The organism is Citrobacter sp. Cf118 (assembly GCF_030334095.1).
Classification (GTDB): domain Bacteria; phylum Pseudomonadota; class Gammaproteobacteria; order Enterobacterales; family Enterobacteriaceae; genus Citrobacter; species Citrobacter freundii.
This window is the reverse complement of record NZ_JAOWES010000086.1, coordinates 1-57671: the sequence shown is the minus strand read 5'-3', so window position 1 is coordinate 57671 and position 57671 is coordinate 1. Positions and strand designations below refer to the sequence as shown.

Annotated in this window: 45 protein-coding genes (1 of these 45 running past the window's edge); 22 read left to right on the top strand and 23 right to left on the bottom strand. The window is 50.8% G+C overall.

Annotated features, from left to right (window positions below; translation table 11 throughout):
• From hycE to hycA, 5 genes are all read right to left on the bottom strand, one after another.
• Positions 1 to 61, bottom strand: the 5' end (the start) of a protein-coding gene (gene hycE, locus OGX67_RS14375; RefSeq protein WP_003037393.1) for a formate hydrogenlyase subunit HycE. The gene continues 1649 nt to the left of window position 1, outside the view; 61 of the gene's 1710 nt are visible here — the first part of the coding sequence; its start codon is at positions 59 to 61; its stop codon lies off the left edge, out of view.
• Between the two features lie 17 nt (positions 62 to 78).
• Positions 79 to 1002 (bottom strand): respiratory chain complex I subunit 1 family protein, encoded by a 924-nt coding sequence (locus OGX67_RS14370; protein ID WP_003037395.1) that lies wholly within the window; start codon positions 1000 to 1002, stop codon positions 79 to 81.
• 2 nt (positions 1003 to 1004) lie between these two features.
• Positions 1005 to 2831 carry a formate hydrogenlyase subunit 3 gene (hycC, locus tag OGX67_RS14365; RefSeq protein ID WP_286526685.1) on the bottom strand — a complete coding sequence of 609 codons (1827 nt, stop codon included), beginning with the start codon at positions 2829 to 2831 and terminating at the stop codon, positions 1005 to 1007.
• Positions 2828 to 3439 carry a formate hydrogenlyase subunit HycB gene (hycB, locus tag OGX67_RS14360; RefSeq protein ID WP_003037401.1) on the bottom strand — a complete coding sequence of 204 codons (612 nt, stop codon included), beginning with the start codon at positions 3437 to 3439 and terminating at the stop codon, positions 2828 to 2830. The genes hycC and hycB overlap by 4 nt, the downstream gene beginning before the upstream one ends.
• A 143-nt stretch (positions 3440 to 3582) precedes the next feature.
• Positions 3583 to 4041 (bottom strand): formate hydrogenlyase regulator HycA, encoded by a 459-nt coding sequence (gene hycA / locus OGX67_RS14355; RefSeq protein WP_003840271.1) that lies wholly within the window; start codon positions 4039 to 4041, stop codon positions 3583 to 3585.
• A gap of 198 nt (positions 4042 to 4239) precedes the next feature.
• On the opposite strand from hycA, the gene hypA reads away from it, so the two are divergent.
• From hypA to OGX67_RS14320, 7 genes are all read left to right on the top strand, one after another.
• On the top strand, positions 4240 to 4611 hold the full coding sequence (gene hypA / locus OGX67_RS14350; protein WP_003037406.1) for a hydrogenase maturation nickel metallochaperone HypA: 372 nt from the start codon (positions 4240 to 4242) through the stop codon (positions 4609 to 4611).
• A 103-nt stretch (positions 4612 to 4714) separates the two neighbouring features.
• Entirely contained in the window at positions 4715 to 5587 is an 873-nt protein-coding gene (gene hypB / locus OGX67_RS14345; protein WP_003037409.1) for a hydrogenase nickel incorporation protein HypB, read from the top strand.
• A complete protein-coding gene (gene hypC / locus OGX67_RS14340; protein WP_003037411.1) occupies positions 5578 to 5850 on the top strand; it encodes a hydrogenase 3 maturation protein HypC in 273 nt (90 codons plus the stop codon). The genes hypB and hypC overlap by 10 nt, the downstream gene beginning before the upstream one ends.
• Positions 5851 to 6972 carry a hydrogenase formation protein HypD gene (gene hypD, locus OGX67_RS14335; protein WP_003037413.1) on the top strand — a complete coding sequence of 374 codons (1122 nt, stop codon included), beginning with the start codon at positions 5851 to 5853 and terminating at the stop codon, positions 6970 to 6972.
• Positions 6969 to 7979, top strand: a complete 1011-nt coding sequence (gene hypE / locus OGX67_RS14330) for a hydrogenase expression/formation protein HypE (RefSeq protein ID WP_003037416.1) — start codon at positions 6969 to 6971, stop codon at positions 7977 to 7979. Before hypD ends, hypE begins: the two co-directional genes overlap by 4 nt.
• Before the next feature lie 127 nt (positions 7980 to 8106).
• Entirely contained in the window at positions 8107 to 10185 is a 2079-nt protein-coding gene (flhA, locus tag OGX67_RS14325) for a formate hydrogenlyase transcriptional activator FlhA (RefSeq protein ID WP_003840276.1), read from the top strand.
• 44 nt (positions 10186 to 10229) lie between these two features.
• Complete coding sequence (locus OGX67_RS14320) at positions 10230 to 10658, top strand: TOBE domain-containing protein (RefSeq protein ID WP_003037421.1); 429 nt, start codon at positions 10230 to 10232, stop codon at positions 10656 to 10658.
• 121 nt (positions 10659 to 10779) lie between these two features.
• Here the strand turns inward: OGX67_RS14320 and OGX67_RS14315 are convergent, their stop codons facing one another.
• Positions 10780 to 11124 (bottom strand): nitrous oxide-stimulated promoter family protein, encoded by a 345-nt coding sequence (locus OGX67_RS14315; protein ID WP_003037424.1) that lies wholly within the window; start codon positions 11122 to 11124, stop codon positions 10780 to 10782.
• A 187-nt stretch (positions 11125 to 11311) separates the two neighbouring features.
• On the opposite strand from OGX67_RS14315, the gene OGX67_RS14310 reads away from it, so the two are divergent.
• Genes OGX67_RS14310 through sitD form a run of 4 tightly spaced genes read left to right on the top strand, consistent with a single transcriptional unit; the run spans position 11312 to position 14749 of the window.
• Positions 11312 to 12229, top strand: coding sequence for a metal ABC transporter substrate-binding protein (locus OGX67_RS14310; protein WP_032949907.1), 918 nt, complete (start codon positions 11312 to 11314; stop codon positions 12227 to 12229).
• Entirely contained in the window at positions 12226 to 13041 is an 816-nt protein-coding gene (sitB, locus tag OGX67_RS14305) for an iron/manganese ABC transporter ATP-binding protein SitB (RefSeq protein ID WP_003840297.1), read from the top strand. The genes OGX67_RS14310 and sitB overlap by 4 nt, the downstream gene beginning before the upstream one ends.
• A 2-nt stretch (positions 13042 to 13043) precedes the next feature.
• Positions 13044 to 13901: an iron/manganese ABC transporter permease subunit SitC gene (sitC, locus tag OGX67_RS14300; protein ID WP_008785642.1), complete on the top strand. Its 858-nt coding sequence runs from the start codon at positions 13044 to 13046 to the stop codon at positions 13899 to 13901.
• Entirely contained in the window at positions 13898 to 14749 is an 852-nt protein-coding gene (gene sitD / locus OGX67_RS14295; RefSeq protein WP_071696690.1) for an iron/manganese ABC transporter permease subunit SitD, read from the top strand. The genes sitC and sitD overlap by 4 nt, the downstream gene beginning before the upstream one ends.
• A gap of 5 nt (positions 14750 to 14754) precedes the next feature.
• Here the strand turns inward: sitD and OGX67_RS14290 are convergent, their stop codons facing one another.
• Genes OGX67_RS14290 through OGX67_RS14250 form a run of 9 tightly spaced genes read right to left on the bottom strand, consistent with a single transcriptional unit; the run spans position 14755 to position 26454 of the window.
• Positions 14755 to 15114, bottom strand: coding sequence for a hypothetical protein (locus OGX67_RS14290; protein WP_115490140.1), 360 nt, complete (start codon positions 15112 to 15114; stop codon positions 14755 to 14757).
• Positions 15098 to 15622: a chemotaxis protein CheW gene (locus OGX67_RS14285; protein WP_086504483.1), complete on the bottom strand. Its 525-nt coding sequence runs from the start codon at positions 15620 to 15622 to the stop codon at positions 15098 to 15100. Before OGX67_RS14285 ends, OGX67_RS14290 begins: the two co-directional genes overlap by 17 nt.
• 11 nt (positions 15623 to 15633) lie before the next feature.
• Positions 15634 to 17310, bottom strand: coding sequence for a diguanylate cyclase (locus OGX67_RS14280; protein WP_071696689.1), 1677 nt, complete (start codon positions 17308 to 17310; stop codon positions 15634 to 15636).
• A gap of 17 nt (positions 17311 to 17327) precedes the next feature.
• Positions 17328 to 17687 carry a response regulator gene (locus tag OGX67_RS14275; RefSeq protein ID WP_257651606.1) on the bottom strand — a complete coding sequence of 120 codons (360 nt, stop codon included), beginning with the start codon at positions 17685 to 17687 and terminating at the stop codon, positions 17328 to 17330.
• Positions 17688 to 17709: 22 nt separating this feature from the next.
• A complete protein-coding gene (locus tag OGX67_RS14270; protein ID WP_257651607.1) occupies positions 17710 to 19842 on the bottom strand; it encodes a hybrid sensor histidine kinase/response regulator in 2133 nt (710 codons plus the stop codon).
• A gap of 11 nt (positions 19843 to 19853) precedes the next feature.
• Complete coding sequence (locus OGX67_RS14265) at positions 19854 to 21266, bottom strand: CheR family methyltransferase (protein WP_086504486.1); 1413 nt, start codon at positions 21264 to 21266, stop codon at positions 19854 to 19856.
• A complete protein-coding gene (locus OGX67_RS14260) occupies positions 21263 to 22330 on the bottom strand; it encodes a chemotaxis protein CheB (RefSeq protein ID WP_257651608.1) in 1068 nt (355 codons plus the stop codon). The genes OGX67_RS14265 and OGX67_RS14260 overlap by 4 nt, the downstream gene beginning before the upstream one ends.
• Positions 22327 to 24417 (bottom strand): methyl-accepting chemotaxis protein, encoded by a 2091-nt coding sequence (locus OGX67_RS14255; protein WP_071696684.1) that lies wholly within the window; start codon positions 24415 to 24417, stop codon positions 22327 to 22329. Before OGX67_RS14255 ends, OGX67_RS14260 begins: the two co-directional genes overlap by 4 nt.
• 27 nt (positions 24418 to 24444) lie before the next feature.
• On the bottom strand, positions 24445 to 26454 hold the full coding sequence (locus OGX67_RS14250) for a sensor domain-containing phosphodiesterase (RefSeq protein ID WP_257651609.1): 2010 nt from the start codon (positions 26452 to 26454) through the stop codon (positions 24445 to 24447).
• An 830-nt stretch (positions 26455 to 27284) separates the two neighbouring features.
• Here OGX67_RS14250 and OGX67_RS14245 point away from each other — a divergent pair.
• Genes OGX67_RS14245 through OGX67_RS14225 form a run of 5 tightly spaced genes read left to right on the top strand, consistent with a single transcriptional unit; the run spans position 27285 to position 33918 of the window.
• Positions 27285 to 29477, top strand: coding sequence for a putative bifunctional diguanylate cyclase/phosphodiesterase (locus tag OGX67_RS14245; RefSeq protein WP_257651610.1), 2193 nt, complete (start codon positions 27285 to 27287; stop codon positions 29475 to 29477).
• The gene (locus tag OGX67_RS14240) at positions 29470 to 30402 is read left to right on the top strand and encodes an amino acid ABC transporter substrate-binding protein (RefSeq protein ID WP_086504489.1); all 933 of its coding nucleotides are present in this window, start codon (positions 29470 to 29472) and stop codon (positions 30400 to 30402) included. Before OGX67_RS14245 ends, OGX67_RS14240 begins: the two co-directional genes overlap by 8 nt.
• 16 nt (positions 30403 to 30418) lie before the next feature.
• Positions 30419 to 31279 carry a transporter substrate-binding domain-containing protein gene (locus OGX67_RS14235; protein ID WP_234400778.1) on the top strand — a complete coding sequence of 287 codons (861 nt, stop codon included), beginning with the start codon at positions 30419 to 30421 and terminating at the stop codon, positions 31277 to 31279.
• A gap of 2 nt (positions 31280 to 31281) precedes the next feature.
• Entirely contained in the window at positions 31282 to 31974 is a 693-nt protein-coding gene (gene lapG, locus OGX67_RS14230; protein WP_373371756.1) for a cysteine protease LapG, read from the top strand.
• A gap of 9 nt (positions 31975 to 31983) precedes the next feature.
• On the top strand, positions 31984 to 33918 hold the full coding sequence (locus OGX67_RS14225; protein ID WP_086504492.1) for a bifunctional diguanylate cyclase/phosphodiesterase: 1935 nt from the start codon (positions 31984 to 31986) through the stop codon (positions 33916 to 33918).
• Between the two features lie 83 nt (positions 33919 to 34001).
• Here OGX67_RS14225 and OGX67_RS14220 read toward each other — a convergent pair whose 3' ends face one another.
• Together OGX67_RS14220 and OGX67_RS14215 are read right to left on the bottom strand one after the other, a co-directional pair.
• On the bottom strand, positions 34002 to 34262 hold the full coding sequence (locus OGX67_RS14220) for a hypothetical protein (protein WP_071696678.1): 261 nt from the start codon (positions 34260 to 34262) through the stop codon (positions 34002 to 34004).
• A gap of 58 nt (positions 34263 to 34320) precedes the next feature.
• Complete coding sequence (locus OGX67_RS14215) at positions 34321 to 43095, bottom strand: retention module-containing protein (protein ID WP_286526682.1); 8775 nt, start codon at positions 43093 to 43095, stop codon at positions 34321 to 34323.
• Positions 43096 to 43427: 332 nt separating this feature from the next.
• On the opposite strand from OGX67_RS14215, the gene OGX67_RS14210 reads away from it, so the two are divergent.
• The 3 genes from OGX67_RS14210 to OGX67_RS14200 all read left to right on the top strand — a co-directional run bounded on the left by OGX67_RS14210 (position 43428) and on the right by OGX67_RS14200 (position 48413).
• Entirely contained in the window at positions 43428 to 44771 is a 1344-nt protein-coding gene (locus OGX67_RS14210; RefSeq protein WP_071696831.1) for a TolC family outer membrane protein, read from the top strand.
• Positions 44772 to 44860: 89 nt separating this feature from the next.
• Entirely contained in the window at positions 44861 to 47053 is a 2193-nt protein-coding gene (locus OGX67_RS14205) for a type I secretion system permease/ATPase (RefSeq protein ID WP_257651614.1), read from the top strand.
• Positions 47040 to 48413 (top strand): HlyD family type I secretion periplasmic adaptor subunit, encoded by a 1374-nt coding sequence (locus OGX67_RS14200; RefSeq protein WP_373371754.1) that lies wholly within the window; start codon positions 47040 to 47042, stop codon positions 48411 to 48413. The genes OGX67_RS14205 and OGX67_RS14200 overlap by 14 nt, the downstream gene beginning before the upstream one ends.
• Positions 48414 to 48455: 42 nt before the next feature.
• On the opposite strand, the gene OGX67_RS14195 is transcribed toward OGX67_RS14200, so the two are convergent.
• On the bottom strand, positions 48456 to 49061 hold the full coding sequence (locus tag OGX67_RS14195) for a helix-turn-helix domain-containing protein (RefSeq protein WP_071687043.1): 606 nt from the start codon (positions 49059 to 49061) through the stop codon (positions 48456 to 48458).
• Positions 49062 to 49516: 455 nt separating this feature from the next.
• Between OGX67_RS14195 and OGX67_RS14190 the strand changes: the two genes are divergently transcribed.
• The 3 genes from OGX67_RS14190 to OGX67_RS14180 all read left to right on the top strand — a co-directional run bounded on the left by OGX67_RS14190 (position 49517) and on the right by OGX67_RS14180 (position 51865).
• The gene (locus tag OGX67_RS14190; RefSeq protein ID WP_071696829.1) at positions 49517 to 50311 is read left to right on the top strand and encodes a winged helix-turn-helix domain-containing protein; all 795 of its coding nucleotides are present in this window, start codon (positions 49517 to 49519) and stop codon (positions 50309 to 50311) included.
• Positions 50311 to 50823 (top strand): YqeJ family protein, encoded by a 513-nt coding sequence (locus OGX67_RS14185; RefSeq protein ID WP_071696828.1) that lies wholly within the window; start codon positions 50311 to 50313, stop codon positions 50821 to 50823. Before OGX67_RS14190 ends, OGX67_RS14185 begins: the two co-directional genes overlap by 1 nt.
• Positions 50824 to 51247: 424 nt before the next feature.
• Entirely contained in the window at positions 51248 to 51865 is a 618-nt protein-coding gene (locus OGX67_RS14180) for a Fic/DOC family protein (protein WP_136374375.1), read from the top strand.
• On the opposite strand, the gene OGX67_RS14175 is transcribed toward OGX67_RS14180, so the two are convergent.
• The 5 genes from OGX67_RS14175 to OGX67_RS14155 form a co-directional block, all read right to left on the bottom strand.
• Positions 51862 to 52032, bottom strand: a complete 171-nt coding sequence (locus tag OGX67_RS14175) for a hypothetical protein (RefSeq protein ID WP_168733709.1) — start codon at positions 52030 to 52032, stop codon at positions 51862 to 51864. The genes OGX67_RS14180 and OGX67_RS14175 overlap by 4 nt on opposite strands.
• Before the next feature lie 66 nt (positions 52033 to 52098).
• Positions 52099 to 52905: an HNH endonuclease family protein gene (locus OGX67_RS14170; RefSeq protein WP_262817498.1), complete on the bottom strand. Its 807-nt coding sequence runs from the start codon at positions 52903 to 52905 to the stop codon at positions 52099 to 52101.
• Entirely contained in the window at positions 52902 to 54647 is a 1746-nt protein-coding gene (locus OGX67_RS14165; RefSeq protein ID WP_262817497.1) for an AAA family ATPase, read from the bottom strand. The genes OGX67_RS14170 and OGX67_RS14165 overlap by 4 nt, the downstream gene beginning before the upstream one ends.
• Positions 54648 to 54649: 2 nt before the next feature.
• The gene (locus OGX67_RS14160; RefSeq protein ID WP_262817496.1) at positions 54650 to 56152 is read right to left on the bottom strand and encodes a restriction endonuclease subunit S; all 1503 of its coding nucleotides are present in this window, start codon (positions 56150 to 56152) and stop codon (positions 54650 to 54652) included.
• Entirely contained in the window at positions 56152 to 57612 is a 1461-nt protein-coding gene (locus tag OGX67_RS14155; protein ID WP_286526673.1) for an HsdM family class I SAM-dependent methyltransferase, read from the bottom strand. The genes OGX67_RS14160 and OGX67_RS14155 overlap by 1 nt, the downstream gene beginning before the upstream one ends.
• Positions 57613 to 57671 lie beyond the last annotated feature (59 nt).

The window sequence follows — 57671 nt, the reverse complement described above, 5'->3', positions numbered from 1 at the left end:
CGCCCGGAAAGGCCTGATGCAGCGCAGCGAGATATTGTTGACCTAATTTTTCTTCAGACATGCTCAAACTCTCTTAAATCACGCCACCAGCAAGGAGACGAACGCTAAAAACGCAAACCCAAAACCGGCCCAGGTCACGCGTGAAGTGGCGCAAAAACGCAGACGCGCCATGCTGTTTTCGAACAGGGCGATGACCAGCACGCCGAGGACCAGCTTGACGACGGCAATCACCAGCGCCAGCAGCAGCCCACCCGCGGTGAAGGTTTCCATCTGTCCCCACGGCAGGAACACACCAACGAACATTTGCAGAACGACCAGTTGCTTGAGGCTAATGCCCCATTTCAGCACGGCAAAACCGCTGCCGCTGTATTCAGTCAATGGACCTTCCTGCAGCTCTTGCTCTGCTTCTGCCAGATCGAATGGCAGTTTGCCCATTTCGATAAAGGTGGCGAAAGCACAGGCACACAGTGCCAGAATCAGCGGGATGCTGTGCGCAGCAGGCCAGTGGTAAATGGTATCGGCGATATTGCTGATATGGGTTGAACCCGCAACCTGTGCCGCTACCCACAGCCCCAGCAGCAGGATAGGTTCAACCAGCACGCCAAGCATTGCTTCACGGCTGGCACCAATGGCGGTAAACGGGCTACCGGTATCCAGCCCCGCGATAGAGAAGAAGAAACGGGCAATGGCGAACAGGTAAATTAAGGTGATCAGATCGCCAAGTTGTGGCAGCGGTGAGCCAACGGTCACTACCGGCAAGGCAGTGGCGATAGTCAGCATCACGCCCACCATCACAAACGGCGTCAGGCGGAAAACCCAGCTGGAATCCGCAGGCGCAATGCTCTGACGACCCAGCAGTTTGATAATGTCGCGGTATTCCTGCAAAACGCCCGGACCGCGGCGATTGTGCAAACGCGCACGCGCCACGCGGGTAACGCCGGACAGCAGCGGCGCAACGGCAAACAGCACCAGCGCCTGAATTAACGGATATAAAACACTCATTTTCAGGCTCCTCGTGAAACCACAATCACCACCAGCACCGCCAGCTCAATCAGCGCCAGGCGACGGAACAGCACCGGCGCAGCCGCATTCTGCCAGCCCGGAACCAGTGATACCGGATTCAACCACTTACGCAGTTTGAGTACCGGGGCAAAGGCTTCTTTCACCGGAATGGCAAAACCGTGCGCGGTAATGACCATTGACTGCTCGTGATCGTAACCACACACCCATGCCGCACCGCGTGAACGCGACGGCAGACGGTTGCCTTTGAAAATTGCCATGATGATGAACGGCAGCAGCGGACATGCGATCAGCAGCAGCGTGATCATTGGCTGAGAAACGGTGGTGTTCGCAGTTTTCAGCGGCAGCGGAACGGCAGAGGAGATCATCGGCAGTAGCCACGGCGCAGCCACGCCGCCAATCACACAGCAGATAGCCAGCGCAACGACGCTCACGCTCATCAGGATTGGTGCGCAGCAGGCATTCTCAGCTTCCTTCGTACGCGGTGCGCCAAGGAACGTTACGCCATAGACTTTCGCCATACACATCACCGCCAGCGCGCCAGTAATTGCCAGCCCAACCGCCAGCAACGGCCCTAACAGACGACCGACAAACGCCCCGCTGTTACCCAGCTTGAAGAAGGATTGATAGATAACCCACTCACCGGCAAAACCGTTCAGCGGCGGCAGCGCGGCCATCGCCATCAGGCCAACCAACATCGCCAGAGAGATAACCGGCATGCGTTTGCCGATACCGCCCAGTTTTTCGATATCACGATGACCGGTACGGAACCAGATGCTGCCTGCGCCCAGGAACAGAACGCTTTTGAACAGGCTGTGGTTTACCAGGTGGTACAGACCGCCGGTCAAACCCAGCGCAATCAGCGCCGGTTGATTTAGGGAAATCCCGGTCACGCCAGCGCCTAACCCCAGCAGAATAATGCCGATGTTTTCCAGCGTGTGGTACGCCAGCAGGCGCTGGATATTGTGTTCCATCAGCGCATACAGACCGCCAACAAATGCGGTGATCATGCCCAACACCAGCAGCGTAACCCCCCACCACAGCGGTGCATTACCGCCCAGCAGCGACAGGGAGAGAATACCCAGTAGACCAACCTTCATGACGACGGTAGAGAACAGTGCCGCAGCCGGTGCGCTGGCATTGGCGTGTGCCTGTGGCACCCAACCATGCAGAGGAATAATCCCGGCCAGCAGGCCAAAACCTGCCACGCCCAGCAGCCAGATGTCAGACCCGAGCGGCAGCTCCTGGGTGCGCAGGTCTAGCAGACGCAGCTCCAGAGTGCCGTAACGTTGCCACACAAGGTAGCAGGCAACCGCCAGCAGCAGCGTACCAATACGCCCCAGCGCAAACCACAGTTTGCCTTCTTTACTGCAGCCGGTGAGGAACACGGCACACAGCGCCATGATTTCCGCCATCACCACCAGCGTACCGAGGTTGCTGGCAACCACCGCACATACCGCTGCGGCCATCAGCAGATTCACCAGCAGGCCGTTAGCTTTCACCTGCGGATGACGATGCCAGTCAATGTTGTACAGGCTGACAAACAGGCCGCACAGTCCCAGCGTAATCAGCCAGATAGCATTCAGCGGAGTAATTTGCAGACTGTGCCCAATAAACGGCATCACGCCGCTCACCGCCAGCGCATTAGTCAGAACGGTAAAACCAGCGGCTGCCGTACACAAGCTGCCGACCGCACCGCCAACTCCAGCAATCCAGCCGCTCAGCGATTTATGAAATGAAAACAGAAATGCCAGAACCGCAGCCGCTGTAAACCAGGCCACGCCGCTGTTAATCAGTGAAATTGCGCTCATTTTGCATCCCCACTCTGAGCCTGCTGAAACAAGGTGAGATCGCCGAAATCGGTATTGAAAGTCAGCTCACGCTTACGTTTGCTGGCGCGGGCGATATCCATGTTGCTCACCAGGTGCAGGGCTTTGGTCGGACACATGCGCACGCAGGCCGGACCAAGCTCGTCAAAACTGCACAGATCGCATTTCACCGCGATGGCACGAACGCCTGGAACCCAGTCCAACAGCGAACTCACGCGAGCAGGCGCTGGCGGAGCCGGAGGCGCTTTTGGCGTATTGGCGTTTGCCGGGATATGCAGCGGACGGCTACCAGAAAACTCTATCGCGCCAAACGGACAAGCGATCCCGCACAGTTTGCAGCTTACGCACAGGCTTTCATTCAGCTGTACGGCGCCATCAACGCGGTTAATGGCATTAACCGGACACACGGTGGCGCAAGGCGCATCTTCACACTGGTGGCAAAGCTGCGGCGCGGATTCTTTTTCATTTAACATCACTTTCAGGCGCGGCATTGACTGCAGGCCATGCTGGCGATGTGTCTCTGAGCAGGCGGCTTCACAGGTGTGGCAGCCAATACAAAGAGTGGAGTCAGCAATTACAAAACGATTCACCAGGCATTCCTCAGGTGATAGTCATTTTTGACGAAAACATGTCTGCAAAATGTCATTTCGACATTTTTCGACATGCCCATTCCCTAAAACATCGTGACGCAGTATGTAAACCGCATCATGACAAAGTGGACAGCACCTGAGGCTTAAGCCGGGCTATGTCCCTCAACCAGTTGGCTTAAATTCACCGGCATATTGTTCTCAACCGCGGTGTACAGGCTGTCGTAGACGGTGGCGATTTTCTCGAGATAGTGCTCCAGCACCTGTTCGCGATCGCGGTTACTGAAACGCTCATCGACTTGACCGTCGATGGTCAACTGTGCCTGTGCAATCAGTTGCTTATCATCACCATCTTTTGTTTCGACGTAGTACTCGATGGTGTGGCTATTGAAGCCATCCGCCAGCGTGACGTAGATAGTGAAGTGTTCAAAAAGGACAAAGCAGAGATCTTTGTCCGGCGCACAGCTCATTGCATGATGCAAACGCGCTTTCGACAGGGTGATCCCCTGAACCAGCGAGTTACAGTAAATACGCCACTGGTCCTGTAGGCGACGATGCCGTTCAGCGATGTAATCGGCTTTTTCGCTTATTTCCCAAATAGTCATGTCAGGTTACCCGTTTAGCAGAGATGAACAGCCTTAAGCACATTTCATGCCAAAATTAAATTTCTTAATTTTCATATAGATAAAAAATTAAAGGCGGGTGACGACATGTCATTTCGTCATTGTCGTCATTGTCACGAATGAAAAAAATCAACCTGGCATGCTTATTGCTTTTGATACGGCAACTTCACAGGAGGCGGTATGCACGAAATAACCCTCTGCCAACGGGCACTGGAATTGATTGAACAACAGGCCACGCAACACGGTGCTCAGCGAGTAACTGGGGTCTGGCTCAAAATTGGCGCATTTTCTTGCGTAGAAACCAGCGCTCTCTCCTTTTGTTTTGATCTGGTATGCCGCGGGACCCTTGCAGAAGGTTGTAAACTCCACCTCGAAGAACAAGAAGCCGAATGTTGGTGCGAATCTTGTCAACAATACGTCACATTACTGACGCAACGCGTGCGCCGATGTCCGCAATGCAACAGCGATATGCTGAGAATTGTGGCCGATGACGGCTTACAGATTCGACGTATTGAAATAGATCAGACTCCAGCGCCGGATGGCGACGCTTAAGCGTTTTATCCAGCCTACAGAAAGAGCTCGTTTGTAGGCCGGATAAGGCAACGCAGTCATCCGGCAACAGATGTATCGCAAGTAAAAAGATCAGGAGTGAGCGATGTGTACGACATGTGGTTGCGCTGAAGGCAACCTATATATAGAGGGTGATGAGCATAATCCCCACTCGGCGTTTCGCAGCGCGCCATTTGCCCCAGCGGCTCGTCCAGCGCTGAATATTACCGGTGTGAAGACCTCAAATTTCACACCGAGCCAGACCGAAGAAGGCGATTTGCACTACGGTCACGGTGAGGCAGGAACCCACGCACCAGGTATGAGCCAACGCCGTATGCTGGAAGTGGAAATTGACGTACTGGACAAAAACAACCGTCTGGCCGAACGCAACCGTGCCCGCTTTGCGGCCCGTCAGCATCTGGTGCTGAACCTTGTTTCAAGCCCGGGCTCCGGTAAAACCACGCTGCTGACCGAAACGCTGATGAAGCTGAAAGATAGCGTGCCGTGCGCCGTTATTGAAGGTGACCAGCAGACGGTGAACGATGCTGCCCGTATTCGCGCCACAGGCACGCCCGCCATTCAGGTCAACACCGGTAAAGGTTGCCACCTTGACGCACAAATGATCGCTGACGCCGCGCCGCGTTTGCCGCTTGACGATAACGGCATTCTGTTCATTGAAAACGTCGGCAACCTGGTCTGCCCGGCCAGCTTCGACCTCGGCGAGCGCCATAAAGTGGCCGTGCTTTCCGTCACCGAAGGTGAAGACAAACCGCTGAAATATCCACATATGTTTGCCGCCGCATCGCTGATGCTGCTCAACAAAGTGGATCTGCTACCGTACCTCAATTTTGACGTTGAAAAATGCATCGCCAGCGCCCGGGAAGTGAACCCGGGAATTGAGATTATCCTGATTTCCGCCACCAGTGGTGAAGGGATGGATCAATGGCTCTCCTGGCTGGAGACGCAGCGATGTGCATAGGTGTTCCGGGTCAAATCCGCACCATTGATGGCAACCAGGCCAAAGTCGACGTTTGCGGTATTCAGCGCGACGTCGACCTGACGCTGGTCGGTAGCTGTGATGAACATGGCCAACCGCGCCTCGGCCAGTGGGTACTGGTCCACGTCGGTTTTGCCATGAGCATCATTAATGAAGCTGAAGCGCGCGATACGCTCGACGCGCTGCAAAACATGTTTGACGTTGAGCCGGATGTCGGCGCGTTGCTGTACGGCGAGGAAAAATAAATGCGTTTTGTTGACGAATACCGCGCACCAGAGCAGGTGATGCAACTGATAGAGCACCTGTCTGAACGTGCCGCCCACCTCCCCTACACGGCTGAACGCCCACTGCGCATCATGGAAGTTTGTGGTGGTCATACCCACGCTATCTTCAAATTCGGCCTCGACCAGTTGCTACCGGAAAACGTGGAGTTTATTCATGGTCCGGGTTGCCCGGTTTGCGTTCTGCCGATGGGTAGAATCGACAGCTGTGTAGAAATCGCCAGCCATCCAGAAGTGATTTTCTGCACCTTTGGCGATGCGATGCGCGTCCCGGGTAAGCAAGGCTCCCTGCTGCAAGCCAAGGCGCGCGGTGCAGATATCCGTATCGTCTATTCACCGATGGATGCGCTGAAGCTGGCACAGGAAAACCCAACGCGTAAGGTGGTGTTCTTTGGTCTGGGTTTTGAAACCACAATGCCAACGACCGCTATCACTCTGCAACAGGCAAAGCAGCGTGACGTGCAGAACTTTTACTTTTTCTGCCAGCACATCACGCTTATCCCTACGCTGCGCAGCCTGCTGGAACAGCCGGACAACGGTATTGACGCCTTTTTAGCACCAGGCCACGTCAGCATGGTGATTGGCACAGATGCCTATAATTTCATTGCTTCAGACTTCCATCGTCCGTTAGTGGTCGCCGGTTTTGAACCGCTCGATCTCCTGCAAGGCGTGGTGATGTTAATTGAGCAGAAAATTGCCGCGCACAGCCAGGTAGAAAACCAGTACCGTCGCGTGGTACCGGACGCCGGTAACGCGTTAGCGCAACAGGCCATCGCCGAGGTGTTCTGCGTCAATGGCGACAGCGAATGGCGCGGTCTGGGCGTTATCGAATCCTCTGGCGTTCACCTGACGCCTGACTATCAGCGCTTTGATGCCGAAGCCCATTTCCAGCCAGCGCCGCAGCAGGTGTATGACGATCCGCGCGCGCGTTGTGGGGAAGTGCTGACGGGCAGATGTAAACCACATCAGTGCCCATTATTTGGCAAAACGTGTAACCCGGAGACAGCGTTTGGCGCCCTGATGGTCTCCTCAGAAGGCGCATGTGCCGCCTGGTATCAGTATCGTCAGCAGGAGTGTGAAGCATGAGCAGCGTACAACTCGCCCACGGTAGCGGCGGTCAGGCTATGCAGCAGTTGATCAACAGTCTGTTTATGGAGGCATTCGCGAATCCGTGGCTGGCGGAACAAGAAGATCAGGCACGTCTGGAACTGGCGCAACTGGTCGCTGAAGGCGATCGTCTGGCGTTTTCAACCGACAGCTATGTTATCGATCCGTTGTTCTTCCCGGGCGGTAATATCGGCAAGCTGGCTATCTGTGGTACGGCTAACGACGTGGCGGTCAGCGGCGCGATCCCGCGCTATCTCTCCTGCGGTTTTATCCTCGAAGAAGGTTTACCAATGGAGACGCTGAAAACCGTCGTTAACAGCATGGCGGCAACCGCGCGCGAAGCGGGTATCGCCATCGTCACCGGCGACACCAAGGTTGTACAGCGCGGCGCGGCAGACAAGCTTTTTATCAACACCGCCGGAATGGGCGCGATCCCCGCCAACATTCACTGGGGCGCACAAACCCTGAGCGTGGGCGATGTGCTGCTGGTCAGCGGTACGCTTGGCGATCACGGCGCAACCATCCTTAACCTACGCGAACAGTTGGGTCTGGATGGCGAACTGGTCAGCGACTGTGCCGTATTGACGCCGCTTATCCAGACGCTACGTGATATTCCCGGCGTCAAGGCGCTGCGTGATGCCACCCGTGGCGGCGTGAATGCGGTAACGCATGAATTTGCCGCATCATGCGGGTTTGGCATTGAGCTGTCTGAAGCGGCCCTGCCCGTGAAGCCCGCGGTGCGTGGCGTTTGCGAACTGCTGGGACTGGATGCGCTCAACTTTGCTAACGAAGGTAAGCTGGTGATTGCCGTTGAGCGTCAGGCCGCTGAAACGGCGCTTGCCGCGCTGCGCGCGCATCCATTAGGACGCGATGCCGCAATGATTGGCGAAGTGGTAGAACGCAAAGGTGTGCGTCTGGCCGGACTTTACGGCGTGAAACGAACCCTCGATTTACCACACGCCGAACCTTTACCTCGTATATGCTAACTGCCCATTAGCAGCAACGTGTAGGCCGGATAAGCGAAATCGCTATCCGGCAATAATTTACGACTTATACCTATAATTCATTTACCGTTTTCGCACCGTTCTGCGGTGCTTTTCCTGGAAAAGCAATATGTCGTATACACCGATGAGTGACCTCGGACAGCAAGGCCTGTTCGATATTACTCGTACATTATTACAGCAGCCCGATCTCCCGTCTCTTAGCGAGGCGCTTTCGCAGCTGGTCAAGCGTTCAGCGCTGGCCGACTGTGCGGCTATTGTCTTATGGCAGGCACAAACGCAGCGTGCGCGTTATTTTGCGACGCGTGAAAATGGTAAACCCATCGATTATGAAGACGAAACGGTACTGGCCCATGGCCCGGTACGCCGTATTTTGTCTCGCCCCGATGCGCTGCACTGCAACTATCATGAGTTTACGGAAACCTGGCCACAGCTGGCTTCAGGTGGACTGTATTCTGAATTTGGCCACTACTGCCTGCTGCCGCTGGCGGCAGATGGGCGCATCTTTGGCGGTTGCGAGTTCATCCGTAACGAGGATCGTCCGTGGAGTGAAAAAGAATATAACCGTCTACAGACCTTCACCCAGATAGTCGGCGTCGTTGCTGAACAAATTCAAAGCAGGGTCAGCAACAACGTCGATTACGATCTGTTGTGCCGCGAGCGTGATAACTTTCGCATCCTGGTCGCCATCACCAATGCGGTACTCTCCCGCCTGGACATTGACGAACTGGTCAGCGAAGTCGCCAAAGAGATCCACCACTACTTCGACATCGATGCCATCAGCATCGTGTTACGCAGCGATCGCAAAAACAAGCTCAGCATTTATTCCACCCACTATCTGGATGAACATCATCCAGCGCACGAACAAAGTGAAGTGGACGAAGCGGGCACGCTCTCTGAACGCGTTTTCAAAAGCAAAGAGATGCTGCTGATTAATCTGAGCGAACGCGATACGCTCGCCCCTTACGAACGGATGCTGTTCGAAACCTGGGGCAACCAGCTACAAACCCTGTGTCTGTTACCGCTGATGTCCGGCAATACTATGCTCGGCGTACTCAAGCTGGCACAGTGCGAAGAGAAAGTTTTCACTACCGCCAACCTCAAGCTATTGCGCCAAATTGCCGAGCGTGTGGCAATTGCCGTGGATAACGCGCTTGCCTATCAGGAGATTCACCGCCTGAAAGAACGTCTGGTAGATGAAAACCTGGCGCTGACAGAACAACTCAACAATGTAGAGAGTGAGTTCGGTGAAATCATTGGCCGCAGCGAAGCGATGTACAGCGTGCTCAAACAGGTCGAAATGGTGGCGCAAAGCGACAGCACCGTCCTGATTCTGGGTGAAACCGGAACGGGTAAAGAGCTGATCGCACGGGCCATTCACAACCTGAGCGGACGTAACGCCCGTCGGATGGTGAAGATGAACTGCGCGGCAATGCCTGCCGGATTACTGGAAAGCGATCTGTTTGGTCATGAGCGTGGCGCGTTTACCGGCGCCAGCACGCAGCGGATTGGTCGTTTCGAGCTGGCAGATAAAAGTTCGCTGTTCCTCGATGAAGTTGGCGATATGCCGCTGGAGCTTCAGCCTAAGCTACTGCGCGTTCTGCAAGAGCAGGAGTTTGAACGTCTGGGCAGTAATAAGCTGATCCAGACCGACGTGCGCTTGATCGCCGCCACTAACCGCGATCTGAAAAAGATGGTCGCCGATCGCGAGTTTCGTAACGATCTCTACTATCGACTGAACGTCTTCCCGATCCATCTGCCGCCGCTGCGTGAGCGCCCGGAAGATATCCCGCTGCTGGTGAAAGCTTTCACCTTTAAAATTGCTCGCCGGATGGGGCGCAATATCGACAGCATTCCCGCCGAGGCGCTGCGTACGCTGAGCAGCATGGAGTGGCCGGGCAACGTGCGCGAACTGGAAAATGTGGTGGAGCGCGCGGTTCTGCTTACCCGAGGCAACGTGCTGCAGCTGTCCCTTCCGGATATTGCCCCTTTGATGCCGTCTACGCCTCCGGTGGCAACCGAAGTCGCACAGGACGGCGAAGATGAATACCAGTTGATTATGCGCGTATTGAAAGAAACCAACGGTGTGGTTGCCGGTCCCAAAGGCGCGGCACAACGGCTGGGGCTGAAACGTACAACGTTACTCTCACGCATGAAGCGATTGGGTATTGATAAGGATGCACTGGTTTAGCCAGTGTGGCTATACTGGGTGATATCTCAACGAAAGGAGGCAGTATGGCGGTATCAGCACGTAATCAATTAACCGGTACAGTGAGCGCAGTCGCTACAGGCGCAGTGAATGATGAAGTTGAACTGACGCTGGCTGGCGGCGCAAAACTGGTCGCGATTGTGACCCATAGTAGTCAGCAGGCACTGGGTCTGGCGAAAGGAAAAGAAGCCATTGCGCTGATCAAAGCGCCGTGGGTGACGCTGGCGACTGAAGACTGTGGCCTGAAATTCTCTGCCCGTAACCAATTTGCCGGTAGCGTTTCACAGGTAACCGAAGGCGCCGTTAACGCCACCGTACACATCAAAACTGATGCCGGTTTTGACATTGTCGCGGTCGTGACGAACGAAAGTCAGCAAGAGATGAAACTGAGTCAGGGAAGCCGGGTCATCGCGCTGATCAAAGCCTCGGCCATTCTGATTGCCACCAAAGCGTAATCGCCATTCATCACCGCATGGCCAGATTACCCGATGGCGCTACGCTTATCGGATTTACACAACGGTTCCGTTTACCTTGTAGGCCGGATAAGGCATCGCCACCATCCGGCACACAAAGACGCTATTTTTTCCGCTGGTATTTCTCTGGCAATTCCGGGACAGGGCGTTTGTCATCAATCAGATGACGCACGGTCAGAATCGGATGACGCCAGAGCATTCTTGGCCCAGCCCAACGCATAATTTGCTTCATCTCTTCGCGTTTGGCAGATTGATAGCAGTGCACCGGACACTGCTTACAGGCCGGTTTTTCCTCACCAAAGACGCACTTATCGAGGCGCTTTTGCGCATAGGCAAACAACGCATCATAATGCCCCGGCTCGTCTGAAGCCTGCGGACACTGGCGCTCGTAGAGTGAGATCATTCTCTGGATCGTCATTTTTTCACGTGCAATACGTTTGCCGGACATGATGCCTCCATAATTAAGTTGCATAAATAATACACCTTAACTAAGCACAGGACTATTGCTGGAGGTCATCCATTCCTTAGCATCCTACGCAAATAAGAATTATTTTCATTTATTTATGCCATGTGCTATATAACATAGCAAATGCTATATTCGATGATAAATTAACCATTTTGTTGTGAGGGATACTATGCCGCATCTGCCCCATCTCAAGTCATTTCTCCTTGCCAGCGCGTTAACGGCGCTGACGCTGTCACCCGCCTGGGCGAAAGAAAAATTCAAAGTGGTAACCACCTTTACGGTGATTGCCGATATGGCAAGCAATGTAGCAGGTGACGCGGCGGACGTTAGTTCTATCACCAAACCGGGGGCTGAAATTCACGAATATCAACCAACCCCAGGTGATATTAAACGGGCGCAAGGCGCACAGCTTATTCTCTCCAACGGTCTGAACCTCGAACTATGGTTTGCCCGCTTCTACCAAAATTTGTCCGGCGTACCAGAAGTGATGGTCTCAAACGGCGTCCAGCCAATGGGCATCAGCGAAGGACCGTACAACGGTAAACCAAACCCGCATGCCTGGATGTCAGCGGAGAACGCACTTATCTACGTGGATAACATTCGCGATGCGCTGATGAAATACGATCCGGACAATGCCGCGACCTACCAGAAAAACGCACAGAATTATAAAGCGAAAATCCAGCAGACCCTGGCGCCACTGCATACAGAACTGGCAAAGCTCCCTGCTGATAAACGCTGGCTGGTCACCAGTGAAGGCGCATTCTCTTACCTGGCACGTGATAACGGCCTGAAAGAGCTGTATCTGTGGCCGATCAATGCCGATCAGCAAGGTACGCCGAAGCAGGTACGCAAAGTAATCGATGCGATCAGAGAGCATCATATCCCAACGGTATTTAGCGAAAGCACCGTGTCCGACAAACCAGCGCGTCAGGTTGCCCGTGAGTCTGGTGCGTATTACGGCGGCGTGCTGTATGTCGATTCGCTCAGCGCTGCCGATGGTCCGGTACCGACCTATCTGGATTTACTGCGCGTCACCACGCAAACCATTGTTAACGGCATCAACAAGGGTCTGGAGAGCCAACCATGAGTCACTCTGCGATTACCGTAAATCAGGTTACGGTGACGTATCGCAACGGTCATACCGCATTGCGGGACGCCACTTTTCAGGTTCCGGGCGGCTCAATTGCCGCTCTGGTCGGCGTCAACGGGTCGGGAAAATCAACGCTTTTTAAAGCGCTGATGGGTTTTGTCCGCCTGGCGCAAGGGGAAATCTCAATTCTGCAACAGCCGGTAAACAAGGCGCTCAAACAGAATCTGATCGCCTATGTCCCTCAGTCAGAAGAGGTGGACTGGTCGTTTCCGGTACTGGTGGAAGATGTGGTGATGATGGGACGCTTTGGCCATATGGGCTGGCTGCGTCGACCAAAACAGATCGACCACGCCTGCGTGGATGCGGCGCTGGCGCGGGTTGATATGCTGGACTATCGCCATCGTCAGATAGGTGAACTGTCCGGTGGGCAGAAAAAGCGAGTTTTTCTGGCAAGGGCCATCGCACAGGACGGACAGGTTATTTTACTGGATGAACCCTTCACCGGCGTGGATGTAAAAACCGAGGCCCGGATCATCGACCTGCTGCGTGAACTGCGTGATGAAGGTCGAACCATGCTGGTCTCTACCCATAATCTGGGATCCGTCACCGAGTTTTGTGATTACACGGTGATGATTAAGGGCACGGTGCTGGCAAGTGGACCAACCGATACCACCTTTACCCCCGAGAATCTCGAGCTGGCATTTAGCGGCGTACTGCGTCACGTTGCGCTGAGCGGCGGCGAACAACACGTGATTACCGACGATGAACGCCCGTTTATTTCGCGACGTGCGGCAAGCGAGGGGGAATAATCATGAACTGGCTGACAGAGCCGTTTGGTTACCAGTATATGCTCAACGCCATGTGGGTCTCGGCGATGGTCGGCGGCCTGTGCGCGTTTCTCTCCTGCTATTTGATGCTCAAAGGCTGGTCGCTGATCGGCGATGCGCTGTCGCACTCTATTGTTCCGGGCGTGGCAGGCGCTTATATGTTAGGGCTTCCCTTCGCGCTTGGCGCATTCCTTTCCGGCGGCCTGGCGGCGGGCAGTATGCTGTTTCTTAATCAGCGTTCGCGCCTGAAGGAAGATGCGATTATCGGACTGATTTTTTCGTCTTTTTTCGGTATCGGGCTTTTTATGGTGTCGCTCAATCCGATGTCAGTGAACATTCAGACCATTATTCTCGGCAACGTGCTGGCGATTGCACCGGAAGATATTCTGCAACTGGCCATCATCGGGGTTATCTCGCTGACTATCCTGTTTTTGAAGTGGAAAGATCTGATGGTGGTCTTTTTTGATGAAAACCACGCGCGCTCTATCGGTTTGAATCCGGGCCGGTTGAAGCTGTTGTTTTTTACGCTGCTCTCCGTTTCAACGGTAGCCGCCCTGCAAACCGTCGGTGCATTTCTGGTGATTTGCCTGGTGGTTACGCCCGGAGCGACGGCCTGGCTGCTGACCGATCGTTTTCCACGCCTGCTCACCATCGCCGTAGCTATCGGCAGCCTGACCAGCTTTTTCGGCGCCTGGCTGAGCTACTGGCTGGACGGCGCAACCGGCGGAATTATCGTCGTTCTGCAAACATTGCTGTTCCTGCTGGCATTTGTCTTCGCACCAAAACACGGTCTGCTGGCGAATCGCCGACGCGCCCGGCTGGTGAACAAGGAGTCAGTATGATCTTAACAACGCTATTAGAACCCTTTCAGTTTAGCTTTATGGTCAATGCGCTGGTTATCTCCACCATTGTCGCCGTGCCCTGCGCGCTGCTGTCGGTATTTTTAGTACTCAAAGGCTGGGCGCTGATGGGCGATGCCATGAGCCACGCGGTTTTCCCGGGAATTGTACTGGCGTGGATTGCGGGTATCCCACTGGCAATTGGCGCATTTATCGCTGGGCTGTTCTGTGCAGTAGCGACGGGTTATCTCGACGATAACAGCCGCATCAAACGCGATACCCTGATGGGAATTGTCTTCTCCGGCATGTTCGGTGCGGGGCTGGTGCTGTACGTCTCTATCCAGTCGGAAGTCCATCTCGATCATATTCTGTTCGGCGACATGCTGGGCGTATCGTTCAGCGACATCATACAAACCGCGGTTATTACGCTTGGGATAGCGCTTATTATTGGGCTTAAGTGGAAAGATCTGCTACTGCATGCGTTCGACCCGCATCAGGCAAAGGCCAGTGGGCTTAACACTGCACTGCTACATTATGGCCTGCTGTGCATGATCGCCCTGACGATTGTCGCCACGCTAAAATCAGTAGGGATTATTTTGTCGATCTCCTTACTGATTGCGCCTGGCGCCATTGCGATTTTAATGACGCGGAAATTTTCCCACGCCTTGTGGCTAGCGGTGATTATGTCGGTCGTTACCTCGTTTATGGGCGTGTACCTGTCTTTTTTCATCGACAGTGCACCGGCCCCCACCATCGTCGTACTATTTTCACTGCTGTTTGTGATGACCTTTATTTATTCCACCCAGCGCGATCGCCGTTTAGAACGGCAACGCCTGCATGATGTGCTATAGGCTAATCATCGCCAGCTTAATAACGGGCTAAACGCCTCGCAACCCACCAGGGCACGAAGCGCAGGCAAATGACAGTTACGCGCCAGAAGCGGAGGTACGGCAAAAATAATGTCGCTGGAGAGCATCACATTCTCAAGTTGTCCCCATAGGTACCAGCCGGTTTCAACACCACTGTCGGGGACGCGCAAATGCAAATGCCATCCTTCCTGTGGCTCATCAGTAATCCCCAGCCATTGGCTGAATTGGGGGATTTCAGGCACAACCTGAGTCACTAACGAGCACATACCAACCTGGTTTGCCGGTATATACAAAGTTAGCGCTCCCAAAGTAATACGTACCGCCGCCAGATTAGTGGGAGCCGTCATAACCGCTGGTCTCCTGATAACGCTCAAAGACCAAATTCAGATCGAGCAACGTGTACCAGGTTTCCATCACGTTAACTACCCCCACAGCGATGCTTTGTAACGCCGGGGGCAACGAATCTCCTGGCAAATGAATCTGGCTTTCGGCGACTTCCAACACATCAATCAATTTATCTATCAGGATCCCGCTTTGCATTTTCTCGGCGCAACCAATCAGAATAGTGCGCTTACCTGCCGAATTGACGGTAGGTTTATCGATCAGGCTGTCCAGCCTCATCACCGATTCCACCCGTCCACGATAGTTGATGACCCCTTCAAGCATTGGCGCGCAACAGGGAACCCTGGAAATCGGGCGCTCTGCAAGGATCTCTTTAATTTGCGCCCCATAGAAGGCAAAATTCTTACCCGCCAGTTGGAATAACACCAGCGTACGCTGGGGTTCATCAACGTTTTCACACTCCGGCTTTTCACCATGGTTCAGCGCAAGAATCTGCTCCAGCTGTTGGCTCATATTGACTCCTTTTACTCGGCAATGCAGAAAGTGTTACGGCCATTTTGTTTCGCGGCGTACAGCGCCTGATCGGCACGTTCGCGTAGCGTTTCAATCCGATCGCCAAACTGCCACTGGGCAATGCCCGCGCTGAAGGTGCTGTGAAAACTGGCGTCGTTAACGGAAAAGGCGACCTGCTCGTAATCCTTGCGCAATCTTTCAACCACCCGCGCCGCTTTCTCACTGCTGGTATTAGGCATAATGATGACAAACTCTTCACCGCCGTAACGGCCTACGATATCGGTACTGCGTAGGCGATGGGAAAACAGTTGCGAAATGCCGACAATAACCTGGTCGCCAACGGCATGGCCGTAGGTGTCGTTAATGCTTTTGAAACGATCCAGATCCACCATCACCATACAGAACTGATTACCGCTGTAGTTCGACTCGGCAATCGCGCTTTTGAGAAAATGGGTAGTCGTCGAGTGGTTATATAATCCACTCAGGCTGTCCTGTGACATGCGGGCACGCAGGACGCGCATTCTTTCAGCGCGGATCGTGACGGCACGGATAAGCTCCTCTGGGTCGGCCTGTTTAAGAATAAAATCCTCCGCGCCAATGCTCATTGCGCCAAGCTGCGCATGCTTGTTGGTCTCGCTGGAGAGATAGGCGATTGGCAGGCCAATATGCTGCGGTATCTGGCGAATGAGTTTCGTCAACTCTTCACCGCTGAACTCGGGCATATGGTAGTCCATCAGCACCAGATCGATAGGTTGCGCATTCAGTACGTGCAACAAATGGTGTGGTTTCTCCAGCACATGTACTTCCATTCCCGCCATGCGTAGCATTTCAGCGTTATATTCCGCCACCGCAGGCTCATCATCGATCAACAGCACCTGATACGGTTTTTTCAGCGACGGTTGGGTTAAACGATGCAACTCCTGCACTAAATCGGTGATAGATGCGGGTTTAACATAGTAGCCGTCGCAGCCGGATTTAATGGCATTTATCCGGGCGTTAAAATCACTGTGACACGAGAGGAACAGCACCGGAAAGGCCTTGCCAACTTTTTGTTTCAGGTCCGACATCGTCAACGGCCCGCCGTAGGCATTGTCCGGAAAGCTGACATCCATAATCACCACAGCAGGCGGTTGCGACAGTACGGCCTGAGTAAAATCCTGGGTGCTTGAGAACACATGACAGGTAAAACCAAAGCAGCGCAATTGGGTGGCGAGCAGCTCAACCTGATCGACGTCATCATCGCACAGGTAGATAGGCTGACTGGCCCGCCGAACATATCCCTCTTCCGGACGCTGCGCGGTGATCGGTAAAGTGAAATCCGTATCGCTGATACGATGCTCCAGGTTGAGCTGCTCCTGGGTCAGGGTATACAACCACCTGATAATTCGCCGCAGCTCGTCATAATGCAGCGGGCTTTGCTCTGTTTCCGGTTCGGTAAGTAAACGCTCACCTTCTGCTGAGGCATCCGCCAGTGGGCTAAAGCCAAAGGAACCCGCCGAACCGTGAATACTGTGCAGCAGAATATGCAGCTGTTTGCGACAGGCTTCGCTGGGCTCTGCGACCAGTTGTACGAGTAATCTTTCCGCTTGTGCCAGCATGTCTGGGATTCGGCGTAAAAAACCCTGGCGCAAACGCGCTATTTTTTCCTGCGCAGCCGCCATCGCTATATGCTTATTTTCTTGTTTCATCAAACACGTAGGCTTATTCAGTTAATCGCAGACGGTTGCAGTAGCGTATTGACAGCAGCCCCCAGATTTTCCGCAAGGTTTTCATCTTTTTTCACCCAACGGTCGTACAGAGTGTCGCTGGCCATCACTTCATTGGCGCTCAGTAAAATAAAAGGCTTAACCCAATTCTGAGCGCGTAACAGCGTCAGCAAATCCAACCCGCTGATCTCTGGCATATGCAGATCGCTAATCACCAGGTCGATGTTGCTATCCGAGTCCAGGCACGCCAGGGCGGAAATCGCGCTTTCCACAATCACTACATCGTAGCCGTCCATTTGCAAAAATATGGTTGCCAGTTCAGCCGCAAAAAGATCATCATCAACTAATAAAATTCGCATTTTCTCTCTCGATTTTGCGCCATCAGCACAAAAGCATTTTTAATGTTTTTATCAAACTATCCTGCTCGAAATCGCCCTTGGCGATGTAGGCATCCGCGCCCACCTGAATCCCTCGTCGCCGGTCCTCTTCCTTCGCGCGGGACGTCACGATGATGATTGGCGTATGCTGGTAGTTTTTCTCCCCACGCAACGATTTGGTGAAGGTGAAACCATCCATAAACGGCATTTCGACATCCGTCAGTACGGCATCAAACTGGGTCAGTTTCGCTTTTTGCAGTCCCGATAGCCCGTCTTCTGCCAGTGTCACCTGATAGCCGTGCGCTTCCAGCACGTTCTTTTCTATCTCACGAGTATTCAGTGAGTCATCGACCACCAGCACATGCCATGCATCCTGCGTTACGCTCGTGGCAGGAGCAGGTGTACTGGTTTGCCGTGATTGTTGCGCCATCGCCATCAGCGCGGGAACGTGCAGGATGCTGACCAGTTGGTTTTCCGGCGTTTGTACCATCCCGGAGACCAGCGACTGCTGTTGCATATGCTTCGGTAACGGTTTGATCATCATCTTGCGTTCATCGAGCAGCTTATCCACCCGCAGCGCCATTTTGCTGTACGGGTTTTGCACCACGATTAATCGCTGTCCAGGCGTTGAAAAACTGCTCTGGCGCTCATTAATACCCAGCAAGGCGCCTGCGCAGACCACCGGGATAAACTCGTTATGCAAGATAATGGCAGGACGTCCGGCGATATCGCTAATCCCCTGCGCCGTGCATTCCACTACCTCAACCACATACTGCGCAGCCAGTCCAAACAGGTGTCCCTGCTCTTCAAATTGCAGAATTCGCATCATGGTTAACGAAACAGGCAACCGCAGGTTAAAGCTGGTTCCGACCCCTGGGCAGCTATAAACCTGCAAATCGCCTTGCAGGTCAGTCACCACCGTTTTACGCACCACATCTAAGCCAACGCCGCGACCGGAAAGCTCGGAGACTATCTTGCTGGTCGAAAAGCCGGGATGAAAAATCAGCTCATTACACTCCAGCTCGGAGAGTTGCCCGGCCATTGAAGCAGGAACCAGACCTTTACTGACCGCCTTCGCGCTGATGGCATCATAGTTAAGACCACGGCCATCATCTTCGATACGCAGTAGTATCCCGCTGCCATCCTGCTGGGTGGTGATGGTAATCGTGCCGCGGGTGGATTTACCGAGCGCCAGACGTTCGTCGATCTCACCAATCCCGTGATCGACGGCATTACGCAGTAGATGCGTCAGCGACTCCGATAAGCGGTCAATCAGCTGACGATCGATTTCCACTTCTCCGCCGACAAAGCGGCATACCACCTGCTTATTCAGCGTGGAAGCCAGCTCACTAACCTGCAGCGAAATCGGTTCAAACAACGTTGAAAGTGGCAGCATGCGGATCCGCGCCGCCACGTCGTATAGTTCAAACATCTGCAAATGCTGGAGCTGAACACTCTCTTTTAACTGGGCGCTGAAGTCATGGATTTGCTGGCGAAGCTGTTCAGCACTCAATCCCGGTAACCGCGGTACCAGCTGACTCAGGTTTTGTATCTGCTGTTCCAGGCGGTCATGTCCGGCGAGCACCTCCCCCAGAATGTCGATCAGGCCATCGAGCTTATTCAGCTTTACCCGCACGAAATCCGCCTGCTTAATACCGGCATCCATACTGGCTGGCGTCGCAGGCGTAGGGACCACCGGTTTTTCTGTTACCCCGGCAGTTTCGACAGTCAGCGTGATGTCCTCTCCCCGACTGGCGCGGGCAAGACGTTCGCACAGCCCGGCATCAGCCGGTGGTAACTGATTATCCCCTTCATTGACAAAAAGCTGGGTAAGCTGACCAGAAAGATACTCCACGGACTCATGGATCAGATTGCCCAACGCCCTGTCCGGTGTCAGTTTGTTATCACGCAGTTCACTCAATACATCCTCAAGATGATGCGTGACATCGGCAATACTTTGCAGTTTCAGCATCCGCGCCCCCCCTTTCAGGGTATGCGCAGCACGAAACATCTCGCCTATCCAAGCGTCGGTATGTTCATCAGCAGAGAGAAGAAACGCCCCTTCGCTGATCGTCTGCAAATGACCTCTCCCTTCATCAATAAAGCGCAGAACGAATTTTTTCAGATCGATAGCCATAATCGCTCTTATTAGCCACTTTGATGGGCGAATTGCGCCAGTTGATGTTCACACAGGAAACGAAACGTATTGCCAGGAAATACTATTGGCAAACGTAGACGACAAACCGAGGACGGATTGTTTATCTCGTCGTTCAGTAACCGCATCACCACGCGATAAGTCCGTTGAGCGGGCTGACGTAACTCGCTTTGCCGGTACATTTCGGCCAGATAATAGTGTGCAGGCCAGTAGCCGGGCTCCTGATAAACCACCTGCTTGAACCAGGCGATGGCCTGCTGGGTCTGGTGTTGCCACATCGTCGCCAGCCCCAGCAGCATTTTTGCCTCTGCCGACCACTCATCCTGCGCGAGGATCTTCTGCGCGTTTCCCGCCGTCTGAGAAAACTCCCGCTGCTCAAGGGCAATCACCCCCTGAATCAACAGCGCATCCTGATTACGGGGATCGTCGCGTAATACGCAGGCGATACATTTTTTGGCTTCAGAAAAACATTTTTCATCGAGACAGGCCCGCGCCTTCGTTAGCCAGTCATCACACTGCGGCGCCAGCAGCTCGTCAGGTGCATACCTGAGCGATGTTTTCGGCGGCGAAACGCGTACCGCCAGCCTGGGGACGGGGGCGCTCCTTGCCGCTTCACGATGGGGGCAAAAATAGAAAATCCCCTCTTCCTGCTCCAGCTTCAGAATGTCGAAATTGTTGGCCAGCGTTTCCGCATTGCCAAAAAATAAGGCTCCCTGCGGCTGCAGCATCTTCAGCAAATTAGCGTGTAATTCACGGCGCGTTGGCGTGTCGAAATAGATGGACACGTTGCGCAGCAAAATGATGTCCACGCCTGGCAGCAGTTGCTCTTTGACAATATTGCTGCGGTGAAACGAGACTTTCTCACGAATCTCATCATGCAGCCGGTAGAGGTTGCCCGAACGGGTAAAGTAGCGTTGCTGAATACTCGCCTCGACGCCGCGAAACGAATAGCTTGAATAGCTGGCGTTTCGGGCCTTCGCCAGGATAACCGGGTCAATATCGCAGCCGTAGATTTCAATCTGCTGAGTCATAGCGTCGCGGTATTGTTCATGTAGCTTAATCGCCAGCGAGTAGGCCTCTTCGCCGGATGAACATCCGGCACTCAGAATGCGTACCGGGCCGCTGCGCTGTTGCAGCAGACGCGGAACCCATTTGTCGCAGATTAAATCCAGCGTATCGCTTTCACGGAAAAAGTAAGTTTCGTTAATCGTAATCAGCGTAATGAAGCTATCGAACTCAACCTGCGAAATACGCAGTTGTTCATAGTATTCATAGTAATCCGCGATTTTTCGCTCGCCCATACGCCGACTCAGCGCCGATTTCAGCAAGTCTTCCATTGCATTATCAAAGTGCAAGCCCACCCGCTCTTTGATCAACCGGGCATAATCAGGAAGATTGGGGATCATGGCAATTTACTCTCAACAAGCCCGTGAAAAGCCATCGCAAGCAGCACCTTCGCCAGACCGTCCAGCGGGATCGTACGGTGTATCAGTTGCTTGTCGATCGCGTTCTTATTCATACCGAATACCACCGAGCTTTCTTCATCCTGCGCCAGCGTCCTTCCTCCACGGCGGAAAATCAGCTCAATGCCACGGCAGCCATCGCTGCCCATGCCCGTCATAATCAGCCCCACGGCCTTTTCACGAAACACCTCAGCCACCGACTCCAGCAGCAGATTGCAGCTGGGATGATAAACATCGCTTTCCTGTCTGGGGATCGCCGCTAAACGCTGGTTGCTTTTGACGATCAGGTGCTGCTCCGGCGGCAATATATACACATACCCCGCTTCCACCCGATCGTCTTCCTGCGCCAGTCGCACCTTCAGATCGGTCACGCTGTCCAGCCAGTGCACCATCTCTTTGGCGAAACCGTCGGCAATATGCTGCGCGATGAGCACCGGGCACGGGAACGTCGCGGGTAGAGCCTGCAAGAGTTTACTCAACGCCTGCGGCCCGCCCGTCGAACAGGCAATTGCCAGCACAAAAGGCCAGTCCTGCGGCGTCTGTACGATGTCCATTATCGGTCGTACAGGCGGCATTATCGGTTCGGTTGGATGGCGTAATCCTTTGATATGGCGAATCACCTTCACGCCGACCAGCAATTCCACTTTGCGGTGCAGCGCATCGGTTGAGAGTGTGAAATCGCTGCTATGGTGCAGCACCGCCAGTGCGCCACGAGAAATGTAATCGTCATCCCATTGGTTTTCATGGCAAAATCGCATAACCAGGATGGGAATAGCACTGGTCGCCATGATGGTTTCCACAACCTCGACGTTATCCGCGCTCGAGGTATCCAGCGTGAGGATCAACAGGTCGGGCATCAGCTGTTGCACCAGTCGAATCGCCTGTCTGCGATGAGCAGCTTGTCCCACCACCTTAATATGCGGGTGCTCTTCCAGTTGCCTGACCAACGCATTACGCGATGCGCTGTCAAGGTCAAGGATCAGCACCCGAATGTTGCCGCTACTCATGCATCCGTTTCCGTCAGTGTGAATGAGGACGAAGCCTCTTTCAGCGCTTTCGACAGTTGTGTCATATCCTGACTGACAACCAGAATGTCTTTGATAGATTGCGAGGTATAGTTACTGGCAACAACGATCTCACGCAGCGCCATGACCACCTGATTACTCGCCGTTTTCTGTTGCTGTGTTGATAGCGATATTTGCAGCGCCGCCGTCGAGGTTTGCTCGGCCGTAACAACGATATCGTTCAGATGCTCGGCGCTGACTTTACAGGCCCTGGCGCCTGCTTTAATACTCTCGCCGCCTTTTTCCGCGTTCAGCACCAGACGGTTAATCGCATTTTGGATCTCACTGATCTTATTTTCAATTTCAACCGTTGATTCGGTCACCGAATCGGCCAGACGACGGATTTCAGCCGCTACCACCGAGAAGCGTTTACCAGCTTCTCCGGCGCTGGCGGCTTCCAGCGCCGCGTTAAAGGCGATCAATTTCGTTTGATCCGCGACGCTGTTAATGATCACCATCACCCGGCTGATTTCCGCCGATTTATTGCCGAGCATCATAATTTCACGCATGTTTTGCTGATTGTCGGTATCAATATCCGCCATACGCATCAGCAATTGCGACATCGATTCTGAGCCTTTATTGCAATCCTCAAGTGTCTGGTTGGCAATATCCACAACAGCCCGCGAGTGTTCGGCGATCTGCGTCGATGAGGCGGACAACTCTTCCATGGTTGAGGTAATTTCAGCCACCGAAGAGGACGTTTCCACGCTGGTGGACGCCTGCCCATCTACCGCTTCAGTGATATGCAGGGAAGCCTGGTGTACCGAACTGGCGTGAGAAACCATCCCGCCCACCAGCGAATGCAGGCGCTGGCGCATCGTTTCTACCGCACTCAAAAGTTCGCCGATCTCATCGTGATGATCGACCTGAACATCCACCGTCAAGTCACCTTCCGCAATGGTCTGGGCAATCCCCAGTACGCGGTTTAAGCGGCGAGAAATCAGAAAACGGCTGGCAACGGCAATCAGCAGTAAAATAATCGGCAACAGCAAGACGGTGAACAGCAACAGGCCGTTGCGTACCAAATTGCTGCTCTTGGCGACATCATCAACATAGCTGGTGGTCGCGATTATCCAATTGATCCCTTCTACGTATTCATAGACGGCGACTTTGGTCTTCGGCGGTGTGCCATAGCCGCTCACCCAGTTGTAATAGGTGATGCCATTTTTATGTTCGAGCATATCGGCGAAGAGCTTATAACCGTTGGCATCGGTGATATTAATCACCTGCTGGTGACCCAGCGACGGATGAACCAGCATCCGACCCGGTTCAAATCCGGCATCGAGCACGTAGGCGTAGCCATCTTTACCAATACGTACACTCAATAAATGCTGGATGATCGGTTGCAGACTTTGTTTGACATCAAAGCCCACCGCAACTGCCCCAATCACCTGACCATACTTATCGGCAATCGGTTCGTAGTGGCTAATAAATTGCTTACCAAACAGCGTGACCACACCGGAAAAAGGTTTATTTTTCAATAATAATGGTAATGCCGGGTTGTCATGCCCCAATGCCGTTGCTGTTGCCGTATTACCTGAACTCGCCAGCAAGGTGCTGCTGACGCGCACAAACTGCTCGCCTTGCAGAATAAACGTACTGGCAAATACACTGGTTAATTCGGTGAAATGCGCGTTGGTATTGGGGTTGCTCAATACAGCTTTTAATTCAGCGGAGTCCATGTAGCGCAGCGGTTTATTCGCCACGTTTTGGTAGTTATTAATGTAAACATTGCTGTAATGCTCCGCATCCTTATTAATTCGCTGAAATTCATTCGCAATACTGTTATGAAAAATACGGGTGTTAGTTTTAATCATCTCCAGCGCATTCACCTGCAGCTCTCTGGACAGATAAGACGATAATATAAAAGAGGCGCCAATCAGCAACGTGGCGATGCAAACCACCAAAATCATACCGAGCTTCATCGCCACACCTGGATGGATATTGTGTAGCCAGGATATCAGTCGCGCGCGCAGTCCCTCACCGGTAGTATCCGTCGTTCGATTTTTCACTTTGATAAGGTCACTCATGATTTTTATTCTCTACCTGAGAAGAAATTACTTTTTTGGTCGTAAGGTGTTCGTACGATGCGTTTCCAGCGTAATCAGCGGCATAGGCTTGCCAATGTGATATCCCTGTAACCACCCCACATCCATTTTTTCCAGGCACGCCTGAATTGTGGCGTTTTCAACAAATTCAGCGACGACTTGCATATTTTTCATTTCGGCAACGCGACAGAATGACTCGACGATGTAGTAGCTGATTTCACTTTCGGTGATCCGTCGAATAAAAGAGCCATCTATTTTCAGGATATCGGCTTCGATATTCATCAAACGTGCATGGCTGGCAAACCCAGTACCAAAATCATCAATCGCCACCCGGCACCCCAACTGGCGGATTAAACGCAGGGTTTCAACAGTTTGTTCTTTATCTGAAAGCGTATCGGCTTCCGTTATCTCAAAAATAATCCGCTGCGGTTCCACAGCGTAGTCGTGCAGAAGCTGGGTTATCTGCGTGACAATATTTGATCGACATACCGTCACTGGCGCGAGGTTAATGGAAAAACAGTGCTGCGGATGGTTACACATAAATTTCAGGGTGTTTTCGATAACCCACAGATCGATATCCGGCGCCAGCCCCGCATCATGCGCAACCGGCAGGAAACTGTTCGGTGGAATGAATTCCCCCCGCTCGTTAAGCATACGGATCAATATCTCATGATACGGTTCTTCACCGTTGGTACTGACTATCGGCTGGGCCATCAGGACAAACGCATTGTTATCCAAAGCATTTTGCAAAGCGGTACGGATTTCTGTTTTATCAACAATGTGATTGCCGAGGATCCGGCTGTGCTGCGCTTCGAGGTTTTCCGGTCTGCCGTTGGTCAGTGATAACCCCGCAACCATGCCGAGTTTACCCACCAGCTGGTAGACATCATCGCTAACATCGTTAATCAGGCAGTAGCCCAGGCCGCTGCGAAAACCCAGCCGATGGTTGTTATAAAACAGGCGGAAACTGTTGGCGGCCTGGTATAAGTCGCATAACCGCTCCCAGGTGCTATTTTCGAGTCGGATAAGCAGATCGTAGCCCGCGTGGTAATAGACCTTTTCGCTTTTGACGAGGTGCCTTTGGAGGTGCTCCGCAAGAATTTTCTGGTAGCGGGCGCGAAAATGAAAACCATAGCGACGCGAAAATAGCTCAAGCTCGGGGATCTGTATCAGGCACACGGTCGCGCGTTCAGTGGTAAACAACTCCGTCTTCAGCGCGCGCAGGTTCGCCATGCCCGTCATCGGGTCAGTCAGCCCCAGCAACAGAACCTGGTTAAACCGTTGGCGGGTAAATTTTGCCAGCGCCCCCATGATCACAATGGTGAGGGAAAAAACAAAGATCAGCGTTGAAACCAGCGCCTGATGCAGCATGAAGTTAATGTCGCTGGCGATATAGCTGTCGTTATGCTTACCTAAAATAATCAGTACGACCGTCCATACCAGCATGGTGAACGAGTGACCAATCTTGATCGCCCCCCACAACATCAATGGAAACAGCAGGATCAGGCTATAGAAAGAGAAAAAGATATTTGGATTATGCGGCGACGTTAAACAAAACATCAGTAAAATCAGTAGGACAAACCAAAAGCCAATGCCACAGGCACTGATATTGCCTTTACACTGAAAGGCAATCGCCTTGATAAAGGTAAAGAGGTAAGACGGTCGACGAATGATGCGATAAATCTTGTAGATAAAGGGAATGCCCGTCAGACAGCCGTTGATGATCCCCTGAATACGCACCAGCATTTCCAGACTCATCACCGGAATGCTATCCACATCCGGGCGATGGCCGTGTGCGACGAACAGCGCAAATATTCTGCTCAACACCAGATACAGCAATATGTTGAAGCCGCATAGCCAGATCAGACGATTCAGGCTAATTTTTATACGACCAAAACTGGCGCAACTGCGTCTTCCCGTCGCCTGGCGGTAAATAGCGTAGCTTAAGGTCGAAGCCATAATCAGGCACAACGCTTCCACTCGTTCGCTTTGTGGACCGACCGCAAACATGAGCGCCATGAATAGCATGAATCCCGGCAATACCCGAAAACCAAACAGGACTAAGGCAGCGGAAAATACGGCGAGTTTGAGATCGTAAACTGTTAAAATATTATTATTGAAAATACAGTAACCGTTAAGATATTGTGCCAGTGGGTAAAAAAGGCCCGGTAAAACAAGTGGCAGACACCATTTCCGAATGTTTTTTGCAGTATATGTATTTATTATCGCGTCCAAACCAATTTATCCGTCATGCACTATACCAATAGGACTTTAATCCAGACTCGAATGTCACAAACAAATCCTTTTGGGTCAGTCGATGAACCATAACAAAATTGTCAACATTGACCGCGCACTGAGAAAATAAAATAATGTTCTATATTGAAGCGAGCATCTTAGGCAGTTCACATCAGGAAATAAACACCCACGTATAGACAAAAATGGACATCTCGTCGAGATAAAATCATTCGGATACGCGATAAGAGAAAAGCTAATTCATTGATGCTGCGTAAAAAAACAAAATTACCTATCGTGATTTCCCAACACCTCCAACCAGTACGCACAAAAAGCATTCTCAGACGGCGTTAATGTCAACTTTAATAGCGTACGCTGCACCTGATGAAAAATGTATTTTTATGTGCAATTTTGCTTGTTGACGAAAAGAACTGCACTATCTATATTCGCATACCGTTATTTTTGTCATTACTCTGCATGGTTCAATGTTAGCTATTTGTTACGTCGTTGCATTTCATATCTTTCATCTACTTATTTGTAGCAGCGGTATTCCATTAAGTAATAACAAAAATTAAATTCAGCAACGAGCACTCTTTTTTCAGGAATTAGCATAATCCGTGGCAAAATCTCTGTTTTCCCTTAAAGCAATAAAAGGGTGGCAACATTCAATCACTGGCAAAATAACGCAATTTTTGCTGGCAGGTATCGTTATTGCTTTTAGCGCTGGCGCCTTTACCAACTGGAGCCTGATAGACAACTTTTCTTATCAGCAGTGGGTGCAACGGGCTGAGGCGAATGCACAGATTATGACCTACATCATCCGTAGCGTGTATACCACCGTTTCGGTTGAAACCAGCGATACCGGGCAGATATCCCGCATCGTATCCGACAGACAGATCGGCGACGCCGACTCCATTATGCAAACCGGTTATAACCCGGTCGATGTCCTGGCACTGGCATCAGTCCAGACCCATAACCCCACCTGGCTGTTTCTCTATACACCCGAGAAAGGATTTATTGGCATCAACAACAGGTCAGAAGATGGCGAAGGAGTCATCACCTTTTCCGGTCGCCTGCCGCGCGATGTGCTGGTCAACTACTATGTTGGCTTCGCCCAGATTAACGGCGAAGAGTGCTTTATCAGCGCCATACCTATTTTGACGCCTTCCGGTGAGATCCTCGGGAGCCTGATAAGCAGCATCGGTAAAAAAAGCGAGTTATACGCAACCTACGATGCGATGCTAAAAAAGAGCAGCATCATTTTTGTCCTGATTTTACTGGTGACGCTGGCACTGGTAACGATGTTTATGCGCAGATTATTCCGCCCGGTTCCGCTGCTGATTAACTCTCTCACCCGCATCGCCCATGAAGAGACGGACTGTATTACCCCCTACCTTGACCAGGATGATGAGATTGGACATCTGGCGGGGGCGATTGAAAAATTGCGCGTCGCCATGGAAGAGCGCGGCTATCTGCAACGCATGCATGAAATGTCGCAAAAAATGGAGCATATGGCCCACCACGATTCGCTGACCGGATTACCCAACCGCGTTTCGTTTGGCCAGGCGTTAGATAAGCGCGTGAATGAACTTCATCAGGAAGAAAAATCGTTCAACCTGCTGCTGATTGACCTCGACAACTTCAAACCGGTGAACGACACCTTCGGCCATAAGGCGGGCGATGAACTGCTCATTAGCGTTGCTCAGCGTCTGCAGCTCTTGCTGGGACCCAATGATATCGCCGCGCGCCTGGGTGGTGATGAATTCGCCATCCTGCAACATGTCAGCGACAACGCCATCAGGGAGGCGAATCGTCTGGCGAAACGTATCATCCGCGCGCTGAGTACCCCGTTTACCTGGAGTACCCATACTTTTTCGATCAGCTGTAGCATCGGTATTACTACCGCCCCCTGGCAGGGCAATAATACCTCGACGTTGATGATCAATGCCGACCTTGCCATGTACGCGTCAAAACATCATGGTCGCGGTTGCTTCCATTTCTTCGAAGACGGCATGGTCATGAAGCAAACCCACAGCCTGTTTATTAATCAGGAAATCATTGATGGTATTGATAACAAAGAGTTCGAACTTCATTACCAGCCCATTATTAATCTGGATGATGAAAGCGTTTATGGCTATGAATCGCTGATCCGCTGGAATCACCCCACCAAGGGCCTGATTTACCCCGATTATTTTATCAGCATCGCCGAGAGTTCCGGTCTGATTGTCCGCTTAGGCGAATGGATTATTCGTCAGTCCTGTGAAGCCGCCGCCAAATGGCCGGAGCGCATCAGGATTGCCGTGAATATATCCGCCTACCAGTTGCACAGCCCGGGGCTGGTTGACGTTATCAAAGATGCGTTACGCATCAGCCAGCTTTCAGCCGGACGCCTTGAAATAGAAATTACAGAATCCGAGAAACTGGATAAGTCGATTGCGTTACCCGTACTGCAAGAGATCCGCGCTCTGGGTATCGAAATCGCGATGGACGATTTGGGCACCGGCTACGCGGCTCTGGATTACCTGCTGATCTACCCTTTCACGCGCATCAAGATCGCGCGCACACTGGTCGACAAGCTGCAGCAAGATAATGCCAGCCAGTATTTGATTGTGATGCTGATCCAGTTTGCCCATAAGTACGAGATGTCGGTTACCGCCGAAGGGGTGGAGACCGCGCAGCAACGCGACATTCTGCGCGATACTGGGTGCCAGAATGTCCAGGGCTATTTCTTTAGCTACCCACTTCGCGAGCGTGAGGTACTTTCCGCGTTTACCGAAGAGGTCATTGATGAAGGGCTTTGCAATGTCTGACATCCTTCGCCTGGCCTGGCGCATGCTGGTGGGGATTTTCCTGCTGATGGTATTGGAGATGCCGTGCATGGCGAGCACTCCGCAGCAACTGCACACGCTGGAGCAGATCGCCAGTAAGAAAACCATCACCCTCGGTTATCAGGATGATGCATTTCCATTCTCCTGGCAGAACGGAAACGCCCCCGCAGGCTACTCCATTGATATTTGCAACAGTATCGTTAGCGCGCTCAAAACAAAACTTCAGCTCAAAAACCTGAAAATCGAGTGGGTAAAAACCAATTCGGCATCGCAGTTTGTGCTGATTAAAAATCACATGGCAGACATCATGTGTATCCCGGCCTTTTATTCCAAAAACCGCCACAGCATTAGCGAGTTCTCGCTGCCGTTTTATTTTTCCAGCACTCGCTTTGTGATGCGAAAAAATGAAAGCAACAACAACCTGGCGCAACTTTCCGGGCACAGCGTGCTGGTAAAAAGCGGGACAATTTACGTTGAGCAGTTGCAAAAAGTGAATGTCGCCAATGACCTGGATATTAACATCCAGCTCGACACGAATAATATTACGGCCTTTAATGAACTGAAAAATGGCGAATATTATGCGCTCATTTCCAGCACGGTTTTGCTCAAAGGGATGATTGCGCAAACGGCAAACCCTGAAGACTATGAACTTTCCGACATTGCGCTTAGCGCACCACTGCCAGCAGGCTTGTTACTCCCGTTACACGATAAAGAATTTAAAGCGTTTGTTGACGGTGCAATCTCCTCGCTGATGACCAGCAACGAATTTACTGCGCTGTATAACAAATGGTTTCAGTCGCCGATTCCGTCGAAAGCCATTAATTTGAACATTCCTATGTCAGATAACCTGAAAGCACTAACGGCTGCTAAAAAGAAGATCAGTTTTGATTATGAAAAATATAATTAATCGAGGGACGACAAGGGTGAAACGCACGGTGCAATGGCTTATTTTACTGGCAGGCATCATCATCTCCCCCACGCTGATGGCGCAGCAGAATGCCGCAACGCTCGACCATATTCAGAACAGCAGCGTGCTAAACGTGGGTTATCGACAGCTGCCGCCGTTCTCATTTACCGACAGCAATGGCAAGGTCACGGGGTATACCATCGCGGTATGTAAGATGATTGCCGATAAGTTACGCCTGTACCTGAAGCTCAACAGCTTAACCATTAATTATATTCCTGTGAACTTTGGCGAACGGTTCGCCGCATTAAGCTCACATAAAATAGATATGGACTGCAGCGTTAATACCAATGCGCCAGAGCGGATGTCCAGCGTGTCATTTTCTACCGACTATTACGTTGCCAAAATGCGCATCATCTCTTTACGTAAAAATAACATCCATTCGCTTGCCGATCTCAAGGGGCGCACGGTAAGCCTGACCGGAAGCTCAAAAGATTTGCTGGAATTCAATAAAACGAACAGAGAGCAACATCTTAATATTTCGATAATTACCGCCCCGACTATCCACGGCGCATTTAATAAAATGGCGCATAATGAATCCGCCGCTTTTTTTGTCGATGATATTCTGGCCTGGCCGCTTATCAGTCATAGCGAACAACCTGAATTATTTAGCGTGTCTAGCGAGAGCATCGGCAACGATATGCATTATGGCATTATGATGAGGAAAAACGATCCGCAGTTTGTGACGTTTGTTAACAGTACGCTGAAAGATATATTTGCCTCGCCGGTCAACGCGCAACTACGCAACAAGTGGCTGTCTCCGTGGTCCTGCGAGAAGTTGAAAAACCCATCACCAGGCAGCTGTCAAAATAACAATTGAATATTATCAGCCGCTGTTTACGCCGCCGCCTGCTTCGCCTGTGGAAAATCCCCGGGGTGTTGCTGTTATTGCTATCGATCCATTCCCTGCGCGCGGCCTGGGATTTTGCCAATATTTTGCAGAAGTCCGATGCGCTTTACGGCCCTTCCTCCCCAGAAGCGCAACAGCGGATCAACGCCTGGCAACAACTTCTGATCCAGTTGCACAAAGCCGACGAGCAAACGCAATTACGCGCCGTAAATCAATTCTTTAACGATAAGATCCGCTATGCCGAAGATATTGATGTCTGGCATAACGTGGATTACTGGGCCACCCCCATTGAGTCGTTACGCAAAGGCGAGGCGGATTGTGAGGATTACGCAATCGCCAAATATTTCACCCTCCGCCAGTTAGGCGTCTCCGAAGACAAACTGCGCATCACCTACGTCAAGGCTCTGCGCTATAACCGGGCGCATATGGTGCTGACCTGGTATGCCACGCCTGAAGCGATCCCTCTGGTGCTCGATAGCCTGACGAGCACCATTTCACCTGCAACGCAGCGTATGGATTTATTACCTGTTTACTCCTTTAACAACAATGGCCTATGGCTTCCGGGCAACCAGAACAATCAACGTGTTGGAGACAGCAAGAGACTATCTCGCTGGCAGCAAGTTTTCACCAAAATGCGGGAAGAGGGCTTCCCGATGGATAAATAGGAATCACCTGTGTCTCTTTTTAAACAGTTACTCCTGGCAATCTCTCTCTTTATGATGGTTGTGTTTAGCGGCAATTTTATTGTGACGCTGAAGAGTTCTCGCAATCAATCCAATAACCAACTCCTTTCGCATGCCCAGGATGCGGCAACCGCGCTGGGCGTTTCGTTGACGCCCAATGTCAACGACCCGGCGATGATCGAACTCATGGTCAGCTCCATTTTCGATAGCGGCTACTACAAAAAGATTCGTATCGTTAATCTGGAAAACGGCAAGATTATGCTTGAGCGTAGCGCGACGGCGTCCATTCCTGATGTCCCCGGTTGGTTTGTTGATCTGGTGGATGTCACCCCGCAAACCGGCGATGCGACGATTATGCGCGGCTGGAAGCAAGCAGCGCGCGTGGAAGTCACCAGCGATCCTCTCTTTGCGGTACAGCGCCTGTGGGACAACACATTAGGTAATCTATTGTGGATGCTGTCATGCAGCTTCGCCTGCTTAATCGCTGGCATTCTGCTGCTGCGTAAGCTCCTGCGCCCGCTCAATTATCTGGCAAAGCAGTCGGAAGCCATTACCCGCCGCGAGTTTCTGACGCTACAAGAGCTGCCCAAAACGCCGGAATTACGCCGGGTGGTTGGCGCGATGAATTTGATGGCTGCAAAGCTCAAGTCATTATTTGAAGAGCAAGCCGTCAACAGCGAACGTCTGCATAATGAAGCTTATCTCGACAGCCAGACCGGTGTTGCCAATCGTCGGGCGTTTGATATGCAACTTCAGGTGCGACTGAGCGATGCCGATACGGCGCCGGGATACCTGATGTTGCTCCGCGTTCAGGATTTAGGTGGCCTGAATCAGCGTTTCGGCGGACCGCATACTGATAAGCTGCTGCTCAACATCGCTAACCTGCTAAACGCGCACAGAGAAAAATATGCGTCTCTCGACAGCACGCTCGCCCGCATTCGCGGCGGAGAATTCGCCCTGCTCTGTCCTGGCGTTACGCACGATGAAATGCTGGATATGTGCAACTCACTGAGCCAGAAACTCACGGCCTTTTACGCCACCGGAATGTCAGACCAACAACCGGTCGCCTATACCAGCATGGTGCCATTTAGCGCCGGAGATAACGCGCAATCATTGCTGATTCAGGCCGATCGCCTGCTGGTGGAAGCAGAAACACATACCGACCACCAGGTGGGGCCTGGCACAGAGTTACCAGCAGCTACTGAAGACCAGCATTTGTGGTTTGTTCGTCTGGAGCATGCGCTGGAAAATCAGCAGTTCCAGTTGGTTTATCAACCTGTGGTGGATTGCCGCCAGCCGGAAAAAATCCTGCATTACAAGGTACTGTCGCGAATTATTGATGAGCAGGGCAACACCATTACCGCCGGGCGCTTCCTGCCGTGGATCCATCGCTTTGGTTGGAGCCATCGCCTTGATAAAGTAATGCTGAAGCTGACGCTGAACCAATTAAAAACCGCGCCGGGAAAATTAGCGCTGAGTATTTCTGGCAGTTCTGTCGCCAGCGCGGTCACCATTTCTGATCTGCTCCATCCGCTACGGTATTCACAGCGATTAGCCAGCCAGTTGATTCTGGAACTGGATGAAAACCAACTGCCTGTGCCACATCAAATGGCGGTGTTTGTGAAAGCCGTAAGCCAGCATCGTTGCGCGCTGGGTCTGCAACACTTTGGCAGCCGTTTCGATATGATCGGTCATCTGTCACAGTGGGGGCTTGCTTACCTGAAAATAGACAGCAGCTATATCCGCAACATTGATAAAGAAAACGATAAACGTTTATTTATTGAAGTGTTATGCAACGCCACGCGCAATATTGACTTACCGCTAATTGCCGAACGCGTTGAAACGGAAGGCGAACTTAAGGTGCTGCGGGAGTTAGGTGTCGATGGCGCAATGGGTCAACTATTAGGTGAACCCGCGCCGCTGTGATAAACGCAGGAAGCCTTGATACGCTTGTATGTTGCCGGATGGCGCTTCGCTTATCCGGCCAGGAAACTGACTGCCTGCGTCAGCTAAAAAATACTGTCATCGCCACCGAGCAGTTGTTCTAACCCGCCAAGCTCCTGACGTGCGTTTGCACGATTCATCAATTTAACCTGCGCCATCGGCGGTAGATCGGTAATGGCGATCACGCCTTTGCGGATTAGCAGGTAAATCAGATCATCGAGTACACGCACCATCTCCAGATCGCTTTTTTGCAGCATGGCTAAAGGCTGCTGCGGGTCATTTTCGCAGCTTTTGCCGCTCTCTTCGTTTGGTGGAACAGAATTCATATTGTTGCCTTATCGATGAGATGCCACTGCCCTGTTGACACAGGGCAGTGAACATACGCTAGTGATTGTGATTTTGCTCAGGTTTGGCTATCAGGTGATCCAGCGAATAGGACGGAGAATGCAAATCTCCGCTCACCGGGGTAGAAAGCGCAAGAGCCATCCCGTGCGCGACCTTCGCCGGGCTGGCGATAAACTGGTGATCGCCGCCGCTTTGAATGTACTTCGCAATATCGACGCCTTCGTGCAGTTCTCGCGCCAGATCGCTGAGATCGACCTTAGCGAGAATGCTCTGCGCTTTATCGTCAGCACTCAATGCGCCCGCCGTCTGGCCGTGCGCGGTTGCCGCAGGCGCGTAAGGCAGAGACAACGTGCTGTCATCAAACAGGTTGTGCAGTGCCTGTTGAAAAGCAGCATGTTGCCCCTTGTCTGCCGTGTGCCCTTTGTGTGAAAGCGGATCGTCCATCATGACATCAAGCTGCTGCCCATATAGCGCCACGTTGCCGTGATTATCATGCGCTTCAATGCTCACCATGACCCTGTTATGACCGCCATGAAATTCAGAAACGTTCGCAGCAATGTCGTAGCGCAGCTCGTTATTGTCGAGATACACCACCACATCGTGATCATGGCCGTTAACCAGCGCGTTGATATGATCGCCAGCGTGCACATCACCTGTCACGCTGCCGGTGATGTGCATAATGCCGGACTGCGATTCGGCCGCGGATATATGGTTATCCCCGGTTATCTTGTCCACCACGATGCTGGCATCGGTATGCGTATCAAGCACCACATTTTTATGATTCGTCACCTCCAGCGTATTTCCGGCGTCATCGTGTAACGTCGTTTTCACCTCAACGTTATTGTTGCCTTCATGCAGGTACGTGCCCGGAACCGCAATCTGATAATCCCTGGAGGTGCCGGGGATCAGTGTGGCCACCGCGTCGTGACCATTGATGCTGACCGTGACAACGTCCGTCGGATGTGCGTCCCCTGAAACCGTAAAGCGGATCAACGTGTCCGACTGCGATTCTTGCAGGTTCACGGTGTTGTCGCCTGCGATACTGTCATGGATGGTAATCGCGCCGTTGGCGTGCTCATCAACCGAGTAAGTATGCGTGGACTGTGCCGTGAATGAATTCCCAGGCGCATCATGCCCGGTAAGCTCAACCTTGATTGACGTGTTGGCGCGCAGAGTGGCTGAATCCACAGCGATCTGATATCCCAGATCACCGTTGTTCAGCTTAGTCACGTTGCCATGAAACGTATGCCCGCCAATGGTTAAGTTGATCGGATCATTAACCTGCGCATCGCCGCCCACAAGACCCGTGATCGTGACGTTCGGCCCCGACAGTTCCTGATGGTTCAGAATGTTGTCAGCGCTGACGTCATCAATCCCCACGGTTCCAGAAGCCAGGCGATCGACAGTAATCGTTTTGTCAGTATCAATCTGCTGGCGGTTACCGGCATCATCATGCGCCACGACGCGGGCGGTAATGTGCTGGTCATGCACCAAATCAACCGTACTGGCTTCAACACTGAATACCTTGTCACTGCCGTTGGCCCTGACTTTAGCCACCAGTTCTTTACCGTTCACGGTGACGGTAACCTGATCGCCAACCTCAACGTCGCCGGTCACGTGGCCAGTGATGGTCGTGGTTGCTTTCCCGGCTTCATCATTGTTCAACACATCGTCCCCGGACACCGGATCCAGAACGAGCATCGCATCCGCATGGGTATCAATCGTCACAGTTTTGTCGTTGACCGCCGTTTGGCTATTGCCCGCTGCATCATGCCCCGTCACGCTGACATGAATCGTGGGATCCGCCTGAAGATCGGTGGTGCTGACAAACTGTTTATAGCCCAGTTGGCCGTTCATATGCGGTAATTCTATGACGGTAGCGTCGACCGTAACGCCATTAACGGTGATCTGCACCGTATCGCCTTTGTGAACATCACCCGAAACGGTACCGCTAATCTCAACCTTACCGGCCTTGACCTCATCAGCATTAAGCGTGTTGTCACCGCCCACGGTGTTGATTGTCACGGTTCCCGTTGCCGTGGTATCCACAGCAAATGTTTGGGTAAAGGTAGCGTCCTGCACGTTGCCGTGAACGTCATGGCCGGTTACCGAGGCGTCAATGGAACGATCGGCCAGCAGATCCGCCGTGTTCACATCAACAACGTAGTGATTGTTCGCATCGATAACCGCGGTATACGTTTGACCATTCACCATCAGCGTCACGCTTTCGCCAGGGTGTACATCACCCGAAACTGTCCCGCTCACCGCGATCGTCGGTTGCAATGTTTCCTGAGCATTCAGTACGTTATCGGCGGTGATTTTATCAATCGACACACTCGCATCGGCCTTGAGGTCGACATCGACATGGCGGTTTGTCGAATCCGTCCCTGGATTGCCAGCCACATCGCTGGCGGCTACCGTCGCGACAATGTCCGGGTTGCTACGCAGGTCGTTGATACTGACATCCTGCGACCAGACCCACTGACCGTGATCCGCATGCACCACGGCAGTTAACGTATTGCCGTTCACCTGCAAAGTCACCACGCTGCCGTCGTGGATCCCATCACCGCTGACCGTACCGCGTACCGTCGTTACGCCGGTTTTCGCTTCCTGACCATTGATAACGTCATCACCCGCGATCTTATCCATCGTGATATGAACAGGATTATCGGTGTCGACGGCGATCGTTTTCGTTTCCTTCGCCGTGTCGCTACCCGCTGAATTGTGTACGGTAATTGATACATCAAACGTCGGATACGCCGTCAGCACATCCGTTGGGACATTCACCTGATAGCCCAGCAATCCCGCAATCGCAATCGCTTTGCCGTGATATGGAATGTTGTTAATAGTGACGATGACGTCATCACCAACATGCGCATCCCCGCTAACCAGGCCACGTATTGGCGTGGTATTTTTTTGCGCCTCCTGCTGATTAAGAATGTCGTCACCCGCCACCTTATCAACAGTGAGATGGACATGAGGCTGCGGTGGTTGCGTCGTTCCCATACCGGTGGTTGGGGTGGTGACGACCGGCGGTGTACCGAATCCGTAAGGCGTATTGCCGATTACGGCCATATGGTGCATCCAGGGCAGATTAATAAATTTATGCTCTGCCGCCGTCGCCGTGTTGCCATGATTATCATGAGTGGTGATAGACACCACAATATTGCCATCGTTATCGAATTTATCGGAGCTGATATTGGCCTGATAGCCCAGTTTACCGTCAGGTAATTTTGTTACCTGAGTGGTTATAACGACGCCATGCCCCACCGTAATGGTCACCGTGTCGCCAAAAACCGCATCGGGATCGACATGCCCGGTGACGGAGATAAAGTCAGGCCGCCAACCCGGCTGTAAATCATTCGCAACGGTTTGGCCGGGCACCAGTCCGCTGGAAGCAGTGTCAATGGTAATCCCCGCATCAGCAACGGTATCAATCACCACCGGCAGGCTATCTTGCCCATTCGCGACGTTGCCTGCCGCATCGGTTGCCGAGACCTTCGCCTGAATATTCGGGTCCATGAGCAGATCCAGCGTTGAGACCTCGGTGCTGAACACATGCTGACCATGGTCATCCCGTACCTGCGCGTAGTAGGTTTGATTGTTGATGGTGAGTGTGACCAGATCGCCAACCTGCACATCGCCGCCAACGCTTCCGGTGACGGTGGTCAGCGGGTTATGCGCCTCTTTGCCGTTGATTACCGCGTCATGGTCGTCAGTCACCAGCGGATCAATATGGACGCTCGCCACGGCGCTATCGTCAATCGTTAGCGTACTCTTCGCCTCCGCCGTCGCGGTGTTGTCGTGAGGATCTGTCGTGGTAATTGTCGCCGTGATATGCGGATCGTTTTGCAGCCACTGGGTATCAACATCGATCGAATAGCCTAACGCGCCCCCCAAATGCGGCAATGGGATCACCTTAGCATCCACCAAATGACCACCGATGTTCAGATGTACCACATCGTTTATCCGGGCATCGCCGCCGACCGTGCCGCTGATGGTTGTTTTCGGCGCCTGTAATTCAACGCCGTTCAAAACATCATCGCCCGTTACGCGTTCGAGGGTAATCGTCGCAGCGGCGCTATCGTCCAGACTGACGTTATGATGCGCAACGAATTGCGCGTGGTTCTGCGCGCCGTCGGTGACATCCATGGAGACTTCAATATGCGGGCTGGCGAGCAGATCGGTCGTGTCGACCGAGATATGGTAGCCCATCTTATTGCCGCCAAGATCGTCAACAACGCCATGATAAATATGACCGTTGATCTTCATTAGCAGCGGGTCGCCAGGTTTAACCTCTCCGCTCACGGTGCCGCTAACGAGGGTATGGGGCTGATGCTGCTCAGCATAGTTAAGCGTGTTATCAAGCGTAACGTCGTCGACCGTAATCGCGGCAACCACCCGGGTATCGATGTTTACCGTAGCCTGGGCATTGGCCGTGGCCGGATTGCCTGCTGCATCGGTGGTGCTGACGGTTGCCGTTAAATGCGGGTCGGCCAGCAGATCGGCAGTGCTGACCTTGATGTTATAGACTAAATCACCATTGCCCTGAGCAAACACTTTCCCCGTCAGCACATGACCATTAACGGTCAGATACACCGTATCGTTGACATGCACATCGCCGCCGACTGTGCCGGTGACCAGGGTAAATTGCTGGAGAGACTCCGCCCCGTTGATCGTATTGTCACTGGTGACCGGGTCGATAGTGAGGGTTGCATCCGCCTTAAGATCAACCTGCAAATCCTTATCCGCCTGCCCATCCTGAGTATTGTCAGCCGTATCAACACCTGTGATATGCGCGGTAATATGCGGATCGGCGACGAGGTCGCTGGTCGGGACATCCAGTTTATAGCCCTTCGCGCCGTTATGTTCAGGTAAGCGCTGAACGGTGGTCTCGTAGGTTGTGCCGTTGACGGTCACTTCAACTTTGTCACCCACTTTCACATCGCCAGAGACCGTCCCCATGACTTCGGTGGTGGGCTTAACGGATTCTGCGCCATTAATCATATTGTCGCCCGCCACGGTATCGAGGGTAATCGAAGCCCTGGCATGGTTATCAATATGGACGTCACGGTCAATAGGGGTGATGACCTCATTACCCACCGCATCGTGCGAGGTGACCGTCGCCCTGACGTTCACATTTTTATCCTGGTTGCCCTGGTTGTTGCTGAATGCCGAAGAGTCGACCGGGATGTGATAACCCAGTTGGTTATTGCCAAGCGCAATGACCTTGCCGGTATAGATGCGCCCATTAATCTCCAGGGTGACCACATCGTCAACTTTCGCATCCCCCCCGACGGTACCGGTGATGATTTGCTGTGCCATATTCAGCTCAGAATGGTTCAGCACATTGTCGCTCGTCACCTTATCAACGGTGATGCTCGCCTCAGCGTGCAGATCGATATGCACAATTTGGTCATGCGTTGCCGTGTAGGGGTTGCCGTGATCGTCGACGGTTGAGATAGAGACATGAACTTTTTGATCGCTGCCATCAGGCAGTTTGTCGGTGCTGACCTCAATGCGGTAGCCCAGCGAGTGGTCAGGAAGTTCAATAACCGTACCCGAATAGGTTTTGCCGTTGAAGGTTAAAGTGACATCATCTCCGGGCTTCGCATCGCCGCCTACCGGCCCGGTGATAGTGGCGATATGCTGGTCGGATTCCACCTTGCTGATAATGTCATCCCCTGCAACGGTATCAATACCGATGGTGGAGTCGGCATGCAGATCCACGCCAACGCGACGATCTGCCGTCGCGGTGGTTTCATTACCATGGTCATCCCGGGTATGAATACTCGCGTGAATAACCGGATCGTTGACCAGATCCCTGGTGTTAACAGGAATACTGTAGCCGAGGCCGCCGTTCGCCAGCGTCACCACCTCCCCCGAATAGTGCTGACCATTAATCACCAGCTCGACAGTATTGTGTGCCTTCGCATCGCCGCTGACCGAGCCGCTGATGGTCGTCTTGCCGTGGTTATCGGTAGATTCTTTAATATTGATAACGTTATCAGCCGTTACGCCATCAATGGTGATATGCGACTGGGTGTACATATCGCTGCTCACGGTCAAGGTAGCGTGATTTGTTATGCTGTTCCCCGCCGCGTCTCTGGAGGTTACCGAAACGGTCATCTCGGGGTGAGTCATCAGCATATGGGTATTGACCGGGAAACTATAGCCCAGACCGCCGCCGACCAGCGCGAGAACCACGCCCTGAATCACCGTACCGCCTTTCAGCTCCAGCGTAACGATATCCCCCGCTTTCGCATCCGCCCCACTGACGGTACCGGTAATTTGCGTAATACCGCCGTTTGCCGAAAACTCGTTGATATTGATAACGTTATCGCCAGCAACAGCGTCAATATGCACGCTGTTCTCAGCATAGTTATCGAGATGCACGCTGTGGGTATCGGTGGCAATCGCCAGGTTGCCCGCCGCATCGTGCGAGGTGACCGTGACCTTCACGTCCACATTACCGTCAATCGGTACGCTGTTGTTAGCAAAGTCTGAAGTGTCTACCGTGATACGGTAGCCCAGCGCGTTGTTGCCTAAATCGATAACCTCCCCGCGGTACTGGTGACCGTTAATCTCCACCAGCACCGGGTCGCCCGCTTTGGCGTCTTCCCCGCTCACCGTGCCGGAAATCACCTGATTACGTGTGTACAGCTCACTACGATTCAGGGTGTTATCGCCGTCTACATCATTAATTGTCAGAGAGTTGTGCGCCTGGGTGTCCAGCGTGATGGTCCGGTGCGCGATCGCGGTTACTTCGTTACCTGCCGCATCGTGGCTGACCAGCGTCACCACCACATCGTTTTTACCTTCCAGCAGCGTTCCTTTCGGTAATGCCACTTCGTAACGCATCTGGCCGTTATCATCGACCACCGTTCCGGCAAATTTAAGCCCCTGCACGCTAATGACAACGGCATCGCCCGCTTTCGCATCACCGCCCGCCACGCCGCTAATCAGCGTGGGCATACGGTTTTCAATGGCGTTGACCACATCATCCGTCGCTACCGCGCCAATGTTGACCTGATTAGTCGCGAGATTATCAAGGTGTACGCTGTGGGTATCGGTGGCAATCGCCAGGTTGCCCGCCGCATCGTGCGAGGTGACCGTGACCTTCACGTCCACGCTGGCGTCGACATTAAGGCTGTTACCGGCAAAGTCAGAAGTATTCACCGCAATACTGTAGCCCAGCGTGTTGTTGCCGAGATCGACTACCTGACCGTGATACTGATGGCCGTTAATCTCCACCAGCACCGGGTCGCCCGCTTTAGCGTCTTCCCCGCTCACCGTGCCGGAAATCACCTGGTTACGCATATACAGCTCTACACGGTTCAGGGTGTTATCGTCGGTAACGTTGTCGATGGTCTGGGCATTGTGCGCCTGGGTGTCCAGTACCACAGTGCGGTGCGTAATTGCAGTAGCTTCATTGCCTACCGCGTCATGGCTGACCAGCGTCACCTGCACATCGTTTGCCCCTTCTTTGAGGGTTGCGGAAGGCACAACGATTTCATAGCGTAGTTGGCCATGATCGTCGAAAACCGTGCCGTGAAACGCTTTGCCCTGAATGGTCAACGTAACCGGATCACCTGCTTTGGCATCACCGCTGGCAACGCCAGAAATAATGGTCGGCATACGAAACTCATTAGCGTTTACGACATCATCATTCGCCACCATTTCAATGGTCACGGCATTTTGCGCATACAGATCGTTATCGACATGATGATCCGTGGAAACAATGGTGGTGTTTCCTGCGTCGTCAGTAGAGGTTAATGTGGCGTGAATGCTCGGGTCATTCAGTAATCCCTGGGTCAGTACCGGAATGGTATAAGTCAGAGTCCCATTACCTGGATCGGTGACAACGCTGGTATATTCGTTACCATCAACCAATAAAGTGACGATATCGCCGGGTTTAGCATCGCCGCCGACCATCCCGTGGATCAGAGTTTGCGGCTGACGTGACTCTTCGTAGTTAATGAGGTTATCCGGCGTGACGTTTTCAACGCTAATACTGATATTTGGCCCGGTAATATCAATCAGCGCATGGTCAACACTTTCAGCCGTTCGTCCCGTCACATCGGTCGCGATGGCCACCACTGTTACATTTCCCGGAACCAGTCCCCCCAGATCAGTCTCAATATTCCAGTGCCCGTTGCTCACCGGAACAGTAACGGTAAATGTGTTTTTTTGGCTATCGGTGAAGGTGAGTGTGATGTGATTTTGATTACTGGTGCCGCTTAAATGGGTCTGGTGGAATTCATTTTTGTTAATGAAACCGTCGTTGCCGGCAAACTCGGTAATTTGCACCTCAGGCGGGAAAACACTCGCGGAACCGGCATCAATCCCCCCAATTGGCAAGTTGATATCCCAGTTCGGGCTTCCCAGACCTTTGGTGTTAAAACCTGCAGTCGGATCAACCACCTGTCCGGTTAATTCAAGCTGAACCAGAGTATGACCACCGCCGCCACCTTCTAGTGTTACCGGTGCTTCATTACCCGCCGCGGTGGCTTCCAGCACCTGCGTCGGGTCAGCACCATCGGCAATGGCCTTTTGTGCAGCAGCAATATCCTGAGCGCTACTTTCCGGATTATGACTGGCCCGTAGACCGTGCTCACCCCAATGGCTATTGCGGCCTATATCAAGCGTTTTTCCGTCTGGTAAAGAGATACTTACCGCGCCGCTGACTCCGGTTACAATTTCCTCACCGCTATATACCCTGTCGCCTTCATGAACCTGTCGTTGTGCGCCATTGGCATCAACAACGTAAACCTGTCCAATGATTGCTTTGATCACACCGAGTAATTTGCTCACCGTAACCTCACTTAATTACCATCATTATTTTTATAAACTCGTTAATATATTAACGAACAAATATCACATTCAATTAATGTAAACATTAATATCTCAATGTAGAAAAAAACACATTTTATAGAATGCAATTACATGAGACTTGACTGGCAAATGAATATAATAAAAAATAACCAAAAATAAAACACGATGTGACAAAACATGTCGCTGAATAGCTGATTACAGCCATCAATCAAGATAATTCACATTTGTTAATTAATATAACGTGTTTGTAAAAATGGATGATAGCGACGACAACTGGATGTCATAACCGTGAGATATAAGGCATTCATGTCATGAAGAAGTTTTTAGTTTTTCTGCTTTCATGTTTTTCAATAAATGCAGTTAACGCAGAAGACTTACAAAATACCGTTAAAGATGCATTAGCGAATCATCCTGAAGTTAATGCTGCAATAAATAGCCGTTATTCCTCAGAGCAAGAACTGCGAGCGGCACAAGGTGGCTATTTACCATCACTGAATTTAAATGCAGAGGCCGGGCGCAAAAATGTTGATGATGCAACTACCCGTGCGACAGGCCGCAATAACGGTCTGACTCAGTCACCTAACGAGGCGACTATCAGCCTCGAGCAAAATGTGTTTAACGGCTTTGCGACCAACAGCGAAGTGGCGCGGCAAAAAGCAACCGTTGACTCACGCGCCTACGGTGTGATGAACACCAGCGAAAGCACCGCTTATGCGGTGATTCAGGCCTATTTCGACGTGCTGCAACGCGAAGAGTTTGTGCGTCTTGCTGAAGACGATCTGGCTAACCACGAACGCATTTACGACCAGATAAAACTGCGTACCGATCAGGGAGTTGGGCGCTCCGGGGACTTTATGCAGGCCGAAGCACGTCTGGCACAGGCGCGTAACAACCTGCTAACCGAGCAGACTAACCTTGAAGATGCGAAAACCACCTTTGTCAGCGTGACCGGCATGGATCCGCAGGACTTAAGCCAGCCAGAGAGCATTGACTCTCAGTTGCCAACCTCGCTGGAAGATGCCAAAAGCCGGATGGAAAAAAACAGTCCATTACTGAAGTCCGCCAATGCGGATATAGAAGCTGCGCACCAGCAGTATGAAGCCTCGAAATCGACCTTCTATCCGCGAGTGGACGTTGAACTTTCCCGCGGAATCAGCAATAACACCGATACCACCCAAGCCCACACCGAAGAGTGGGAAGCGATGGTAAAACTGCATTACAACCTGTACCAGGGCGGCAGCGACAAAGCCAACATGAACTCCCGTGCTTATCTGCACAAGCAGGCTCAGGATGTACGTAATAACACGCTGCGCCAGCTGAATCAGGAGCTGCGCCTGGCCTGGACCGCACTGCAAAACGCACGCGCTCAGCTTCCTTCGGCAGAAGAATACGCCGACCGCAGCGTCAAAGTGCGCACGGCTTATCAGGATCAATTTAGTCTTGGCGAGCGTACGCTGCTGGATTTACTCGATAGTGAAAATGAAGTGTTTTCCTCTAAACGCCGTCTTGTTGAATTACGTTATCTGGCTATGACCAGTGGCTATCGTATTAGCGAACGCACCGGTGAATTAATGAATATTCTAAAAATCACACCTCCGCCTTCGGGGCAACCGGTAGATTCAGCAGAAGAAAATAACTTACCGGAACTTCATTAATAATTATTAATCCCCAATAAATCTCTGACCTGCACGCTTATAATTAGCTTGCTATTATTTAACCGTGCACGGTCAGAATGGTTGCGAAAATGAGTGCACAAGCCGAATTATTAAATGACGTCCCTGAGAATTACGCTAGCCCTAATTCTCAACATCACGACCCACGTAGCCATAATGACGACCCGTTATTAGATAGCTTACTGATTCTGTGTTCTCTGCACGGCAAACCGGCGAGTCGTTCAACATTAAGCAGTGGCCTGCCATTAGAAAACGATCGGCTCACGCTGAATATATTTCCACGCGCTGCGGCAAGGGCCGGTTTAAAGGCGCGAGTCGTCACGCGCACGCTCGATAAAATTCCAGCGATGTCGCTGCCAGCGGTCTTGTTATTGAACTCTGGGGGAACCGGGGTGTTGTTGGCCTGGAACGATGACGGCAGCGCCCGCTTTATGCCCAGCGAAAGCGAAGGCGGGGAAATCTGCGTTGATTTACCCACGCTCAGGCAGAACTATGCGGGCAAAGTCATTTTTGCGCATCCGCGCCACGAATTCGATTTGCAGGCAGAGGCCTTTCTGCCGCGTACCAAATCCTGGTTTAAAGACACGCTGAAGCTGTCGCGTTTTCTGTATATGGATGCGGTGTTGGCCAGCCTGCTGATCAACCTGATTGCGCTTGGCACACCGCTTTTCACCATGAACGTCTATGACCGCGTGGTGCCAAACCAGGCCACGGCCACACTGTGGGTGTTGGCGGTCGGCATCTGCCTGGCCTTTATCTTTGATCTGATTTTAAAAATGCTGCGCGGTATCTGCCTTGATATTGCAGGTAAGAAAAGCGATCTCATCATCTCCTCGACCCTGTTTGAGCGCATTATCGGTATGGAGATGAAAGAGCGCCCGGCACGCGTGGGCAGCTTTGCACAAAACATTCACGAGTTTCAGTCACTGCGTGATTTCCTCTCATCACTCACTCTGACGACAATTATCGATCTGCCCTTCACCCTGCTGCTGTTGATCGTCATCGGCATTATCGGCGGATCGCTGGCCTGGATCCCCGTGCTGACGCTACCGATTGCCCTGCTGTGCAGTTGGGCACTACAAAAGCCGGTCAACGCCGCGGTAGCAAAAACCATGAGCCTCGCCAGCGAACGCCAGGCGCTACTGATTGAAACCCTGAGCAGTCTGGATGCCATCAAAGTAAATAATGCCCAGAGCGAACGCCAGTTCCAGTGGGAACAAACGCTGGGTAGCCTGAGCCGCCTCGAACTACGGGTGAAAACCTTATCCAGCCTTGCCAGCAACCTCACCGGCTGGTTCCAGCAAATTTCAGGCGTGGTGATGATCATCGTCGGGGTGTACATGATTATCGACGGCAAACTGAGTATGGGTGGCTTGATCGCCTGTTACATGCTCAACGGTCGGGCACTCATGCCACTGGGCCAGCTTACCGGCCTTATCGCCCGCTATCAGCAGGCGAAGCTGACCATCAAAAATACTGAGAAAATGATGTCGCTGGCGCAGGAGCGCCGTGCGGATGAAAACCCACTCAAGCGTGAACAGTTACAGGGCAGCATTGAATTTCGCGATGTGGATTTCAGCTATCCGGAGCAACAAAACCTGTCTCTGCACAAAATTAACCTGACCATTCAGCCTGGCGAGCGCATCGGCATTATCGGACGCAGCGGTTCCGGTAAAAGTTCACTGAGTAAACTTATCGTCAATTTATACCAGCCGAGCGCCGGGAACCTGCTGATCGATGGTATCGACTCTCGTCAGCTGGATGTGAACGATCTGCGCCACAGCATCGGTTACGTGCCGCAGGATATCCAGCTATTCAATGGCACACTGCGCGATAACCTGCTGTGCGGGGCGCGTTATATCGATGACGAAACCATGCTGCGGGCAGCGGGGCTGGCGGGCGTCAACGATTTCGCACGCCTGCATCCCGACGGCTATAACCTGCAGGTCGGCGAACGCGGATCTCAGCTTTCCGGCGGGCAACGGCAGGCTGTGGCACTCGCGCGTGCGCTGTTGCTAGATCCCCCTCTCCTGCTACTGGATGAACCCACCAGTTCGATGGACAACACCAGCGAAGAGAAGATCAAACACGCGCTGGCTCCCTTCATCGCGGGAAAAACGTTATTGCTGGTCACCCACCGCGCGTCGATGCTGTCGCTGGTTGACCGCCTGATTATTGTTGATAAAGGACGCATCATCGCGGATGGCCCGAAAGCTGTGGTGATGGATGCGTTGAAAAAGGGGCAGATTAATGCATCTCGCTGATTTCCTGGCTCACGCTCGCCGCTATATGCAGCACTATTTTCGTGGTCGTGACGAAAATCAAACCGACAGTATTAATGAGGTCAGCCAGGCCATTATTGATGACTCCCCAAGAGTGATTCGACTGACGCTGTGGACGATCCTCGCCCTGGTCGTACTGTCTTTCGTGTGGGCCGGCTTTGCGAAAATTGATGAAGTCACCCGCGGCGAAGGCAAAGCAATCCCTTCATCCAAACTGCAAAAAATCCAGAACCTGGAAGGGGGAATTGTCACCGAGCTGTATGTGCACGAGGGGCAAATTGTTAACGCCGGAACGCCGTTACTGCACCTCGACGACACGCGTTTCGCCTCCAATGTCGGCGAAACGGAAGCCGACAAACTCGGTCTGCGCGCCAAGGTAGAACGTCTGACGGCTGAAGTCGAAAACCGGGACTTTGTTATTTCACCAGAGATTGCCAGCCAGGCGCCGGATGTCGCCAGAGGAGAAACCGAACTGTACAACAGCCGCCGGAAGCAATTTCACAACGAAATTTCCGGGCTTGAAGAACAACTGGTGCAGAAAAAACAGGAACTGCGCGATTTTGAATCGAAGGAGGAACAGTTTAAGCACAGTCTCGGGTTACTGCGTCAGGAAATCAAAATGTCCGAGCCGCTGCTCGCCTCGGGCGCCATTTCAAAAGTCGAGCTGCTGCGCCTGCGTCGTACCGAAGTGGAAACCGCCGGGCAGCTCAATTCTATTAGCCTGTCGCTACCCAAGGCCACGTCAGAAATTAAAGAGATTGAGAATAAAATCGGTGAAAGCCGTGGCCGTTTCCAGAGTGATGCACTGGCCCAACTCAATGAGGCGCGTACGAATCTGAGCAAAACGCAGGCCAGCGTTAAAGCACTGGAGGATCGGGTGAACCGTACCATGGTCACCTCACCAGTGCGGGGTATCGTTCAGCAGGTGATGGTGAATACTATCGGCGGCGTCATTCAGCCGGGCAGCGACCTGGTGGAAATCGTTCCGCTGGATGACCAGCTGTTAATCGAGGCCAAAATACAGCCGCGCGATATCGCCTTCCTCCACCCGGGTCAGCATGCGATGGTGAAATTTACCGCTTACGATTACACCATCTATGGCGGTCTGCAAGGAGAAGTGGTGCAAATAAGCCCGGACACCGTTACCGATAAACAGGGGCGAAGCTTTTATATTGTGCGTTTGCAGACGGATAAAAATTACCTGGGTACAAAAGAGCATCCAATGTTGATCATTCCCGGGATGGTGGCGAGCGTCGATATTCTCACTGGTAAGAAAACGATTCTGAGCTACCTGTTAAAACCGATTATTCGCGCACGTGCGGAAGCACTCAGAGAACGTTGAGCGATTGCGCTCCCTTTCATTATTGCCGGGGAGCGCATGGGTTTATAACGGCGTGCAAAAAGAGAGCTTTCCACGATTCAGGATGATTTTCCCGTCATTAACCAGTTCCTGTAACACCTTATGGATGGCGCTACGAGAGATATGGTTACGGGTCAAAATAAAAGTATACACGGACGTTTTCTCACGCACCCCAGGCTCCATCGCCCAGATATATTTTACGTGTTCAATAATCTGCTCACGTATAGTGCGGTGCGACTGCAACGCCTCACGTTGGAAATAACGTTGAAGATGATGCGTTAAGATATCAAACGCCTGCTTCCATAAGTTTTTAGCTGTAAACAGGAGATCGGCATTTTGTACGCTCATCGCCCACATTTCGCAATCGGTATCACAACGTAAATAGTGACCGGCCACTTCCGTACGCATTTGTGGCAGGCCGAGAATGGCAGGTGCAGAAATACTCACCGTGACTAAATCGTTTTCCACACGATAAACAGAGACAGTCCCTTTCTCCAGAAACAAGATATGTCCATCGGTCTTCAAATCAATACGCTGACGTTTTTTACGTAACGACAGCCAGGCATTATCCGACTTCTTCATTTCATCGCCAACGAGCACTACAGCATTTTCAATTTCTTTCTGGAACATGGGACTCTCTACCGCAAATTATGGCTTTGTCAAAAAGATGGTTAAATTTACTCAGCACTAAAAATAAATGTCAGCCCGCAAAAAAGCTGACATTTATCCCTATCTACATCTACCACCGGCATTCCCTGGTGCCGTTGACGCGTTAAGGTTCATGTTGTTTTCGCGTGGTGGTGTCAGGCAGTATATGGCGCTGTCCATAAAGAATTAATGGCAATCATCTTTGTCGACATTTTTTCATCTTTCTGTTCTTGGCATAGTAGCAAAAAAGATACAATTAATTGATTTCAATGGATTTTATTTTCATTAAAAAATTATCATTCTTGTTATATCATGATACTAAATTGCAACACTTCTCGGTTCTCGCTGTGGGATTAGGTCCATGCTGGTGGTCTTTATAGGCTCAGTGGTATCATGACTAATCAACCATCTGACGCATCATCAAGAGTAGAGACAATATGTCTGAGACTGGCAATGTCAGTTATCTGATTGAAAATAGAATAATATTTACGCCAGCCGCACAATGTCTGGCGCGGGTAGATCACCCCAATCAGCGGATAAAACTCAAACACTCAGCGTCGTTATGTCTTTTATTACTTATTCAACATCGCGGGCAAGTGGTTTCTCAAAACGAATTGCTGGAATTCGGTTGGGGTAAAAATCACCGCCAGGTAAGTTTCAACGCCTTTTATCAAAGTATTCTCTCGTTGCGTAAAAGCTTGCTGCAGCTGGAGCTTGAACAACAGCTGATCACAACGATTCCCCGCAAAGGGCTGATCATTCAGGAAGAGTTTGATATTCAGGTCATTGATACACCGGAGAATAACTCTGCTTCTGTTGAAGAATCCTTAGCGCCATTAGCGCCAGATGCCACCATTGAGGAACTTTTGTCTGACACGCCGCGTCAACCTTTGATAACGACAGCAGAAACGATTATGTTGGCACTTACCCTGATAATTTGTGTGCTTATATTATATCCGTGGCAAGCCAGTGATGATTATTTCTCCGGCTATATCGCCGCGAGCAAAACACCAACAGACTGTCAGTATTATTTCAATAGCGATGCCAGTAACTTTTCCCGGCATACCGCGTTTATCGACAAAAACCCAGGATTGTGTCAGATCCATAAATTTATTTATATCACAACCTATCCTGAGTCTAAGAAACTGTCCGCGCTGGTGTGTCGCTCGCCGATAAAAGCCAGGCAGGAAAACGCCTGTCAGCCGGTATATTACCCGCGGTATGATAGCTAATGAATTTATATCCCCGAACCTCCCGCATCCAGACAGGTATTATCCTGCTACTTTGTTTTGCTACGCTAATTCTTACTGTCGTCTATCGGTACAGTAAGAACAATGGTGAGTTACAAGATCTTACCTGCCGCTCTGCCATCGAAATTGTACGCAATACAAGCTCGTTCCGAGGGATTATTGATATCAAAACCGGGGGCAGTAAAGGTATTGTTAATATTGATGGTATTATCAAAGATGCCGAAAATAATGAGCAGACCGTGCAACGCATGGTACTTTTTACACAATCCAGCTACGGCTCAAGCCCGGTTTGGATTTCACAGAAAATCCAAATTTCCAATCGCGAAACGGCTCCCGCCAGCCTTATTCAGGAACTCCTCCCCGACTTTTTCCTGACCAACACCAGCGTATCCAACGTCGATTTTTTTGCGCTGAATAGCGAGACATACCTGATTACCAAAGAGGGGATCCCCTATCTGTATTGCCAGAATTATGCTTTGCCGGAAAATGAATAATCAATAAGCGTTCTGGCGGTAAAACCTACGGATGAATCTCAGCCGTTGTCGGTGATAAGATAGACCATTCAGGCCGAGCCAACGCTCGTCGTTACTGCCCTTCAGGCGGCTTTCGAATGACAAATTTGTGGGTTTATGTGAGTTTCCAGGGGCTCACGTGAGACTGCCCAGGCACCCAAAAAGATTAAAAAAAGAGCAAAAGCGATATGAAAGAGTCACTTGATACGGACTTCACGAACCACACGCCAATGATGCATTGGTGTGTCAATGCTGATTATTAAAGATTATTTTCCACCAGAGAATAAAAACTACATTTCAACCTACACTTTTGTAACTATCTGATTTTAAGAATATTGTTTGCTGTACTCATCCAGCGCTATAATCCCTTTGTTTTTCCATCCCTCCATTAACACAGGGCAGCCCCATGAGCCGATACCATGTATCCAGTAGCGAAGGTCAGTATGAGAAAGACTCTGACGAGCAGGTTTTGGCTAATAAACTGGGTATCGCTGCTTCCAATGAGATGGATGAAGCGGAACTTGTCCTGTTAGAACAACTCTACCAGTCTGTTTTTGAAGAACAGTTCCCGGAAGGACATCTCAGCGTAGCCATGCTAAAAAGCTGGCATCGCCGCTGGTTAGGTAACATCTACGAGTGGGCTGGACAAGAAAGAGCTGTGAATATCAGCAAAGGCGGCTTTATGTTTGCCCCCTCGGCACAGTTGCCAAAACTGCTGAACGAATTCGACACTAAGTATCTAGCTCAATACACACCGTGTAGCGACATGGACGAAGAACAACTCATCACCGCTATCGCCATCACCCATGTCGAGCTGATACTTATCCATCCATTCAGAGAGGGAAACGGACGCCTGTCGCGACTGCTAGCCGACGTAATGGCCGTTCAGGGTGGGTACAAACCGCTGGATTATCAAAGCTGGGAGCAAAACAAAACCCAGTATATCTCGGCTATCCATGCTGGCGTATCAATGGACTATGAGCCGATGAAACACTGGGTGCGAGAAGCATTAAGAAGGGATTAAACCGCAAGACGCAAATGAGCAAATTTTTTGCGCGTGGCTTCAAGTGAAGCTTCGATCTTCGCGGAGGACTGCCCTGTTTCAACAGCCGTAGATGTTGCTACTGAGCGAACAATGTCAGCACGAGATGGCTTAGCGTAGGCTGCCTGCGTTTTTTTGTTGTTGCTCATAATTACTCCTGAAAAACGGAATCTGGGCTGAAAACATCACTCAAACATTATACCAAAATTATCAGATTATGCCTCTAATAGATCTTGTATCCATGAGTGCGCAGCACTGCGTTGCCCACGCATGAGAAAATGCATATCACCACTAAAAGGTGCGTCTCGGTCTATTGCTCGTCGTAAACGTTCAGCTACTCTTATGAAATCACTTCGTCTACTATGATCATGGGTAGACAGCTCAAAAAGGCGTTTAGCTTCATCAAGATCAGCCATAAGTTGAACTGCAACAGTATGTCTATGCTTACAAGTAGGCTCATAGTTCAAATGGTAAACTTCTATAGAAACTTCTGCACGCTGTTTGGATATAGTATCTGTACTAGTTGCACAAGGCTGCCCATTTTCCTGATGACAACCCAGTAATTTCCAATCTGTAAGTTCACAAGGATCTAAGAGCATTGGATATTCTTGATCTATGGGACCTTCGCTATATACACGTGAAGTTTCATCGATTAGAGGAAAACGATCTGCTTTTCCTCCTGCTGTATTAACACCTAAGCGCCTGCTATTACAGTAAGTACAAGCATAGCGAAAATTAAATCGATCGAAAGCTAACCATTTATAGCCATCATGTTGATTTATTGCATCACTAACACAATTTTTAGGACGAAAATGATCTACCGCATTATCAGAACGGGTTATGGGAGACTCACAGTACCAACACTTGTCGTGCAGTAATTCTGCTAATCCATCTTTTAATTCACGCCAAATATGGTCGTAATCATTAGGGGCTGCCCCAGAGGCAACCGCTTGTGTAGCTCTTTGAGCTCGCTGTAACCAACCTGTAGGCATAGATAATTTTAGCCGACTTACATATCTCAAGAGTTTTCTCCTTCATCCTTATTTGGATGTTTCGATAGGAGCTCTGCAATTAAGTATTTAGCTAATTCCTCACGCTCTGCACGAGGCATTTCAACCACTTGCTTTGCTAATTCTTGAGGTAGTTCAGTATTAAATCGTTCAACCAAAATTGAATTTCTTAAGCGTAGATAACGTGAATATTCATCATCTGGATGGAAAAATCTAAATCCAAGCCTGTCAAGCTTGGCATTAATTGAATCTAAATCGTGTTGCTCATCTAAAGTTAACGTTTCTTTGGCAGCAAAAGCTCTCTGCTCTTCGAGTAGAAGCTGGGTTGGCTGATCTAATGTAGAAGCGATACCAAACATGTCGCTCGTTACGATCGCAGCATATCCCATTCCTCGAGGTGCTATTTCTGGATAGCATGCGACAATTTGACGACGCTCCTCTTGTTTTGACATACATAAAATCTGTACCTGTTCGCGCTCTAATTCGGCAATGGCAAGTGGATTATGCGTTGTCATTAGGATATGACTGGTTTCTGTTTGTTGAGCACCATCTATGATAAATCTCTTTAGATAAGAGATATAATCCACACTCCAACGAGGATTTAGATGTGTATCTGGCTCATCAAGCAAAAAAAGACTTTCTTCTTCGGCAGTGAAACGTAGCAAACCTAATACGGTGAGTAACTGTTGCTCTCCTTCACTTAGCTCACGAAAAGTTACACTTCCATCATTTTTCTTTAAGCGTACACGAATACGAACTTCTTCAATTAACTCAGAAACATAAGTACTTTCTAAATCACGGAAAAATTGTGCAGGGGACTGATTATCAACAAGACTTCGGAGAGCATGTATATCCTTAATAAAAAGATATTGAAACTCAGTAGATTCCTTATTCCAAAGAGTAATTTGCTTGTCTCGTTTTACTTTAATCGGTGCCATAGCTATATTTTGCAGACGATCTAAAAAGGTTTGAACGACACCTTTTGAACCCCAAAATCTATCATCTCCGTCCGAGTTATTTTTTTTTCCTCTTCTTTTACTCCATCCTGGCTGCTTTAGAACAAAGAGAACTGATTCAATACCCTCATCTGGATCAATGCCCATGTCTTTTTCAAGTAATTCCCGTACATCGTCTGATTGTTGGATCATAAAGGCTAGTAAGACAAACTGGCTATGTACTGGCATCGCATAGAATAGGCGCTTTAGCCCAGGGTCTACACCGTTACGCAGTTTACTATCATAACTTTCTAGATAAGGACGAAATACTTCATGCATTCGTGAGCTTTCGCCAGAGTAATAGCTGAATACATAATGAGGCAGATACTGTGTATCAGAGTTAAGGAACGCAGTCAGTTTTATCGGTTTTTCAGATAGTGTTGTATAATCAACGTCAAGATCTTGAGCGTCAAGGATATTATTATTTGATTTATTTTCTTTTAGGTTAGTAACGTAAATTAAAAATGCGTCTTTCTTACGGTCAGGGTCGGCATCAATGCGTATTCTTTGCTTGTCATTACCCGCTCCCATGCAGTAGGAAAGTTGAAAGGCAAATTCTGGAGTGCGTTTCTTAGCAATTAAGTCACGAAATATAATAGCCAAAGCCTCTAGAACATTAGACTTGCCAGTGCCATTCCAACCAATTACTACTGTCACCCAACGTCCTTGAGCAAAATCGATAGTAACATTCTTCAGATTTTTAAACTGATGCGATGGGCTATCTTTAAGACTTCCAATTGTTAGCTTGTCCAGACGCATATTTAGACTCCTACCAATTTCAAGCGGTCATAAAGCTTCCGACCTTGCTCATCAGTCACGGGATCAATTTTCAAGCGACCAGCTTTGTCTAAATCACGCAATTCAGAGTATAGTTCTTCTATTCGCTCAGTCGGTGTTCCATCTGCCACTCCACACAGACGAAAAGCTTCTTGTGCAGCTATCCAATCTCTGGTTTCTTCAAGCACACTAATAAGTTTATTCGCCATAATAGTAGAACTCTCCTTTTTTTTCTTGACTATAGAAGAACGGGGCTGTTTTTTTATTGTCTCTCGTTCAATTTTTATTTTTTTAAGTAAAGCTTCAGCGCTATTTTCACTACTGATTAAATCTGGGTGAATTGCTCGCCAATCAGTAGTAAGCTCACCACGAAAAGCTTTGGCTAAAACTGATTGAGTGAGATTATTCACCCGTGCCAATGCAGAATTAGTTTTTTGCTCGATGGAATCGGAAAAGGCGAAGAGTTCTTCAACACGATGGACGATTTCAGTTTGTTCATTGATTGAAGGCAAATACACTTCGTGGTCAACTATATCGCTTTTAGTTAAGCCAGGAATCAGCCCTTTTGCTTTTAAAACAACATCTTTTGCTGATGCCTGAATGGCAAAAAGAATATAGGTGTAGTTCATATTTTCATTAGGTACGAATGCATATACATCTCGCCCAATTGCAGCATAGCAACCAGGAAATGTAGTGCCAACTCCGGCACCTTTAACGGTCACAAATATTGACCTTTCTGGAGCCATTCGCTTCGGATACTCAGTCCATTTGTGATGCAATATTTGTCTACCATCCCACTGTTCTGGGCCAGTTACATATGGCTCACCTTTACCTTCAGAATTAACTTCTGATTTGCTAGGTGATTGTCCCGCAATTACTTTCCCTGCAAATGCCAGAGGTTTAATCTCACCAAACACTTTAGCGTTGGTGACTCGCCACTCCTCTGTTAGCTTGCCGCTTACAGCCGCGGCTAGCACTGATTGGCGGAAAGTTTTTAGAATTTTGGGTATGCGTTCGAGGCGGGATTTGGTAGCTTGCACCTGCGCCAGCAGAGCGTCAAGTTTATCAGCAATCATTTTTTGTTCGGCTAGCGGAGGAAGTGCTATATATTGACTATATGCATCTTCCCTGTTTAAACCGGGTATTGCTGTAGATCTATTCAACTCTGTTAGAGGTAACGCCTTAAGCTGATAAAACCAATATTTTAATGGTTGGTTAAATAGATTATCCACATAATAAGTTGTATCGATTGGGAAAAATGGAGAGTTTGATAGATGCACTTCCCCATATGAGCCTTTTCGGCCCACGATAATACCTTCTGTTTTTACTAATGGTTCGGAATGGCTTCCAACGATGCCGTTTGAACCAAAAACTGAAAATTTCCCATTGTCTCTTTTTGAGGCAGGTAAAGACTTGCCGTATTTTAATTCAACTACGTTTCCTAGAGTTGTAAGGCACCATCCCTCTGGTAAATTAACTTTGTTCATTAATTCGCCTCTTCTAATGCCGTCAACAGCCTGTCCAGCTCGTTCAATGCAGCCTCTAATTCCTCTCTTGCCTCGCTCGCCAGTACGTCCGGCTCCGGCAAACCAGCGGTATCTACACTATCTTTATCTTTTAGCCAGGAGATATCCAGAGAGTCGCCCTTGGTGCTGGCGATCCACTCTCGACTAAAGCAGCGCCAGCGAGAATGAGCGAGCTGTTCATCAATATCCTTATTTTCTTCTATGGCCTCTTTATCTACTTCAATATCTTGCGCGCCAAAGCTATATTCACCTTCTGTACGCTTGCTGGTTCCATCGGGACTGTCGCCAAACACTCTCTCAAATGCACCGAGGTGTGGGTCTGTGCCAAAGCCTTCTGGTGCAAAGCCAATGTCGGCATTACCAAAGGGTGTGCGTTTACCAAAGCTGGGCATATTGGTACGTAGGTCGTATACCCAGATGTTTTTAGTACAGTTCTCTTGCTGAGATTTGTCTTTGGCGGAGCCTTTGGTAAAGAACAAGACATTAGTTTTAACGCCTGGAGCGTAAAAGATACCGGTAGGCAAGCGCAAAATAGTATGCAAATTGCACTTATTCATTAAGTCGCGGCGTACATCAGTACCGACACCGGATTCAAACAATACGTTATCTGGCAACACGACAGCAGCCCGACCGCCAGCTCTAAGCCCCAAATAAATATGCTGCAAAAAAGCGAGTTGCTTATTTGTATTGGGGAATGGAATATCGTTGCGCAAAGGACGTTGTCCCCCGGCCTTATTGCCAAAGGGAGGGTTGGCTACGATTACATCGGCTTTGTCCAACTCGGCTACGTCATCAGTCAGTGCATCGCCATAAATAATATTTGCGTCTAAATTATGTAAAAAGGCATTCATTAAGCAAATTCGACGAGTATTTTTCTCTATTTCCACCCCTTGATATTTAGGAGGGTTAGATTTGTATTTTTCTCGTGAATATTTATTCCGAATATAGCTGTCAGCAGAAATTAAGAAGCCGCCACTTCCAGTCGCTGGATCTTGAATTAATTCGCCACACTCTGGCTGTATTAATCTCACTATAGTATTGACTAAAGAACGTGGAGTGAAATACTGCCCTGCTCCAGAACGAGTATCCTGAGCACTTTTATCAATTAAGCCACTATAGAGGTCGCCAAATCCATCTTTTCCTACTTGGTGCCACTCTATTTTCGAAATACCATCTACAACAGCTTTTAAATTTTCAGAATGGGAGAAAACAGTTGTAGGGAATGCGTAAATCTCTCTTATGACTTCATTTTTAACATGCGCACCCAAGTGGGTGAGCATCTCTTGATAAAACCCTAATAATCCTGCTTCTGGATGGGATTCAAGATCAGCCCAACGGTAGCCTTGAGGTATCAGTTTTTCTGAACCATTCTCTTGAGCAATCTTCAGAAAAAGCAAATAACTTAGGGAAGGTGCGAACAAGTCCCTGATATGAGATCATGTTTGTCATCTGGAGCCATGGAACAGGGTTCATCATGAGT

What these genes read in the sequence shown, in the direction of transcription:
- OGX67_RS14370 (WP_003037395.1), bottom strand. Translation starts at nt 1,002, where the DNA reads ATGAGTGTTTTATATCCGTTAATTCAGGCGCTGGTGCTGTTTGCCGTT.
- hycC (WP_286526685.1), bottom strand. Translation starts at nt 2,831, where the DNA reads ATGAGCGCAATTTCACTGATTAACAGCGGCGTGGCCTGGTTTACAGCG.
- hycA (WP_003840271.1), bottom strand. Translation starts at nt 4,041, where the DNA reads ATGACTATTTGGGAAATAAGCGAAAAAGCCGATTACATCGCTGAACGG.
- hypA (WP_003037406.1), top strand. Translation starts at nt 4,240, where the DNA reads ATGCACGAAATAACCCTCTGCCAACGGGCACTGGAATTGATTGAACAA.
- hypB (WP_003037409.1), top strand. Translation starts at nt 4,715, where the DNA reads ATGTGTACGACATGTGGTTGCGCTGAAGGCAACCTATATATAGAGGGT.
- hypC (WP_003037411.1), top strand. Translation starts at nt 5,578, where the DNA reads ATGTGCATAGGTGTTCCGGGTCAAATCCGCACCATTGATGGCAACCAG.
- hypD (WP_003037413.1), top strand. Translation starts at nt 5,851, where the DNA reads ATGCGTTTTGTTGACGAATACCGCGCACCAGAGCAGGTGATGCAACTG.
- hypE (WP_003037416.1), top strand. Translation starts at nt 6,969, where the DNA reads ATGAGCAGCGTACAACTCGCCCACGGTAGCGGCGGTCAGGCTATGCAG.
- flhA (WP_003840276.1), top strand. Translation starts at nt 8,107, where the DNA reads ATGTCGTATACACCGATGAGTGACCTCGGACAGCAAGGCCTGTTCGAT.
- OGX67_RS14320 (WP_003037421.1), top strand. Translation starts at nt 10,230, where the DNA reads ATGGCGGTATCAGCACGTAATCAATTAACCGGTACAGTGAGCGCAGTC.
- OGX67_RS14315 (WP_003037424.1), bottom strand. Translation starts at nt 11,124, where the DNA reads ATGTCCGGCAAACGTATTGCACGTGAAAAAATGACGATCCAGAGAATG.
- OGX67_RS14310 (WP_032949907.1), top strand. Translation starts at nt 11,312, where the DNA reads ATGCCGCATCTGCCCCATCTCAAGTCATTTCTCCTTGCCAGCGCGTTA.
- sitB (WP_003840297.1), top strand. Translation starts at nt 12,226, where the DNA reads ATGAGTCACTCTGCGATTACCGTAAATCAGGTTACGGTGACGTATCGC.
- sitC (WP_008785642.1), top strand. Translation starts at nt 13,044, where the DNA reads ATGAACTGGCTGACAGAGCCGTTTGGTTACCAGTATATGCTCAACGCC.
- sitD (WP_071696690.1), top strand. Translation starts at nt 13,898, where the DNA reads ATGATCTTAACAACGCTATTAGAACCCTTTCAGTTTAGCTTTATGGTC.
- OGX67_RS14290 (WP_115490140.1), bottom strand. Translation starts at nt 15,114, where the DNA reads ATGACGGCTCCCACTAATCTGGCGGCGGTACGTATTACTTTGGGAGCG.
- OGX67_RS14285 (WP_086504483.1), bottom strand. Translation starts at nt 15,622, where the DNA reads ATGAGCCAACAGCTGGAGCAGATTCTTGCGCTGAACCATGGTGAAAAG.
- OGX67_RS14280 (WP_071696689.1), bottom strand. Translation starts at nt 17,310, where the DNA reads ATGAAACAAGAAAATAAGCATATAGCGATGGCGGCTGCGCAGGAAAAA.
- OGX67_RS14275 (WP_257651606.1), bottom strand. Translation starts at nt 17,687, where the DNA reads ATGCGAATTTTATTAGTTGATGATGATCTTTTTGCGGCTGAACTGGCA.
- OGX67_RS14270 (WP_257651607.1), bottom strand. Translation starts at nt 19,842, where the DNA reads ATGGCTATCGATCTGAAAAAATTCGTTCTGCGCTTTATTGATGAAGGG.
- OGX67_RS14265 (WP_086504486.1), bottom strand. Translation starts at nt 21,266, where the DNA reads ATGATCCCCAATCTTCCTGATTATGCCCGGTTGATCAAAGAGCGGGTG.
- OGX67_RS14260 (WP_257651608.1), bottom strand. Translation starts at nt 22,330, where the DNA reads ATGAGTAGCGGCAACATTCGGGTGCTGATCCTTGACCTTGACAGCGCA.
- OGX67_RS14255 (WP_071696684.1), bottom strand. Translation starts at nt 24,417, where the DNA reads ATGAGTGACCTTATCAAAGTGAAAAATCGAACGACGGATACTACCGGT.
- OGX67_RS14250 (WP_257651609.1), bottom strand. Translation starts at nt 26,454, where the DNA reads ATGGCGCTCATGTTTGCGGTCGGTCCACAAAGCGAACGAGTGGAAGCG.
- OGX67_RS14240 (WP_086504489.1), top strand. Translation starts at nt 29,470, where the DNA reads ATGTCTGACATCCTTCGCCTGGCCTGGCGCATGCTGGTGGGGATTTTC.
- OGX67_RS14220 (WP_071696678.1), bottom strand. Translation starts at nt 34,262, where the DNA reads ATGAATTCTGTTCCACCAAACGAAGAGAGCGGCAAAAGCTGCGAAAAT.
- OGX67_RS14210 (WP_071696831.1), top strand. Translation starts at nt 43,428, where the DNA reads ATGAAGAAGTTTTTAGTTTTTCTGCTTTCATGTTTTTCAATAAATGCA.
- OGX67_RS14205 (WP_257651614.1), top strand. Translation starts at nt 44,861, where the DNA reads ATGAGTGCACAAGCCGAATTATTAAATGACGTCCCTGAGAATTACGCT.
- OGX67_RS14200 (WP_373371754.1), top strand. Translation starts at nt 47,040, where the DNA reads ATGCATCTCGCTGATTTCCTGGCTCACGCTCGCCGCTATATGCAGCAC.
- OGX67_RS14195 (WP_071687043.1), bottom strand. Translation starts at nt 49,061, where the DNA reads ATGTTCCAGAAAGAAATTGAAAATGCTGTAGTGCTCGTTGGCGATGAA.
- OGX67_RS14190 (WP_071696829.1), top strand. Translation starts at nt 49,517, where the DNA reads ATGTCTGAGACTGGCAATGTCAGTTATCTGATTGAAAATAGAATAATA.
- OGX67_RS14185 (WP_071696828.1), top strand. Translation starts at nt 50,311, where the DNA reads ATGAATTTATATCCCCGAACCTCCCGCATCCAGACAGGTATTATCCTG.
- OGX67_RS14180 (WP_136374375.1), top strand. Translation starts at nt 51,248, where the DNA reads ATGAGCCGATACCATGTATCCAGTAGCGAAGGTCAGTATGAGAAAGAC.
- OGX67_RS14175 (WP_168733709.1), bottom strand. Translation starts at nt 52,032, where the DNA reads ATGAGCAACAACAAAAAAACGCAGGCAGCCTACGCTAAGCCATCTCGT.
- OGX67_RS14165 (WP_262817497.1), bottom strand. Translation starts at nt 54,647, where the DNA reads ATGCGTCTGGACAAGCTAACAATTGGAAGTCTTAAAGATAGCCCATCG.
- OGX67_RS14160 (WP_262817496.1), bottom strand. Translation starts at nt 56,152, where the DNA reads ATGAACAAAGTTAATTTACCAGAGGGATGGTGCCTTACAACTCTAGGA.